A 49,360-nucleotide genomic window follows, 5' to 3' on the forward strand; every position below is an offset into this window, starting at 1 on the left:
ATTTTTTATAATTTTTAATTAACATTAATTGCGACACTGCAAGCTAACAATAATTAACTTGCTAATTCTTTAGATTTTACTTACTTTTTATTTTAATATCCACCCAGCAATTATTTTTCTTTTTTTTGTGTATATTAATTTTATGTTGAACAAACCGCAATAACCTTTCTACTAAATCCATCTAACTATTTATATTTTTTTATCTTTGACTTCCCATTATAGACATAACAGGTGTATAATTCTCTTATTTTTATTAAATTTCACGTAATTATAATTTTATACCAATTTCATACTTATTTCAACATAATTTACTGTAATATATAATTATATATTCTATAAATATTCTTATATTGTTTTATTAATAGTTATATATAAACTCTTTTTTTCTATACCCCTAAAATCTTAAAATATATAGTTATAGGATTACACGTTCTGTCACCCTCCCCCTGCCATTTCAATTTTCATCTTATTTACTTTTTTCAATATTACTAAATAACTCTTAATATTTCTTTTAGTTTTTTCCCATAAATCGTTAATATCTAATCTTAATTTTATTGATTTTTCATCCCTAAAATTGGTACCACTTTTTTTAACATTTAATAACCTATTTTTATCCATAACTTCTATTTCTTTTAAATGAATATTATCTTTTTCTGGTTGTATATCACCATCATTATTTACACTTTCTTTAACATAATTAGTAAAGTCAATATGTTTAATATATTTTTTACTACTAACAAATTTTTCTTCCTGCTGTGTTTTATTTTTATTTTGTGCATTATTGCTTATAGATTCTTTTTGATTATCATCTTTTAAATTCTGTAATATATATAAATTAGATGATTGTCCTCCATTCTCTCTCCATCTAATTTCTTTTTTTAACAACCCTACATCTACTAAATCTTTTAATGCTCTTCTTACCGTCCTTTCCGATATACTACACTCTTTTGCTATTGTTTTTATTGCAGGGAAACATGTCATTTCCTTATTTGCTCTATTTACTAAATAAAATACAACTGTAACAGCTCTACTCTTTAAATTAGTGATATATACTTTATCTAAAAATTGTGCCTTAGTCATTTTTATCCCTCCATAAATGCCATTTACAGTGTGGCATATTTAGTTTATTGTATTTTAATATACTCACGTAACAATTGATTAAATACTTCCTCATTACAATTACAACTAAATAAATCAGTTGAATTCTTAACATAATAATATCTATTATTAAGTTCACTCAATAGCTTTTCTGTCTTATTTTTATCTCTATTAGATACAAAAGATAAAACTATTTGCACATCAATATCCAATATTAACTTAGAAATTTTATATAACATTTTCAGCTCATAAGGTTTAATTCCTGCACAAAGTATATTGACTGTATCATTACTAAAAGCAACAGTATTTTTATATGTAATTTCTCCCATATCATAAATAATAAAGTCATTATCTGACTCTATATTCTGGTTATTTTCATAATATTTAACACCTTTATACTCTAAATAATTATTCTTATTAATTAACTCTTTATAAAACTTTGATAACATTTTTAAATGACCACTTTTATTGTTTTCTACATAACAAACCTTAGCACCTATACTAGCAAGATAATTAGCTAAATTAATAGCTGTAGTCGTTGTGCCAATTCTATGCATCACACCTGCTACAGCTATCTTAACATTTTCCCTTTTCAGATTAGAAATTACTTTATCTTGTATATCTATTGGTTTAGTAATAAGCTTTAAACAATCTTGATATGTCATCCCCTCTCCCATTATACATTTTTCTATTTCTTTATGTATATTCTCAATATCCTCTGAAATTATTATATTATATACTCCAACATCAATTAACCTTTTTAACAATTCATTACCACACTTTAAACATTCTGCTAATATAATAACCCTTGCATCATATATGGTTTTAAAAGCTATTAAAGCATTTATAAGTTCTTCTTCTTTATCAGTTACAGCTCTTAAATCAATTACTATTTGAGTACAGAGGCTTAGATTTCTCATGTCATGTAAAACAAATTTATTAATATCAAACTCACCTATTAACTTCTTTACTACTAGTTTTTTATCTTCTATTATATAATCTAATATATCCTTATTTTCATTACTCGATAGATATAAAATCACTTTCAGGCATCTCCTTCATTTGCTTAATATCTGGTACTTGCATTTGTTTCGATTTGGGTTTATGAATAACTAACATTATTATTGCAATTATAAATATAATGATGTATATAAATAATTCAATTAACTTCTTCTTTTTCATTCTTACCTCCAGTTACCATCTATATTTAATATCATTTAATCAAGTTAATTTTTGTCTTAACTTTTCATTATTACATATTTGTATTATTAATCTTCTTATCATTTCTAAGCTGATTTTGATTCTCTTCATCGTTGTTAAACAAATAATCTATTGGATTAATATGACTTCTTGCACTTAGCTTCTCTCTAATTTCAAAATGTAAGTGATGTCCTGTTGAAATACCTGGTAAAGGATCTCTATCAGGATCACCGCCTTCTTGTGCTATTACTTGTCCCTGCTTTACTTCTGCATCTAGTAAAGCACATATCACTGATAAGTGAGCATATACTGAATAGAATGTTTCTTCATCAAGCTCATGCTTTATTATGATGTATTGACCATAGGCCTTATTTATTCCTATCTTTACTATTTGTCCATCTGCTATTGATATTATATCTGTATGCCATTTTGTTCCTATATCTATTCCTGTGTGTACTCCATGCTTACCTGTTACTGGATTAATTCTATTACCATATGGACTTGTTATTTCACCTTCGGCTGGCATAGGATATTTACCATTAAAAATAAGTTCACCATTATTAAATTCAATTATATTCTCATTAACTGCTTTGAAATTCTGCACAGAACTATTTTCTTTACCAGATGAAAAAAAGCCAGTTATAAATGATAACGGACTAGTGAGTATATAGACAAATATACTCAGAATTAATAATATTGAAATTATAGGCAGCATTACAATAATTATAATCTTTTTTCTCTTCTCCTCATCTGTTACAATACTTCCTGTAGCTTTAATTATAGTATATACTGTCTTTGGATTTATAGACATCTTATCTACCTCCTGCTTTACCAAAGTAATCAAATCTCCATTCAGGTATTTCAAATTTAACTTGTAACCTTTTTGCTCCAATCATCATTAATGCATTTCCTCTTTTTTTACTTGCTAATAATTCTGTTTCTGCTTCTGTCAGATCATATAAATCTTTAGACTCTTGAAGATTCTTTCCATCTGTTCCGAAGAGCAATTTTATACAAGGAATATCTAATAATGCTTGTCCATAATTTTTAATACTTGGGTCAAGGAAATCTACTACACTATGAGATATTATTGCTATAGCTGCTTCATATTTTCTACTTCTTTTTTCTACATTTCTCAAAAAAACTAATGATTGTGGTACATTTGGATCAATTAGTAGGTATGCTTCATCTGCAATAAGCAAAACTCTTTCATTTCTATCTCTACTCATTTCTTGCCAACACCAATTAAGCAATAAAAAATATTGTGCTCTTTTTATACCATCACTGGTATTTTGCAAATCATGAGTATTTAGACATATACAATTTGATGTTGTTTTAATAGTGCTGTAACCATTCCAAAGAAAAGAATCACTTCCATAGGCTATATCCTTTAATAGAAGTGATAATTGTAGATAAACATTATTTTCATCAGATGTACTTTTTATTTCACTTTCTTTTGCTTTTTTAATTATTAAGTCATACAAATCACTCATAATAGGAAAATCTTCGTTATTTAGCTTTGTTATTTCTGTTGACCAATCTATATTAAAATTATTATATAATTCTATTAAACAATCTTTTAAAACTGCTTTTTGCATATCTGTAAGACTTGGTATGTAAAGAGAAAAGAATATCTCTAAATTTTTAAGATAAAGTGCAAGGTCTCCCATACCATTAACATCTTTATCATCATATAACTTATTATCTTCATTTTCATCATCTCTTGGTGTAGGTCGTACTTGTAATGGATTTATTCTTCCACCTTGTCCACCACCTGCATTTATTAAGTCTCCACCTAATTTTACTGTCATTTCTTTGTACTCAGCCTCTGGATCTAAAAAAATAATTTTAGTTCCTGTCATGTACTCAGATAATGATATATGCTTTACTGCTGTAGATTTACCTGTTCCTGCTATACCCATAATTACCATGTTGGTATTTGTTCTATCACCACCACGTTTCCAAGGGTCTACTACGATAAGTCCACCTGCTATATCTCTCCCAATATAATAACCTGCATTGTCATTATAACCGCTTGATGAAAAAGGAAATCCACCCACAAAGGTGGATAGTGGAATAATTCTTCCTAATATTTGTTCAACACATTCATCCATGGAATAAAAGGGGGAAAGCATTTTAAAGCCTTCCCTTTGCAAATTTGCCAATCCTCTTAGTTTGCATCCTAACATAGCAGCTGTACTCTCTGTTTTTCTCTTTATTTTATCAAATGTATCTTCATCTTTTGATATGGGCATTATGTTGATACTCATAAGTCCTACTGTTTCTCCTGCTTGGTCAATTTGAACCATTATTTTTTCACCATCACTTGCTGCCTTTTCTGCTCTTTTTTGAGTTAATGGGTCTCTTGCATTTTCAGCAGTACTTCTATTTTGAATAACACTTTTTGATAGGTTTTCTATAAAGCTACTATTATCTATTGGTTTGAATTTTACACTTACAACACTACTATGAATGTTTGTTATTTTGCTAAGCCAACCGTAATCAACTTTTGGTGGGTATTTGATTATACCATAGATCTTACCTGTGTTTTCTCCTATGATTAGATTATTTCTTTTTATTTCTAAACCCATTGGGGTTATTATGTTTAATAAAGAATTATCTTGTTTTATTTGTTGACTTTTCAAAGTTATTCTCCTCCTTTTCTATACAAAAAAGCAACCTTAAGGCTGCTAATTATAAATATATGCTATATTAAATATTTGTATGTATTATTTCCCATTTACCTCCATTATCAGATTTCCATATTACAAACCTTGTATCGATACTTGTTATTAACCATATGATTAAGTTATCCATATTAACTTGTGGAGAGCTCACAGGTTCATGAATATATACCATAGGTTTCCATACTGAGTAATTACTCTCATCAACATAAATAACAAAATGTCTTTCTTTTAAATTAGTATTTAGTTTTTTAATATTATCCTCTTTTAAGCATTCATTTCTAACTGCAATATTAATATTTTTTTCTTCAACAATTGTACCCTCACAAGGATAACCAATTATTATTTTATTATTAAAACTAGAAACAGCAATTTTTTTTACATACTCAATTCTTAATCTACACAACGAACTATAAATTTTTTTAATATCAACCGTATTACATTTGTTATTTATGCTAAATGGATAATCACAATATAATTTACTAATTTTATTTTCATCTAGTGCTTTTAGTAATACTTCAATTTCTTTTTTTATATTTTTTATTTTAGATTCCTTTTTAGGTATAACTCTCCATGAACCGATAGATAATTTTGTGTTTATTATTCTGTTATTTTTTAATAGACTTCGGATTTCTGACATTTTAGGATCAATAGAACATGTTACTTCTATTGGCACCATCTCATTATTTTTCATGAAATAAAAGTCACATTCACCTTTTGATTGTTCTTCATTATATATAATAGGACTATTTATTAATTTTGTAATTATTTTATATACTCTATCTTCATATTTATCTATTTAAATCACCACCTATTAGAGTATCAATGATATCCATATAAAACTAACATTAAAAAAGAAAATATAATCCGTTATATTATACTATTAATAATATAAATTTACTTCCCTGTCTTAAGTGGTGGCTCTATTTGGTAATCTCTATCAACATAACTTCTTATATACTGTGCTGCTCTCTTTTCTGCATGTTTAGCATTTAAGACGCACCTCTAAACGATTTACTTAATCTTTTCACATCTATACCTACTTTCTAAAATTATAATACTTGTAACTAAATGATAAATACATAATATAAATAATACTCTTATAAAACTACTCCGTTTCTATTTATAAAATTTAATTGTTTTCTAAATAAGTTACTTTTTATTAGTATTGGATTAATCTCTTTTATTTCTTTAACAAACGATGTTACTACACTTAATATTTTTTTATTAAATAATGCTTGATCAATCCTTACTGGTCCCCATAAAATACATTCATCTGTAAATAAATCATCACCAACTAAAACAAAATTCCTTATTCTATTGTTCATCTCATCAATATATTGTTTATTAACTTCATAAAATAATAAATTATTATTTTTCTTTTTAACCTTTAACCACGAGAAACTATTTTCTATATATTTCAAATATAATACATCACTGTTTTCAATCTTATCTACAAGACATATTAAAGCATCAAGATAACTAGTAATAAGTTCTGACATACATTCTTTAACTTCTATTGGTACATCTTCAAGCATTGAACTAATAAACTCATTCTCTCCAAAAGCAATTTTAAGATTACCATATATATCCGTAAATTCTTTATCAAATTCCTTCAAAGACATATTTCTCATTTCATCAATATGACTTTCAAATATTTCATAAGCTATAATTATTTCTTTATCCATAGCAAAATACTCTCTCCTTTTAATCATTAAACTATAAATTAATTTTACCATACATATGTAATGTTTTCATTATAAATACCTAAATTCTTGCAATAGCCCTTTCATATTCACAATCCTCCAAATGCACATAAGCAGGATTATTTATAAGATTACAAAGTCTTATAATATCCTGCTCATTCAAAATATCCACATCTATATTCACACTGTTAAACTTCTCTTTTAAAATACTACATCTTTTATACAAATCACTCTCATTCTTTTCTTTATCCCAAATCATTAAATAAAACTGTCTCTCCACAACTTCTCCTGATAAAGCATATTCACTCATAGACAGAATTTCATTCCTTAATAATTTTTTTCTCACTCTATCATTAGTTGCAGAAATTAAGTTCATAAAGTTATTAGTCACATTAGATATATCTACTGGTCTTGACACTGCAATGAATTTGAATGGCTCACGTTCACTTGATAACTCTGCTGTTAGATTTTTTGTTAGCTGCTCTTTTTCTCTTTGACTTAGAAGGTCTATGCTGATAGGATGTATTTTTATATACATAAATATTTGCCCATCCAAAGTATAGAGATATTTATCTCTTATATCTTTAACATTAATAAATTCATTAGCTGTTATTTGCGATTGACTAAGTTTCTGAGATTTGTTCTTCTTATTGTATCTAGGTTTAATAAATACTATTATACCTGCTACTATACATATTGATATTATTACAATTAATATAGTTAAATCCATATCTATCCCTCCTAATCTTTTCTATATTATATAATGAATATAATTCATATTATTATGATAATCTTCTACACTTCTACCACTACATTCTTTGATAATGCTTTGTATGACCAAAGTGGTTCTGCATAGATACTATTAAATCTCAGATTTCATCATCCCCCTTTATTGAATTCCAATATGCCAATCATCGTATAAATTTCCTTGAATGTTAACATAATCATTTACATTCATAGATAGCATTCCATCTGGTGTCCATAAATCTATTATTTGTCCATATACTCTATAATTTGAATTAGGAAACCATACTGGTGTGAAATGAACTCTGTTATTATATGTTGAGTATTTATTCTTTTTTAGTTCAAAGTTACAGTTTGACGTCTTTTCCATCAATCTTAAATATTCTTGGTAATTAAATTCGGGATAAAAAGTTAATACGTTTTGAACTCCTGTAACATGGCTTTTAGGAGCATTTAGATTTATATTTGTAGACACATTTATATTTATACCATATCCTGACTTTAGTTGTTTCCCCTTTGCAGTAGGTACTTTTATGTCTGGTGATACAGTCATTGCCCCTGATAATGATACACTATAACTTTCATAGTCATATTCCCAATCTCCATGATCTTCTAAAACAGTATATGGCACTCTCCTAGTTCTTCTATGTCCTGGACATGTTCCATCTTTTTTGCAACCACCTCTATGATACATGGTATAGTGTTCTGTTCTATAATGTGTGACCTCAACCCAATTCTCTTTCCAATGACATTTCCATTCTCCCCATGAAGCACTCGTATTTTGTGACTTGTTAGGTAATCTTGGAATAGTATAATCTTTTGATTTTCTATCATTTGCAGTTGGGTTAGGTGGCTCTTTACTTTCTAAATTTACTACTTTTGCATTAATAGTTTTATATCTAGTATTTCTATCAATTTTAGCTGAACTATTTCCTGTAACTTCAACAGTTATTTTTACATCTTGAGGTTTTGATGGTGTATGCCATTTTATAAAAACTAATTGATTACTACCACTTGGCATTGTTACAGACGTTGTTTTTATTTTTCCATTTGCATTAAATTTTATATATGCTTTATCATCAGGTGTTATTCTATCAGTATTAGCATATATCTTTACCGATGTTATTACATCAGTATCAACTCTATATTCATTATCATAAGAAGTATTATTTTCTTTTTTATCTTTATGGTCAGCTTTAAGCATTCTCATTCCCCATCCACCACTACTAATTATCCTATCTTCATCCCAATATACTCCATCTGGTAAAGCAGACACTACTGGATATCCAAACCAACTCTCCTCAAGTATAATTGAATTAGGAAGATCTGAATGTGTCATGGCTGAAATATATTGACCTGTATTTCCAAACTTGAAGTTAAAATATTTTAATTTTTGTGCTAGGGCATATTCTGTAGCAGTAAATCCTAATATAGTTTTATGGTCTTTTAAATATGAGATAATTACTGGTTCATAGATTATTACCCAAGGTACTTGATTTTGATATTGTCCACTATCTTTTATAGGTAATACTTGATTTGAAGGATATTTTTTCGTTATACCACCTATTGTAAAATTTATATTCGATACTAATCCTTCTGGTGTAGTTCCTTTCTGTCTTGCAAATGAATCAATTAATGCATTTAAAGTTTCTGTATCCCCAAAGTATGATTTTACTTTATTGATATTTCCACCGTTTGTTATTGGAATAGGTGGAGGATTATCAATTATTATATCTTTTGTTAATCTACTATTAGTTAATTTTGAACCAGTTAAATAATCAACTTTTCCTCCTAGACTACGCATAAGATTATTGGGTAGATTGAAATTGGAAGGTTTTATATATATTGGATTATTACCTATCATTTTAAAATCACTTTCTAAAGAACTATATTTATTACTCTTATCGCTTAATCCTACATAAACTGAAACTTTATACATATACTCACTATACCTATAAAAACCTCTATCTTTTGTTGAAGTTTTAGTATCACCTGAACCACTATCAGCATTATCATCAGCATATACATTCATTGGCATAATTATAATTGAAATAATTAAAACAAATACTATAACTTTTTTTGACATCCTATGTATCACTCTCCTTAGTTTGAAATAACTAATTTGTTTATTTATCAATTTTTATTACGTTAATAAATATTTTATAAATCATTGGTTACATTAAAATAAAAAGCAGCTTCAATTAAGAAACTACTTTTGCTTTGTTTTTATTTAGTCCCTAGAATTTATCACCAGTTCCAGGCACATGGTCTGTTATATCTTCTATATCTGTTTCACCATTTAGTCCACTTTCAGGTTCTGGTGTAGGTGCTTGATTAAATGGATTTTCAGAGTCAGTCACTAAGTTATCATTATTTGATGACGGTTCTTCTTTTATTTCATGTGTTTTTCCTAGTATTTCATTTTTCTCATCTTGCATAGTATCTGTTTTATTTACTCCTTCATCCGAATTATCAGGCTCTTCATCTACTACATGCTCTTTTATTTCAGGTTCTATTTTTGTTTGTTCTTTTAATTGCTGCACATCCACTTGCTCTTTTTTATTATCGGACTTTTGCTGGGATATATTTTGATTTTCTACATTTTCTACTTCTTTATTATGTATGGTTTCTATTTCTTTATTATCTGTCTCCTGTTCATATTGATTCGTATTTACTCCTAATTCTTCTTCATCTGCTTCTTTTTTTTCTTTTGATTTGTCTATATCAACATTAACATCTGATATCTGTTCCAACTGTTGTTTATTAACTTTTTCAGGTTGGGGCTTATTTTCAAGCTTATTTATAATTAAAACTCCTATTCCAATACATGTAATTATTAAAACCGTTACAATAATATTATTTTTTATCTTTTGCTTTTTCATTAGATATTCCTCCCTGGTTATGAAAATGTTCTGTATTTCCTCTTGTTAAAAAATAAACATATTTATTATATATTGTCAAGTGTTAGCCTGATTTTATTAAAATTTAGATATGTAACCACTTACCACCTTAAGATTTATTTTCATTGGTGGTAACATACCCCATCCAAATCCTAGTGGTACTTCTAGTGATATTTTACCCTCAGCTTTGAACTTATTTTGTGTACTATAACTTGTTGGTGCTAGAGGGCTATTGATTATTTTTATATCAAGATTAGATAAGCTGAATTCAGTCTTACCATTTGATATTTTTATATGATGTCTTCCATTATTTCTTAACCCCAAAGTATTATCTAAGTGATAATAAACATTACCTGTATCAATAGATCTTTCCCATCTATTATTATCATTTAATTTATATCCACCAGAATATCCTTCTCTTATTCCATTATATATATCGTCATAATTCTGTGTTGCTACAGATGTAATTGATGTTTGTAAAGCATTTCTAACTCCTTTTGCTATCATTTGAAGCCTTAGATATTCTGATAATGTACTAAATAATAACATCAATAATAAAACTATGATACAAGCATATATTACTCCATTACCTTTTTTATTTTTCAATACCCTTTCTTTTATTATTTCTATTCCTTCCAATAAACTTCGCTCCTTCCCTTAGCCTTTGATGTTAATTTTATGGGGATTGAGCCAAAGTTAAATAACCCTATATCTACCGTTTGTATTACTGTTACATTTATTTCTTCATTAAGCTGTATCTTTTTTCTAGATTTATATTTTGCTGACCATATAATTTGAGGATTGAGTCCTGTTAGTTTTTTCATACTTATAACTCTATTATTTACATTACTCCCTATTTGTCCAGAAATTTCAGCTTCTCTGAGTATCTCATCAGCAAAAGTGTTTAATTGATTCTTAGCAATAAATACAGGGAAAACTTTAACTGCTAAAGATATTACTAACATAGCTGATAATATTATTACAATTACATCTATATAGCCTTCACCTTTTTTAGATTTTAATATTTTCAATAATAATTACACCCCTCTTAAAACATAGTTCCTAATGTTTTATATATCTCAATTACCATAACTACTAAATACATTAATATAAAACAACCTAACATCATAAATGAATATTTTCTAAGCTTACTTGGTCGTTTTACTGCTATTGTTTTAAGCTTTTGCAGTTCTAATGCTTTTAAGTCATGAGATAACATACTAAAATAGACTACTCCATTATCTCCTCTTAACACACCTATTAGTCCTCTGACAATATCTGATAACGCAGAACTTCCTAACCTAGTTTCTAATCTTGTTAAAGCAGTTTCTTCATTTCCACTTTTCATATCAGCTATAGTTATCTCTAATTGTTTTTTAAAGCTATATCCTGCATTTTTCTTATAGCATTCTAGTATTGATAATACATCTCTAGTTGCTTTTAATTCTTGTGCTAATACTCCTGCAAATCTTGGTAACTCATTTTCGATTTCTTGTCTTTTCTCTTTCAAAGCTTTATCCGCATTGGAAACTTCTTTAAAATACATAGTAACTGAAGTAAAAATAATAACTGGGACAAGTATTGGAAAAATAAATAAAGCAGGTATTATACTTAATAGTATAAGTCCTTCTTTCACAATGGCTTTTGCTATATATGTTTCTGGTGTTAAGTTTATTCCTGCTGATTTTAACGTTGATGTTAATTTTGATTTTTTATATGAATTAAGCTTAATTATTTTTGATAATTTCTGTGACATCTCTAAAATAAATAGTTCTAGATTTTTTGACTTTCTCTTATCTCTTTTATTTATCGTAAGTATTACTTTTGCTGTTTTATTTTTAGGTACCTTAATTATATCTATTAGTATAAAATACAACCCTAAAGAAACCAACATTGTAAAAACTAATAATAAAATCATTACTTATTCACCACCTTCTTATATTTTTTAATATGTTTTCATTCATTAGTAAAGATATGAACATTAACTCTTATACTCAACAGGCTTACTAAGTTTGATAACTGCATTAAGTGATATAAATATAGCTAATACTGTAATGGATAACACTGTTTTACCTATTGCAGTATGAACTAAAGTTCTGTACCAACTTTTATTTAAGAAATACATAAGTGGTATATTACCTAACAACAAAATTACAAGAGTTATAAACTCCTTAACAGGCTCATACATTAAATACTCTAGCTCTGCTCCTACTACTCTCATATCTGATAATTTTGCTACTATTGGTGATAAGGTATGTTTTAAGTTTTTATCATCCCTACATGATATTAATCCGTCAACCCATTCTTTAAATACATCATTATCTATTTTTGTCTTTATTCCTTCTAGTGCTATATTAACATTGGAATTAATTAGCTTTGTTTGCGATAAAAAGCTTTTGAATACATCTCTTACAGGAGGATTAATATAATCTATGTTTTCTTCTACTGCTGTTATTATATTTTCATTCCTTAGATATGAATTAGTTATAACTGATAATGCTGTTTCAAGCTCACTGTTAAGTTGCTTTTTATAAAATGCTGCTGTGAATTTAATATACCAAAAAGGTATCAATGCCATGCCAATAGAAAGTACTGGTATCATTATCATGTTAGACATAGATATGGAAAGTAGTGTTCCTAAGATAAACAATACCAATGATAGAATGCAAAGAGTTGCAAACCTATTCTTTTTATTTGTCATTTCTAATATATCGATAGTTTCTGCTATAAATTTCTTTAAACCCTTTTGCTTCTTCTTCACTTGAACTTTTAATATTTTTTGTTTTATTGTTAATGGTTTATTATTAAAATGTTTTGATAGATTTTCTATCAATTGATAGGGTGATAATTCCAATAATATAAAACATCCTGTTATTAATCCTGTTAAAGCTATAGTTAACAGTATTGTCATTATTACTCATCCTCCCTCAAGAATTTTTTCATTTTTTCCTGTGGCAATCCGTTTTCCAATAATCTTTTTTGTAATTTCTTTGACATATTGTTGACCTTTTCAAATTCTCCTTTAACTATGTATTTATCCTTTACAATTTTATTTTCTTTTATTTTGTATCTATATAATGTTTGTAATTCTCTTTTACCATCTGAATGTATAATACATTCTGTTATCTCCATTATTCGCCTTGTATTATCTTCTAATTTCTTAGAAAATACTACAATCGGAAATGCCTCTGTTACAAGCTTATATAATGTGTTATCAGATATATCATATTTCATTTTACATAATGTAACCATTCTTGCATATGTAGCTTCACATGAATTTGCGTGGATTGTAGTTGTTAAAGAATGTCCAGTCCTTGCAGCTTCTTGAGCTGCAAAAGCCTCTGCTGATTTCATTTCTGCTACACTAATGACGTCTGGATTAGCTGTTAAAGCAAATTCTAAAAGCTTTTCTTGATCAATATTTTGTCTTTCATCTTCCGAATCTCTTGTTACTGTATGTATTACGTTATTTAATACTGTTCCATCTTCATCTTCTTTTACTAAATCAAATTCACGTGTTCCGTTTTCTATTGTAATTATTCTTTTATCATTAGGTACTGTAGATAATAAATAACTCATCAAAGTGGTCTTTCCTGAACTCGTTGCACCTGTTATGCATATACTTACACCATATCTAAGACTTCTACTTAGAAAATCAATCATTTCTTCTGTAGCTGTTCCATTTTTTATAAAATCTTCTTTTTTTAATTCTTTGGGATTAACTATACGAATTGATGCTGCTATGCCTTTGTCATGGTCTATTACACCGTTACCAAATACAGTTATACGAATTTTATTAGACAAATGGCCACGTACTATAGGCTGTGAATTATCAAGTATCATACCCGATTGATGAAGTAATCTTCTAATTACGTCTATAGCATGTGTTGGAGAATTGAATCTTTCTTTTGATGGTATTATACTGCCATTAGAATAAGTAATTTTAATATCTTTATATGAATTAATGTTGATCTCTTCAATATTATTAGCGAATAGATATTTTGTTAGAAATGAGAATTCTGCCATCTCTGTATACAATTTTTTTACTAATTCATCTATAGTCATACCTTCAATACTATATCCATAATCCCTAACGAACTTTTTAATATAAGATTTTAATTGTTTCTTTTGTTCATCTGGATGTTCTGATAGAAGGACTGAATATTTGTTTGAGATATATTCTTGAACAGCTCTTAGTATCTCTGTAAATGATGTAGTGGCATCTTTATCTCTAAAAAACATTGATTTATCACTCATGATATCCTCTTTTCTTATTTAATCTTGGAAGTTTGATTTTCTCAGTTATACTTTTTATTTTATTATTTATGTTAGCTTTTCTATGTAGTTTTATAGGAATAATTTTATCTACGTTTATTTCAGATTGTTTTTCTTCTTTCTTATCCTTCCCACCATATAAAATAATATCTGCTATATCAGTAATAACTCTTTTACTAGAAATACTTTCTTTTAATTCTAATGGTTTTAATAATTCTCCACATAAAAATTGTTCTTCTAATTCACGACTATAATCTGACTGATATTTAACACCGTTATATCTTTGTATTACTCCTGACTTTGATTGATATTCTTTTATATTAGACAATATCTTTATATGTTTATCTGCTTTATATAAACTGCTTGCAATCAAAGGTAAATGAGAATCATAAAATGAAATACTTTTAAGATCACAAGTAATATGTCTTAATACTAAATCAGATAACTCTAGTGCAGTAGCTGAAAGCATATCATTTTCAATATAACTGTTGCAGTCAATTATTATGTAATCAGCTAAGTGTCTCAATAAGATTAAGAAATCTACTGCTCTTTCTCTTTCATAATCTGCATAAGTAAAAACATTATCTCCTTGCTTATATGATAACAAAGCTATATACTCGTTTTTCTTTAAAGTAATACACTCTGCCATTATACTTTCTTGGGTTATTTGTGGAGCTGACAACACCTTTCCTAATGATTTGTCTCTCATGTCTATTTCTGGTAATACCGTCATTAATGCTGGTGCAACTATATCACCCATAACAACTATAACATTCTTTTTATTCTTGGAAAGTTCTCTTGCTATCTTAATTGATGTAGTTGTTTTACCGCTGTTAGGACTTCCCCAAACAGCTATTATTTGATTGTTAATCACTACCTACTCCCCCTTCTTTGTTATGCCTTTATTATTAATTAATAGATTTGAATTGGGATTATCTTCAATAAACTGCTCTTGTTCTTTTAAAAATTCATCTGTCTTTTCCTTATCACCTCTATAAACTAATGAAATATGAATTTTACCCTTTTGCTCTAAATCAGCTAATAGCTTGGATTGTTTTGAATTAACTAGAAAAGTTATTGTAGATGGTAACTCCTGTTCTTCTGAATCTGAGAATTTTTTATTCTCATCCAATGTTATGTCATTACCTTCTTTTGTTGTTACAGCTATTACTTGGACATATTGTAATTCAGGTAATATCAATGTTTCTCTAAATTCTCCATAATCTGAAGCAATTACTGAAACTATATCTCCTTCTTCCAATTTACCTGACAAGCCAGCTGCAAAGCTTTTTATTGTTACAGATATAGCTCTTTTGGTTCCATTAAAATTATAAAGATATTCATTATCTGTTAATGGAATATCTGATAGCTTAGTATTTAGAATGTAATCTCCTTTTAATAAATCAGCTGTAGCATATTTACCTACTATACTAGATTTATCTTTTATTACGTTATCAGGCAAATTATATCCTCCTATGGTTACAATCTTTATTTTATTATTTGTTATTATTTCTCCAGTTCTAATATCCTTGGATACTCTTACAATTTTTGTCTTAGCTCCAACTGCTTTATTAAAAAGTGGTGTTATGCCAAAACATATGACTAAGGATAAAAATATACATATTAATCCTAATACAGTTTTATTCTTTAACAGTTTCATTATTCTATTTCCTCCTAATGCTTGTACTATTAATGCTGCTGCTATATAATCTATATAGTATTTTATATAAATTATTTATTAAAGATATTGGAGTGATTTTATGAACAAATTAATAGAAGATACTCATTACTATAATAATAGTTATGAAATTATAAACGATATGGTTTCAATAGATAGAGTATATTGCTTAGACTTAAATAATTTTAGGGATAATAATTGGGATACTCTAGGTGAAATTTATAAGTCACTGCCTTCATACATTATCCATCAAGGGTTACCTTATTGGTTTGGTATTGATGAAAACAACATCTATCTCTGGGCTTCCTGTGAACCATCAGGGTTACAAATTGCAGGTTATCTACCATTAAAAGATTTTTTTTCTTGGGAAAATATATTCAATAAGGCTATTCTTAATTTACCATTTATATATTAATATATGATACAAAACTTCCTATAGACAGATATAATCCAAGAGGAAAGGATTCACTTTTATCCTTTCTTTTTAATTTATATAAAATACTATTAATCGCTACTGCAATAATAAGACTAATCATTCCTGCTATTAAACCATTTTTAACTTCTAACAAAAAACCTATTGCTGACATAAGTTTTATATCTCCACCACCTATACTATTAGGCTCTAAGAGTGCTGCTAATAAAAACGGTAAAGGAACTACTATAAATCCTAGCATTGATTGAAGTAGGTTTATATTAATTATGCTTAATAATAATATTACAATATGTACTGTATTTGGTATTGTTCTAGTTTTAAAATCCACAATACTTGTAAATATTAGTACCTCAGAAAACAAAAAACCTTTAATAATCATTAACTGATTATCAAAAGTTCTTATTAGAATAAACATTATTATTATGCTTAATATAACTGTCAATGGATACTTTTTTATCTTAAAATATTTTCCCAAAATTAGATTTAATAAAATTCCAGTAAAAATCGCAGTTATAATATAATAAATCAAATTATCATCACCTACCTTAAAATATATTTATTAGCAATTCTTCCACCATCTTCACGATACATTTTTCTTATGAAAATATATCCATTTCGCTCTAATCTATGTAAATTTTGTCTTACAGTTGTTTTAGCGATTTTTAGAATATTGCTGATTTTGCTAATACTAATCTGTGCTTCACCATTTTCGTCTGCTATTTCTTTTAAGAATGTATATATTAATTTCCCTGAAATTGCAGTATTTAGATATCCTGATATTTTATATTTATCCACTGGTTCATTATTCACTTTTTCCACTCCCATTCGTCTAAATATTTATAGTTATACACTTTCTGGCTTCTTGCAAATCTAATCATAAACCTTATTTGATCATATGCTGATATATTTGTAATATCTTTTGTAAACATCATTACTGCACCTGATATTGAGCATAAAATAAACACTACCGTAAAAGTAGTGTTATTTGTAATCATATATATTATTGTGTCTATACCACCTGCTATGAGAGTTACTATGATTGACTTAACTAGCTCAGATTTTCCAAAGCCTTCAAAAAGTTCTGTTCTTGTTTTAAGACCAAGAGGTATGTATAGAGATAGGTTTTGTCTCAAATTTATCACCTTCTTAAATAATTATTGTTCTTTCATATGTTCAGCTTGTTCTTTATAATATATTATCCATAATACCCTACAACAATATCTTTAATCTCCCATACACTCTCAGCAATAATATAAAACACCACTATATTCCTAGCCTTCTTCTTATATACCTCAGACTCCTGACCATTACTACCAATTTTTATAAAACAAAATATAACTCTTAATACTACTCCTACTCTAATTAATATTATAAAAGCATTTGCCATTTCTTTTAGTAAATCCATATATACCTCCCATTACTTTTTAAATGCTCCTTTTGCTATCTGAACTAACCTTATTCCTGAGTATGCTGTACCCATTGGATTACTTGCACCTCCTGATATAATTAAGAATTCTTGTAGGAATTTAGGTGTCTTAATTGCTAACATTAGAGCTGCTATCCCCCAAAACACATGAATATTAAGCATTAAGGCAACACCAAGTTTTGCTAAAACTATTTGAACAAGTACAGCTAATGTAGACTGAAAGAATTTCTGTATATAAGTTCTAAATACTCCACCATCTGAATCTATCAAACCACTACATGCTAAGGGTAATCCTATTCGTAGTATTAGAATTTCTAATCCTCTAATCAAAAACTGTATGTAAAGTAGGAAAAAGCATATAAAGAATATTAATGATACTAATGCTGTAAATAGACCTGCTGATGATATGCCAGCTATTACTGTAGTAAAATCTTCTTGCATACTTAACCCAATAATTTCTAGTACTTTATTAGTTAAATCTTCAATTATGGTAGCTAACCATGAGTATATTGTAGGAAATGATACTGCTATTGCAAGTGCTTTAGAAAATCCTGTAAGTAATGTTAATGGATCAATTTCTGCATCTCCATCTGTCCAAAGTATGTAAATATCAAACCCTTTCTTAAGAAATTTTAAAACTATTAATGATATCCCAAAATTAAAAAATATATCAAATATTTGCGTGAATCCATTAGAACCAAGAAGTGTATTCATATAAGTATCTGCATATAAAGCTATATCTATTAAACCATCTAAAATGGAATTTACATAAATTAAACATCCATTTAGGATAGCTACAATAAGGAGAACTAAAAGAGCTTCCACTTAATCGCCTCCTATTATCAAAAAAAATACCCATTGATTATATTTAATAATCAACAGGTACCTATTACAAATTTTATGTATTATTTATTAATTTATCTCTTTATCTCTATTTATTGCTCTTAATAAAAACAGGTTATTGTCCTTGCAAAACACTTTCATTTTGTTTTCCCTTATTAAGCTGATTCAAAAGTATATCCATACGTCTTTTTACTTCCATTGCACCTTTTTTATATACTGTTACACACACTAAATTTTCGTCTTTGTCGTACACAGCCCAGTAACTTCTATATTTTTTTACTTCCACTTGATTTTCCCCCTACCATAGCTTAAGTATATTTTTATTTATATAAAACATTATAGTTATCTTTTGTATTATCATTATTCTCTATTAGTAAACCTTTAGTCATCTTTAGAATTTCTAGTTTCTCTTCTTTATCAAGCTTTGACATACATTTTATTAATTCATTTATTATTTGCACATCCATGAAATCATCCCCTTTTTTATTTGTTACAAACATTTTATCATTCTAAATTATTTGTGTCAATACTTTATAGGGTTGTTTTTTATTATTGACAAACATTTAATGGTGCTATATACTATTTTTAATGGGAGGTGGTCTCTATTTCACGAATTAAAGAACTTAGAAACTTACTAAATCTTACTCAAGAATCTTTTTCTAAGAAAATTAATATTAGTCAATCAAATTTATCTAATATTGAAAATGGTACCATAATGTTAACTGATAGAGTTAAAAATACTATACTAAAAGAATTTAATGTCAATCCTAACTGGTTTGAAACAGGACAAGGTAATGTATTTAATGATATTACCGAAGAACTAATCAATAAACTATCCATAGAAAATTCTCTTGATGATATTGATAAAAACATAATATATAATTTCATTAATTTGAATGATAATAAACGCAAACAAGTTCTTGGCTACATGCATCGCCTCTTAGAAAAAAGTAGTTAATCTAAAATCATCATACAAATTCTATGTTATTTATGGGGGTGTTAATTATACAATCACGTATAAAAGAGCTTAGAAAATTTCTTAAACTAAATCAAGTGGAATTCGCCAAAAGAATTAATATGAGCAGATCTAACCTAGCTAATATCGAAAATGGTACTGTCATGTTAACAACCCGAGTCAAGAATACGATTCTTAAAGAATTCAATGTAAACGAAAATTGGTTTACTACTGGTGAAGGTGTTGTTTTTAATGACATTACTGATAATCTTATTGATGAGCTTGCTATACAAAATTCTCTTGACGAAATTGATAAACAAACAATTAGATACTTTCTTCAATTAACTGACAGTCAACGAAAACAAGTTCTTGGTTATATTCACCGATTGTTAGAAGAAAACTAGGTGTATTTATAGACTTGCAGATTTGCAAGCCTTTTTCTTATTAATAATACTTTTTGTTTTAGTTGAATCTTTTATCAAACATATTGATTTTATCTTAGCCCTTAAAATCAAACATATTTGTTATTTTATCAGTCAATGTGGGTAAAACGGTATCTTTAAATAGCATATATAAACCAGATAATAATAATCCACCTACTACAACACTTATTAAAATTTTCAAAGCACTATCTATAAATCCTTCTCCTTTATTGGATTTCATAATTTCTTTAACCCTATCCATTGTATTAATACCTTTAATATGTATTTTTATTAAATAATTTCTCATTATAAATTCCTCCGATTAATATATTTTTAATTTTGCTTTTTACTTTCTATACTATTTGTAATAACCTACTATTAGATTTATTAGTGCTGAACCAAGTACTGCACCTATACAAGAAACAATAGCTGTAGTAATACGATTATTCCATTTCTTAACATCCATTTCATCAGCAGCACTCCTTCTTATACAGAAATATATAATTAGTAACCCAGATATAATTGGAGCTAATATAATGAGTTTTATTGTAATGTCATTAATTAGCTTTTCTGTTCCTGTTACTAATTTGCTGTCTTTTACTTTCTGTGCATGAACAGGCATTGTACATGCAAAAAAAATATAAATAGTTGCTAATACACCTTTAATTATCTTTATATATTTTTCTTTTGCTTTTGATTTATTAATAGGTGACTCAAGCATTAACAAACCTCCTTTCTATGATTCCGCATCACTAACATTCAACGATTTAGCAATTCTTTGCTGACTTGCCTTTTAGGTTGTTCACATAAAACTTTGAAGTATAACCATATATTCCATAGATCAATTTCATTTGTCTTTTGAATCCTCTCCTTTCGCATCTTTTCTCTTTGTTCCCTAATTAATCTATTATGTTCTTTATCACCCAAACCAAATATTTTATTAAAACTCCATTTTGATAAATCAGGTGAATACATCATTACAGGATTATTTCTTGATATTACTAGAGAATATGGACGTTTAATAAGCCTTACTTCATCTGGTGTGAGTAAAGCTCTACTTGTTAGATTTAAACTATGTGAACTTGATGGAGTTGAATATTTACCATGTGATGCACTCAAAGTATATGTACTTACTGTATAGTTTCCTAATTTCTTTGATATTTCTTCCAGTGTTTCTAAGTCATCAGCTTGGAGGTATATCCAGTTCTCGCAATTGCTTTTAATCGTTTTGGCAACTTCTTTACCATACTTTTCATCAATCTGTGCAAAAGATTGTACAAATAAATTAAAACGAATACCTCTACCTCCACCAACTGTAAGTTTTGCTCCAAAATCAGCTATCTTGACAAAGTTTCCATACTCATCTAAAACAAAATTTACTCTTTTCTTTAGTCTGCCACCACGTTTATCTGCTTCATTCACTAATAATTCATAATGCTGTGAAACCAATAAACTTGCTAAACTATAATAGGTTGTTTTTTCATCAGGCAAAACTATAAACAGAGCAGTTTTTTCCTCTCCAAGTTTTTGAGGATCATAGTCACTTGTATATGTCATAGAATTAATTAATGGATTAGTAAATAATCGTAGAGTTGTTAGTGCAGCAGTGTAGAAACTCCCCCTGGTTTTATTAGGAGCAACCTCTGATATAGATAACAATCCTTTTGCAGGATGTGATTGTTTTAATGTTTTGATATATTCTAATAGAGGCATTTTCCCATTAATTGATTTACACATTTCACTTATAAAGTAATATACATTAGTCATATTTTGATATTTCTTGTTTAATCTACCTCTATTATCGTAAACAACAGCCATAATTGAGCTTGCTATAATACTTGCTTCACCGTCAGTCCATATTCTTTCCCCTTTGGCTTCACCTACTAATTGTGACGTTAAGTCCCATGTTTTATCTATAGCCTTTGGGATGTCATCTTCATCAACTGCATCTATAATAGGTTGCAAAAAATTATATCTAGTACTTTTCAATGGATTTTTAAAGTCTATTGTTATGACCTTATAACCCATCTTTCTTAAATAAGGAACTGTATAACCCATCAATTCCCCTTTGGGGTCCGAAATAACCATACTTTCTCCTGATAAAGCTAGAGTTCCAATGGTTTGTAATACTACTGCTCTGGTTTTTCCACTTCTTGTTGCTCCAATACAAAGAGTATGAACATCATCATCTATGTAATAGATTTTTTCATTACCTTTTAATTTGTCATATCCTAAAACTAAGCCCCCCCTCGGTATACATGCTTTTTCACATAGGGAATTTTCTTTGGCTTGAGCTCCTTTTGTCTGCACTTTATCGTTTTTTGATTTATATAACTTTTCTTTGTTCTTTTCTTGCTCATTCTTATCTTCCCTTTCTTTATTTTTTATATCATCACACCCATTTGTAATGAGTGTTTTAATATCTTTATCATTAGGATTTAATGCAAAGCTTTTAAAACCACTATCTTTGTTTTCTAACCACTTAGCTGAACCAAATTGGTTTTGTCCTGCTGGTACTGGTGTTTTTATATCTGGTGTTATTTCAATAAGCTCACTTTGATAAGGTTTGTTATTAGCTAAGTAATAAAATACTGCTATTATTAATACAAATCCCTGTAAGCATAAAAAAAGTAACAGGTGTTTTTTATCTGTTGTTATGTCTCTAATACATTCCATGAAATTAAATATCTGAATAGTTTTGGTTCTTTTTGAAAGTATATAATGAACATTTGTTGAAAAAAATATGTTGATTATCATACCTAGAATAAATATTATAGATGAAATATATAATTTTCCTTTTTTCTTCAGAACTATTACATCCTTCCATAAATGCAATGTTAATTGTTAGATTCAATAATTATAATTAACATTAATATAGATTATTTTTTACCATCATTCTTTTCCCTTTTATTGAATATACATTTGTTCAACATACAATAGATTTTAATGTTTTCATTTCCAAATTCATCTTTAGTTTTAATATATGTCATTAAATATAAGCAACTAAAACATTTGCAATTATCATTTTTAAATACAATTCCATGCACAGCATCACCTCCCTTAATTTTATCTTTCGTATTCAGTTCCTATCTCCCAATTAAGTCCTCTTCCTTTTTGTAGTTCTGCTATTCTCTCTTTTAATGCATCGCCTTTTAATTCTTTATTTCTAAGATAAGTTAGAGGATAGTTTTGATTATTTGTATTATCAGATTTTGATAAAATATAAATAGCCGAAAATAAAAGCTCCATTCGATTATGAAGGAGCTTCTTATTTTGATATCGTTTATTTAATTTAAAGGTTTTTAATAGATTCTCTTTCGTATATTTTTCTGGTGGGTAAAGTTTTCTGTTTCTGCATTTTTTACCATTAGGAGTGATAAAAGTTATGTATTTCCTATTATCATCCCAATTAACTTTATAGCCTAGTTTTTCCATGTTTGATATAAATTCTTCTTTGCTTGTTGAATTCTTCATACATTCTTCTACAGCTAGATATAATTCATATTTCCATGATGTTCCTTTTGACTTACTACGATATTCTCCACGATTTTTATAGTTACCCTCTTTACCTCTCACAACTATTAATCCATATTGGCGACAAAGTTTATCTGAGTAATCTTTCAATTCTTGTAATTGTTCCTTTGATAATTGCCATTTACGACCTGTATCAGTATTAACAGTATTTATTATAAAATGAGTATGTAAATGGGCTTTATCAGTATGAACTGCATATACTACCTGAAATACTTTAAATATTTTATGTTCTAATAACTTATCAGCTATTTTTTTTATTATCTCTGGACTTGCTTTATCTTGCGGAGAAAAAGATTGTATGAAATGAATAAATTGTCTTCCTGTTTCCTTTTTATAATTTTGTTTGGTTAAGATGAATTCTTCGTAAGCTGTTGTTGTATTACAATTTAACCCTGCTGTTAAATGTAGCTCTGTCTTTTTAGGATTTAGTATGTAATTTATTGCTCTTTTCAAACCTGAATAAGTTGTGTTTTTACCTTTGATAAAATCAATTATTGCAATAATATCACCTTCTATTTCTATTATTTTCTTGTCTTATATTAATTAGGTATTTATAAATATCTTGCAGTAATTTGTTTATTGCTGATAAATTGGGATTGGTTATTCTTCCTTGATGACATAAGATGGTTAATTGATTAAGATTGTTACCAACTTTAGATAGCTGCCTTGTAAACTCCTGGATACCATTAATTATTATAATATCTTTTTTCAAGGCAGAGGAAATGATATATGCACTAACAGACATATTTGCTTTTGCTGATTTTGATCTTATTATTTCTAAGTCTTTACTGGAAATTCTAAATTTGAATTGTGTATCTTTTTTTATGGATATCACATCCTTTTGCATAAATAAATACCGTATCTTTAGTAGTTGATACGGTATTAAGGGGTGTGGGGAATCCCCACTTTTACAAGCTAGTTGTGTACACAAGTAGGAAGCTTGCCATCAACTAAAGTTGATGTTTTTTAGCTCCAGTAACTAATGTTTAATTATTTATTGAACGATTTAAGTAATCGGGTTGTTGATAAAAATATTTATTCAAAAACATATATTGTACTTTTAGCCCATTTTTCTCCTGTTATCTTTTCCATTTCTCTTGCTATCATCGAATAAGACACCCTTCCTTTAAATCTTTTTATTAGCTTTGTTTTTCTTGATGGTCGTTGTTTTACTAGTTTTTCCTATAATCTAGCATTCTGTTGTAAGATCTCTTCATGTTTTACTAATAACTCCTTATACTTAACCTTCTGTTTTACTACTTCATTTTTATATCTCTCATTATCATTTTCATCTATACTCATTTTTCATAAGTTTGTATTATTGTTATAATTTATTAAATCCTTTATGGTTTTATTTCTCCCTGTCAGCTTATCTTGTAATGTTGCTAATTCTTTTTATATTTTTTTAGCTTGTCTATATTATCAGAACAAAATATATTTAGCATTTTTCACTTCACTATTTTTTATTTATTTACATATATAATATAAGATGAAAACTAAGCCTTACACTCTTAGATTTAACTTGTATTATATAAATAAAAAAACTCCATTGGAGTGAGTCTAAATATAATATTCACATTCCAATGAAGTACACTAAAAAAGTATCCTCTATTTTTAGGATACTTAGTTTATCTATTAACTTAAGTAAAATCAATTATAATTTCCTATTCTATTCAATTAATTATTAATTAAATAATTTATTTTGCTTTTCAAAATATTTTTATCAAATATTTGTTCTTTATAATGTTGCAATTGCAATTTGTAAAGCTGATTTATAAACTTATATTCTTGTTTAAAATATTTTCTAAACTTATTTCTTATTGTATTAGAAATATCTAAATTATATTTCTCATAATACACCATTGCTCTAAGCAAATTTAATTCAACACTAGGATTTTCATCTAAAACAATATCTATTTCTTCAATATCTATATTTTCATTACAATTATCAATGAATAATTCAGTAGTTAAATTATAAGCATATGCATCTATATTTAAAAAAACAGAACTAAGCAAATTATTAATATTTGTATCCAATATCTTTTCTTTAAATGCCCATGTATCTTTTAAATACCAAATATCAAATTGAATAAATTTATTTTTTAATTTATATCCACCAAATCTATTCTTATATAGATTTTCATCACCATAATTATTCCTTAATACCTTATCAATACATATATATTCTTTTTTAGGTGATAGTACAATATCTATATCTCTAGGTGAAAATTGTACATCTGAAAAAAGATAATCTCTTACAGCTCCTCCAAATATTATAATCTCATAATATTTCTCTAAGTCTCTTATAGTCTTAATAGCAATTTTATCATCATTAATAAATTCATATAAACTTTGCTTAAAATTTATATTACGCATTTGCATAACCCCTTATTAAAGTAACATATTTCCAGTAATTTGCTTATGCAGATTTAAAGCATATGAATCAGTCATACAAGATATATAATCTACTATCAATTGTATTCCCTTATATAAAAAATCTTTTTTAGATAATTTATATGAAAGATTTTGTTCATCCCTAAAATTATCTGATATTAAGTTAAATAATTTTTGATCTTTACTTTTACTTCTTTTAAATGTTTTATTAAAAATATTCTCTCTTTCTTTATTCTCTTTGCCATCGCTTTCTTTGTAATAAAACACCAAAAGATTAAACATTGAATTTACAAATATATCAAGAAGTGTTGTTAAAATACTATTACCTATAATTTCTAATTTAAGTACTTCTTTACTGCTATATGCATAATCAACGCATAAACTTCTAATTATTTTTTCCATTTTACACGTTTTTTTTGATTTTGTCAATAAAGGACCTTCATATTTGCCACTCAATATTTCATTATGATTTTTTATAAATTCTTCACAAACTTCATTAATGAAATAACCTTGAATAATAATTTTAAAATTTTGCATACATATTAAATCATCTTTATTTTTAAACTTTTTATTTTTCTTTATATATTCCTTAATATTGTTATCACAATAATTTTCACTATTAAATTTATTCTTAATTTTGCTCCAAGAAATCAGCCCTTTTTTTACTGCATCTTCTAAATCCGCAAATAAATATGCTATATCATCTGATGCTTCTAATAATAATGTAACTGGATGTTTTGAATTGTTTGATAAATGAATATGTTTCCTAATTTCTTCACATTTAGCTTTTTCTGATTTAAAATATCCAAACTTACCGTTTTCAGAAAGCTTATTTAACGAATCCCATGGATACTTCATTAAAGTTGCAAGCGTTCCAAAAGTAAAATTAACACCATGTTTATCATTTAGTCTCTGTAATTTCGTTAAAATACGTATCCCTTGAGCATTTCCCTCAAACTTAATAAAATCGCTAAATAACACTTTAAGCTCTTCATCAGTAATATCATTACCTATAAATTCTTTTATATCAACCTTCCTTTGAAGTATCCATTTTTTAAAAAATTCCCTAATTATTGTTTCACCAAAATGTCCAAAAGGAGGATTTCCAATATCATGTACAAGTCCAGATACTTCTAATAACGAAGAAAGTTTATTTTTTCTCTCTATAGCATTTTCATCATCCCAAATTCTTTTTTCTATCAATTTTGTTCCTACTAATGATCCTAAAGACCTTGCTATAGCAGAAGCCTCGAGAGAATGCGTTAATCTAGTTCTGATAAAATCATTTTTCTGTAATGGAAATACTTGAGTTTTATCTTGTAATCTTCTTAAAGCTGAACTATATATTATTCTATCATAATCTTTTTGAAAAGAATTTCTATGATTATCTGTTGTTGTAGAATTTCTAAATCTTTCTTCAGATAATAATTTATCCCATATAACATTATATTCTTTAGTCATTATTATTTCTCCTTCATTAAAAATAATTTTTGCAATTCTTTACTACTCATTTCTTCATAATTCTTCTTACAATAACAATCATAATTACATTCTCTCATTTTAATATTACATTGCAGATTATTTGATTCCATATGTTTCAAAATAATATCATAAGCCCGTTTTCCATAATTTACTTCTTTAATTGAACTCGTACTATCAATAATTACTTCTTCTAAATACTTATCTAGAAATAAATTAAAATTTTCTTCTTTAAATATAATCATTTTTTTAAAAGTATTATCACCAAAATTTTCTATGTATTCATCTAACTTTAAATATGCGTTGCTAGTATCTATATTACATTTTTCCCAATTAACAGGATTTTCCTTAATTATTCTAACATTTGGAACTGACTCTATCAAACATTTAGTACTTAATTTGAATAATATTGGTCCATATAAATTTTGTCTTTTATAATTACCAAAACCTTCTTTATGTAAGTCATATACATCTAGAAAAATACAATCCCATAATCCATACTTTTTATCAATGATATCACTTTCTTGACTAGTTTGAGGTAAGCCAAGACTTTCAACAATACCTCTTGACATTAATTTATTTTGTTGAATAAAGGAACAAGAAGTGGTTAATGTATTAGCATGAAAAAAATTTTCAATTCCTTTAGATAATAGAAATTCATATAATTTTTTATTATTAATGTATTTCTCCATTTTCAATCCCCCTAGTAAAAAATAACCTTTAATTATTATGGTATAATATTCACTTCATAACAAAAGTATACAACAATTTTAACTATTATTCAATTCATTAAATCTTTTTGATATTGCGTAAATTTATTAAATATTTATAAACAAATTTCTTCCTCTATCTCATTATTGTTTTTTAGCCTTAAATCAACAATATCGACTAATTTTGTCAAATCCTCATTAAAATCTTTCCCCTTGGGAACATGTCTATTTATCACATATTGATCATTGAACTTTTCGTTTATCCTTTTACTTCCTAGATCACCTGCTTTGTCATTATCTAGGCAAATTACTATGTTTGAGATGGTTTGATGTTCTTTTAAATATCTTTCTAATGCTATGTCAGCTACACCCCCCAGGGAAATGCAGTGATTTTTGAAGTTATTGATGTTATATAATTTAATCATGGATAGGTAACTCATCAAGTCTATAGGACTTTCAAATACATTAACTGTATCACTTTTTCCTATAATACCAAAGGGAAAACTTTTATCAGAGTTTTCAACATCACCTCTGTAAGTTTTCCCTTGGGTATTTGTACTTCTATATGATGCGTATCTTGGTATTCCTTCTTTGTCATAACCTATAAATACGCAGCTTCTATATTTATTTTCATATATCTTTTTCTGTTTTATAAAGTCATATACTATATCCTTATCTATTTTTCTTGTTTTGATTAGATAAGCTATCATGTGGTTATAAGTACTGTTTTTCTCAGGTAAGATTAATTCACCTTTTTCTTCTTCAACAACCTTATTATCTGGTTCACATTTTACTATTTCATTTAATAATCCTAATAGTTGTTTTACTGCTTCTACCCATGTTTTTTGTTCCATTTCCATTACAAATTGTATTACTCCTCCACCTTTATCTCTAGTAAACCAATACCACTTCTCACCATTTGAATGAATGTACAATCCTCCGTACTTTGGTATTTTAAATGAGTTTCTTGACATTTTTTTTAATTCATATCCTGAATTTCTTGCATAATCAAGTATATTTACACTATTTGCTGATGCTATTTGTTCATCTGTAAACCTTCGTTTTTGCTTTAACATCATATCAGCTCCTATATTACAAGTTCTTCTGTTTTATCATATTCACTTTTTTCTATTTCAACTGTGTTATCATCTTCAATACTATCTTCATGACTTAATACATCATCCTTTGAGTTATTACCAATATCCAGTTCTGCATTAAGCTCTGCTTGTCTTTTTATCTTATCTCTTAATTCATCTTCATATTGAAATGCCTTGTCATACTCTAATTTTGACTGTTTTATATTCTTTCTATATTCCTCCAACTTTGTTTCGTATGTTGATATTTTAGATTCTAGTGAATTTAGTGCATTTTCTATTCTTGTCATATTTCCATGTGGACTACTTCCTAGTTCTATCGAATATCTTAAGTTGCCATGTAATATAAGCTTTGGTCTATCATCGAAATAATTTCCTTTTAATATAATTCCAAAGCCTCTATAATTACCTGCATTTATTTCTGAACCATCTTTTTGTACCTTTGAATAAAAACTCTCTAGCATTGTTCCTGCATCTTGCTTTTCATCAAATATTTTGCCACCAATATTAATTGAAAAGTCTTGGCTGTTATTCATATCTCTTCTTTCTATATCCTTGATTATACATTCTATCTTTTGTTCTAGTTGTGTAATGAGCTTAGGATATCTTATTGTAAAATCATCTTGTAATGAATATCTTTGACTGTTATATGCTGATTTTAGTACCTTTAATCTGCTTACTTCGTTATCTATATCCATCTTTTGCTTTATCTTTGGATTGCCTGTTGCTAATGCTTTTACTTCTGCAAAGGATAATACTGTTTCATCTATATCTTCACAGCTTCTAGTTACTGATTTTGAAGTCATTATTTGACTTATGAATTTCTGTTTATTTTCTACAAGTCCCCACATATAAGAGTCAAATGTACCTTTGGTTACATATCTGTAAATATAAACTTCATCATTCATATTTCCTTGTCTTAATATTCGCCCTTCCCTTTGCTCTATACTTGATGGCTTCCATGCTGTATCTAAATGATGTAATGCTATTAATCTATCCTGTATATTAACTCCTGTTCCCATTTTACTTGTGCTACCAATTATTATTCTTTTTTCTCCACTTCTCATATCTGCAAATAATTTTTCTCTTTGTACTTCAGTTTTTACATCATGTATAAAGCATATTTCTTCTTTGGATATTCCTTTTTTTATTAGTTTATTTTTTATATCATCATAAATACAAAAACGCCCATCACTATTAGGCGTTCCTACATCACAAAATACTATTTGTGTTCCTTTTATACCATTGGTGTCTATATATCTATCATATATATTACTTACACACTTATTTACTTTAGAATCTGTTTCATCAGCAGCTTCTATATTAATTAATCTTGGATCTGTTCCTAGAAGTCTTGCTTCATTTGTTATTTTTAGCATATTATCAAATTTGGGTTCTACTCGTCCATTCCTTATGTTTTCAGCTCTTTCAACAAACTCTAACATAACTTCTTTTGTAAATAATGATGGTTTTGCTGCTACTAGTTGATACTTTTCACCTTTTAATTTTGGCACTGGTAAATCTAACATATTTGCTGTTTGTATATCAGCTACATTTTTAAACATACTCATTAATTCAGGTAGGTTATTGAATTTAGCAAATCTACTTTTCAACCGATATCCACTCCCCTCTGGTGCTAATTCTAGCGATGTTACTACTTCACCAAACATAGCAGCCCAACTGTCAAATATGTGTATTCCTCTTTTCTTTAGTTCATTGTTTTGTAAATATCTCATCATTACAAACATTTCTGTAATTGAATTTGAAATAGGTGTTCCTGTTGCAAATATAACTCCTCTACCTTCGTTTACTTCCTGTATATACTGACATTTCATAAGCATATCTGTTGCTTTCTTAGCTCTTGCCCCTGATATTCCTGATACATTTCTCATTTTAGAAAATACTGCACAATTTTTATATGCATGTGCTTCATCTACGAACATTGTATCTATTCCTAACTCTTCAAAATTGATTACATCATCTTTAGGAGTATCTGTTAGTTTCTTTAACTGCGTTTCTAAACTTTTTTTGAATTTCTCCATTTGCTTTATTGACCATCGCTCTCCATTTTGCATTTTGGTCTCTTCTATAGAATAAGTTATTTGCTCTATTTGTTCTTTTAACATTTTCTTTTCCCTTTCCCTTGATATAGGTATTTTTTCAAAGGAACTGTGACCTATTATTACACAATCATAATCACCTGTAGCTATTCTACTAACAAATTTCTGTCTGTTTTTCTTTTGAAAGTCTTTTCTAGTTGCTACTAATATATTTGCACTTGGATATAATCTTAAAAATTCACTTCCCATCTGTTCTGTAAGGTGGTTAGGAACAACAAAGAGGTTTTTCTTAGCTAGTCCTAATCTTCTTAATTCCATAGCACTTGCAATCATTTCAAAACTCTTTCCTGCACCAACTACGTGCGCTAGTAATGTATTACCTCCATATAATACCCTTGCTACTGCATTTATTTGATGTGGTCTTAATTTTATATCTGGATTCATACCTGGAAATGTTAAATGGCTACCATCATATTCTCTTAATCTAATGTTGTTGAAATTTTCGTTGTAGAAATCAACATATTTTTTTCTTCTCTCTGGTTCTTTGAATATCCAACTTTTAAATTCTTCCTTTATTATATTCTGCTTTTCTCTAGCTAACATTGTTTCTTTTTTATTTACAACATATCTTTCCTTACCATCTTCTTCTATTTTGTCTTTTACTACTACTGATTTAAGGTTTAGTGTATCTTGAATTATATAGTAAGCATTCATTCTGCCTGTCCCATATGTTTTTGTAGATGCTACTGAATATCCATCATTTCCTTTATTTGAAATACCCCATGTAGCATTATATTTGTTAAAATGAACTTTTATAGTGTCATTATCACCATAATTTATTTTTGTATTTTGATAATATCTTGGTGTGTCTAATAGCTCATATGTAAATTGTTCGATATCAGCTGACTCAATCCATGTTGCTCCTAGTTTAACATCTATTTCACTTGTATCAAGGTCTTTTGGCTGCACTTCTTCTAAATAATTTACGTTTATTTTAAATCTTTCATCAGTTCTAGCAAAAACCTTTGCTAGTTTTAGTTTTTGCCTTACATTACCTGATAGGTATTCATCAGCAGTTTCCCAACCATAGGTAATATCCTCTTCTTTATATTTCTCTGGATTAAGAAAGATTAAACCTTTTAATTCATTAACTAGATTTTCAGGTAAGTTTTCATATAGACTAGTCATAAAATCTATATCTACCTTACCACGTTCATTTAGTGATACTGTAAGTGCTTCTACTGCTGTATCTACAGAAGTTATTACTTCTTTAGGTCTTATTGTCTGTTTAGTGAACATATCAGCTTTTATCATATTTTTATCATTATCTTCTACTTCTAAAGAACATAAAAGTGGATAATCATTGTCATCACTAAATGCTTTACTATTTGCATTTGATGAAATATACCCATGCTTTGAAATGAACTCATCATATGTTTTATTTAGTTGATGCTGCTTTAATTTTAATTCATCTTTAGTACATCCCTTAAGCTGTATGTTAATAATATCTCTTGTTATATTTCTTATTTCATGAAGTCCTTTTATCCGTTCTAGCATTTTACCTTTTGCTTTATACTTCCTCATAATTGCATTTTCACGATAGTATAGTTCTCCATCCACGAATGTAAATGTAAAGTTTTTTACGTTAGGATCAGCAGGAATTTCATCTTCTACTATTTCATTTTCTCTATCATATGTGCCAATATCTGCATTAAGGTTCAATACTGCTTTTTCTAGTTCATCAGATAAATTAAATTCAGGATTGGTATTTATACATGCTGTATACTTACTGTTTTCTCTAAACATTCTTTGGTCAAATACCATTTCTCCTAATATCATTTCAGGATTGTCTATAAAATACTGATTTATAGGTACTCCTTTATCATTTTGTGATACATTAAGCCAACTAGGTTCATTTACTGATACTTTTTCTCTCTTTTGTAAAAACAATATATCTGCTGTTACATCTGTTCCTGCTATTTGTTTAAATGCTGTATTTGGAAGTCTTACTGCTCCTATTAAATCTGCTCTTTCTGCAATATACTTTCTTACCGAATTATCTTTTTTATCCATTGTTCCTTTACTTGTTACAAAGGCTATTATTCCATTGGGTCTTACTTTGTCTATTGCTTTAGCTATAAAATAGTCATGAATATAAAAGTTATGTTTATTGTACTTTGGATCAAATAATTTATAATCACCAAATGGTACATTACCTATTGCTACATCAAAGAAGTTATCATTAAAGTTTGTTTCTTCAAAACCACATGATTTGATATTAGCATTTTGATAAAGTTGTTTTGATATTCTTGCTGATATATCATCTAGCTCTACACCATATAACTTAGAATTCTTCACTTCTTCTGGAAGCATAGAAAAAAAATATCCACCCCCCATACTAGGTTCTAATATGTTTCCACCTTTAAATCCAAAGTTATCTAATGCTTTATAAATATTTTCAATAACAATATGTGATGTATAATGAGCATTTGGAGTTGAAGCTCTTGCACTTTGGTATTCTTCTAGTGTAAGTAGTTCTTTTAACTCTTGATATTCAATATTAAAGCTTGCCGAATTTTTATCAAATACTCCAGGTATTCCTCCCCAACCCGTATATCTTGCAAGTATTGATTGTTCCTTTTCAGTTGCTAATCTGTTTTCATTTTCAATAACCTTTAGAGTCTTTATTGCTTCAATATTATTTCTGCATTTTGTTTTAGCTCCACCAACACCTATTTCATCATTTGAATTGTATTTATAGTTAATCTTTTGAATAGGTGTTAATTCAATCTCATTAGTTGTTTTTTCTTCATCTTCAATTATTTCATCAAAATCGTGTGTAACTACTTCACTGTCTTTTATAAAGATATTATTATAAACCATATCTTCAATATATCTATACGCTTCAGTCCACAAAAATCCTAAAGTACTGTATGTGCTACCTTCTTTTTTAGCTACTAACAAATTATTTTTAGTTGTTTTGAACATATAGCTTTCATTATCTAATTCAAAATGTATAGTTTTATCTTTTAATATTTCTTTTGTAAATTTTAGTTTATTATCTTGAGTATCATCGTCTAATATTTTATTTCTAATTCTTTCTTTTTCTTCAATTAATTTTGGTACATTTCTTATGATATTAAGCTGCTCTTTTTTGTTATTGAAAAAGGAAGAACTGTTTTGTTCTTCCCCTGAATTAATATCTATCTTTTTTTGAATATTATCTCTTCCTGTACTATTTCCTCTGCCATACTTTTTATCATCATTCTGTGTTTTGTTGTCTCCATTGTATCCATTGGATTTTGTATTGGATTTTTCTTTAGCAGTTGCTTCATTATTTTTTCTATTCTCTGTCTCGCTTCTTCGTCTACCTTGTGCATTATAGTCATTAACTGACCTTCTGCTAAAAGAAAACTGTATCTGCTCTGGTGATTTTCCTTTAGATATTTCAGTGCTTTCCTTCCGTACTTCCCTAATGGCTTCTCGTCTGCTTCCTTTTGATTTGATATTTGTATCTCTGGATAAAATATTCCGTCTATTTCTTTGTATGTCATTTTGATTTCTTCCTTGACCATTTTTTGTCCTCCTTTGCTCAATCATTATATTTTTTACTTCTTTTTCTATATCCCTTAATATATTTTCAGATATACTGCTTACTGCATTTCCTAATCTAAATATTAACTGCTTGGTATTAAAATGTGTTACTACTGTAAATGTATCATTATCATCATTTATTATTGATATTTCTAAACCACATCTTTTTGCAACAATGTATTCAACGCTTTCTAATATGGTTTGCTTGAAATACATATTGACACTTTCTTCTGGTATTTCTTCAAGCCATGTGTTCTCAATATCATATTTAAAATCCATCATAAATTCTTCTAAGGATTCTTCTACTATCTGTTTTGTTAATGCTTCTATTTGATGTTCTAACTTATAATATTCTATATCATGTTTATTATTTAGCCTCTTTACTAACTTAGATTTGATTGTATCATCTAATTTCCATACAGTGGGTATTGTGTGTTTATCCCCATTTGTATCTTTTATATCAAATAGATATTCTAATTTCAACTCTGGTTTTGTCGTATTGAATACTGCTATACTTTTAGTTCCCTTATTGATATATCTCCCTATCCTCTTATTCCAAAGATCCATCTTAGCGACCATCGTGGCATCAGGTCTTTGTGCATATATTAGAACTGCATTATCAAAATTGTATTTATAGAAACTAGAAGCAAAGGTTAGAAACCTTGTCCATTCTTTTTTGTTACTAATTATTTTAGCTGTTATATTATCATATATTTCTTTTACTTGTATTAACCTTCTACTCATTTAATACCCCCATCTATATTTCCAATTCCCACTCCTCTTCTTGAAAAACTTCTTGTTGAACATATCCTTCCTGATTTTCTTCAGATATATTTTTTCCTACTTTAATTGGTTCGTAACTTGCTTTGCCATTACATGTTTCTGGTATTAAACCTTTTTGTTCCATTGATGTATAATTTGTTCCAGCAACAATTATATGATCAAGAATTCTTATATCAAGAGGTGTAAATATATTAACTAAACCTTGTGTTAACGTCATATCTTCTTTAGATGGTATTGTAGAACCACCAGGATGATTGTGAGCTAATATCATAGAACTACAATCACAGTTCATTGCTTTTTTTAATAATTCTCTTGGGAATATAACTGCTTTAGAAACTGTTCCTTCTGAAATAGTTTGAGTCTCAATTATGTTATTACCATTATCTAAAAAGGCCACCATGAATTTTTCTTTATCTTTTATACCACTTAAAAGAGGAATAAAATAATTAGCTACTTGATATGGTGAAGTAAATTTTATTTTATCTTCATGGTCATGATTTTTAAGTAAGTTATATGAAGCTAAAAATTCATTTAATAACCCTATTTTCTGTATTTGCTTTTCACTTAAATCGACTGTTTTAGGATGTTCTAATATATTTAATGGATTATTATTTTTTGCATAGTTTTCTATCTTCTTATATGAAACACCAGTCAATGTTTTTAAACCTTTTAGAAATTTGTTTGTATATGGTTTATTATTTTTCATATTATTTTATCCCCCATATCTTGCTGTAGCATTTTGAACATACATTAAAATATCTTGTACAGCTAGAAGTTTATTTGTTATATCTACTGTAAAATCCATAAGTTCAATATTCTTTAGAAAATTTTCTACACCATAATCTAATATGTAGTTTGAAATCTTTTTGCTTGTTTGCTCATCAACTTCTAATAACTTAATTAATGATGTACATATATTCTCATATTGTTTTATATTACTCATTAACTTATTCTCCTTCCATATTGTTAATCTCTTTCTTGTTGAAAATATAGTGTTAACGCTTTTTCTATTACATCTTCTATTTCTTTTGGTTTTTGCTCCTTAGTAAAAAATTTACTTACAATGTTATTCTTTAACTTAAAGTGAGATGGTCTTCCTTTTTTCTTCTTTTCAACTTTGCCTTTAATAATATCTAATACTGTATCTTTAGTTAGTTCATCTTTTTTTGCTTCCGAACGGATAAGTGCTGCTTTTTTCATATCTATATTTGCATTTTCTATTTCTGATATTACTGAATGTACTAGATACTGTTCTTCATTATTTAAATATGATAAATCTACACCTGCACGAATAGATATTTGATTTTCGTCCATTAATTCTTGGAATGGTTTTATTAGTTTCGCTATTCTTAGATATCTTGCAATAGAGTTTTTAGACAGATTATATTCTTTACCTACTTTATCTATAGTTTTTAACTTGTTCCCCATTGGGGCACAAGTTTCACAATCCTTTATTTCATCAGCTTCTAATAGCTTTTCAATTTCATTAAAGAGGTCATTTCTTACTCCTTGATTTTTCATAGCTTCATGTCTTGATGCTATAACCGAAGCTCTTTCTGAATGTGATAAATCTGCAAATGAACGTTGTATTAAATTCGTCTCTGTTACAATTAGAAAAGCTTCTTCATCTGTTAAATCTTCTTTTATTACAGCAGGAACTTTTTCAAGCCCTGCTATGTTTGCTGCGTTAACACGATTATGTCCACTGAGAATTTCATATTGATTATTATTTATTGGTCTTACTATAACTGGTACAATAACACCTAAATCTTCAATACTTTTAATCATGTCGTCCAAGCGTTCACCTTCGTATAATTTAAATGGATGATTTTTAAAGGGTAATAAATCCTTTAATGAAATTTCTGTAATACTTTCTTCTACACTTGACTCATTGTCTAATATTTCTTCTCCAAACATTTCTTCAAATGATTGTAATCTCTTTTTACTCATGGTTAGCAAACTCCCTTCTAGATTTTCTTTTTCTATATATCCACACTATTTATTAAACTGAATTATAAAGTTAATTCTTCATCCTCTTCTTCTATAACCTCAATTTCATTTATCCTGTTAAAATATAACTGTAGTGCTCTATCTATAATATTTTCTATATCTTTTTCGTTTTGTTCAGGATTGAAATATTTTGATATTATATTAGACTGTATCCTAATACCTGTTCGATTTTTAACTTGATTGTTATACTTTCCTGTTATGATTTCTACTGCCTTATGCCATGTTAGCTTATCTTTTTTACCGTAAGCTCTTAGTATAGATGCTTTTTTCATAACTACTTTAAAAGTGTTTTCAGATACTATTGCTTCTACCATTTCTTGGTTATCCTCAGATAAATATGATAAGTCTACTCCTGCTCTCATAGAAATTTTACCTTGGTTAACCATTTCTTTAAGTGGAACTGTTAATTTATTAATCCTTAAATATCTTGCAACTGTTCTTGCTGATAATCCATATTCATCACCAATTTTGTCAATAGTTTTTAACTTGTTGCCCAGTGGGCAACAAGTTTGATCAATAGCTAAATTTGGTGCTTTAGAAAGTTTCTCAATCTCATTGATTAAATCGTTTCTTACACCTTGTCCTTTCATAGCATTATGTCTTGTATATATAACAGCTGCTCTTTCAGAATGTGATAAATCAGTAAATGAACGCTGCATTAAGTTAGTTTCTGTTACTATCAATGTCGCTTCTTCATCTGTTAGGTTATCCTTTATAATGGCAGGTACTTCTGATAGTCCTATTATCTTAGCTGATTTAACTCTATTATGACCACTTAGTATTTCATAACTTTTATCTTTTTTCCTTATAACAAGTGGTACAATAATTCCATAGTTACTAACACTATCAACCATATCCTTTAATCTTTGACCTTCATATAGTTTGAAGGGATGATTTTTAAATGGAACTAGATTATCCAACTTAATATTTATTACCTCATTGACATCTTTACCTTTTTTCAATACATCTGTTTTTGTATTTTGCTCCATTTATAATCAACTCCTTTGCAAAGTTTTGATAAGCTATTGCCGCCTTGTTTTCAGGCATATACTCAACAATGCTCATACTTTGCAAATTTGCTTCTCCTACTTTAACTGACTTAGGTATTTTATTTTTAAATATCCTAATGTTTTCACCATATGAAGCTTTAATCATTTCAAGAATGTTTTTAGATAAATTTGTCCTTTCTTCAAACATGGTAAGAAGTATTCCTTCAAATTCTATTTTGGAATTTATACGTTTTTTTAGTTTTACTATTGTTTTTAATAATAGCTCTAATCCTTTAGCCGATAAATATTCAGGTGTAGCAGGTATTAGTACACTGTCACATGTTGCAAGAACATTTATTGTCATTAAACCAAGTGAAGGCATGCAGTCAAGTAATATGTAATCATAGTCATTTTTAATTTTATCAATAATTGTTTTGAGTACATATTCACGACTCATAGTAGATACTAAATTAATTTCTACTGCCGATAGCTCAATGCTACTTGGAATAATATCTACTCCTTCTTTTTTAATGATATAACTCTCTTTTGGTGGTAAGTCGTTATCACTTATTACATCAATCATAAGATGATAAAGTGTCCTATCTAATTTTTCTGGATTTTCAATTCCAAAACAATCTGTCATACTGGCTTGATTATCGCAATCAACCGATAGCACTTTATATCCCTGTCTAGCTAATATTGTTGCTAAATTTCTACAAGTTGTACTTTTTCCTACTCCACCTTTTTGTGATGCTATAGCAATAATTTTATTCATGGTTTTACTCCTTTCTGTTATTAACTTTATAGTTTGATTATACACTTTCAAATTGATTAATGCAAAGTTTCATCAAATTATATTTGATGATATACACTTTTTGGTGTATTATTAAACTTAGGCAGGTGATAAATATGAAACTTACTATGGGTGAAAAAATCCGTATTTTATTAAAGAGGAAGAATGTTACGATTGTTGAACTTAGTCGTAGAATAGGAACTTCAAATCAAAATTTGGCTAATAAATTAAAGAGAGATAATTTTTCAACTAATGAATTAGAACAGATTGCTAAAGCTTTGGATTGTGAATTTGAAGGATGTTTTGTTGAAAGAGATGGAAAGAAGATATAAAAACTAATTTTAATAATAAAAGAGGGTACCTTCATATAAAATATTTTATGGTATAACAAAAGTCCTATTAAGAAAGTTTTCTCTCTGTCAATAGGACTTGGTATAAATTTAAAATTGAGTATGTATGTATTATGCTTTAATCAAATCTGCTAATAATTTGTTTCTTGTTGTAAATCATCTTTAAATTCACTCCACTTTAACTTTGACCTATTACATTTATTGAATTCCTCAGCTAATTTATTAAGCTGAATAATTAATCCAGCCACATATTCGTGTAACTTTGCTGTTTTGATATTTATAAAATTTTTATAATCAGTTTGATTGCTAACAGAATCAGTTGGAATTTTAGTACCTTGTAATCTTACATTTTTTATTTTAAATTCATTCAATTCATAATTAAGTGTATCCTTATAAAGGTTGGTGACTAAGTATTTCAACTTATATTGCTCTTTTTTAAAACTAATAAGTTCATTAATAATTTCAGGTAACTTTGAACTCTTAGAAAATCCATTGTAATATTCTAATCCCATTTTTTGCATGAACTCAATGTTTAGGGAAGCTAGAGATTCAATAATATTGTAATCTAGTTCTCTTAAATCGGTTATGCTTGCTACTTCTGGAACAATCTTACCCATAATATCTTTTATAGCAAGCAAATTTATATATAAACTACGCATATTATCATTAATATCGTTCAAAATTTTTTCTCTTTCATGGAAATACCCGATTAAAGCAACAACTGTAGATACTATAAAGCTTGCAAATATACTCGCTACAATACTTAAACTTAATTCATTACATTGCTGCAATATGAAAGTAAGTGTACCAAAAATTATTGAAATAATTATACATATAATTGAAGTTTTTTTATTTATCTTCATATATTCATCACTCTTTTCTCATCTTCAATTCTATCAACTCATTTTTTTGGTGTAATAATCTTATCATATTTAAACAGAAATATCTTATAGCTAACAAATTTAAGATTATATCCGCTTATTATAACTTGGTTATAATAATTTTAAAACATATTCCAATATTTATCAACACTGTTATGTGTTCCTTACCAAATATCTTTTAGATATTAAGTTATTTATTATTTTACTTAACAGTCCGTAATAATAGACACTTAACATAACTTGTACGAGAAACATATAAACCAAGCTTTATCATAACCAAAAAACTGAAACCATGATTACTTATCCAATATGTTGGTAACTCTAAATAATTTTCTTCCAAATCAAAAAAACGAGAGCAACTGATAATTACCAGAGTTCTCGTTTTTCACTTCAAATTTCACTATAAATTATATAACCATTATAAGTTCAATATCATTAAATTATTAATCAAATATATCAAAATTTTTGACACCAATTCAATACCTTCCGACACCAATTTGACACCAAATGACACCAATTTGGCCCCACAAGCTACGATAAATTACGATACTTTGCGAGTTTCAATAATCGCTGTAACCCCTGTAAAACCTAGCTTTCTTCACCAATCTCATCCATAAGGTATGGTGTTTGCTGATATACATAATAATTCAACCAGTTAGAATATATAAGATGAGCATGCGCTCTCCAACAAACTCTAGGATATTGATTTTCATCATCATAAGGGAAATAGTTCTTAGGTAATTTCGTATCTATTCCTCGTTCTTTATCTCTAAAATATTCTTGTTTAAGCGTTAGTGGGTCATATTCTGAATGTCCTGTTACAAAAATCTGTTTTCCATCTTTGGACATAACGATATATACACCTGCTTCATTAGATTCGGATAGCAGTTCCAAATTAGGGTTATTAATGATATCTTCTTTTCTAACTCCTGTAAATCTTGAATGAGGAACAAAAAAGCTATCATTAAATCCTCTAAGCAATTTATAATTAGGTTTTAGAACATTATGTTTGAAAACTCCAAACATCTTATCTGGTAACAGATATTTTTTGACTCCGTAATGATAATAAAGTCCTGCTTGAGCTCCCCAACATATATGAAAAGTGGATGTAACATTGGTCTTAGTCCATTCCATGATTTCTTTTAGTTCATCCCAATATCCTACTTGTTCAAAATCCATTTTCTCTATAGGTGCTCCAGTTATTATCATACCATCGAATTTTTTATGTTTTATCTCCTTAAAGATAGTATAGAAACTTAGCAAATGTTTTTTGGAAGTATTCTTAGACTCGTATGATTCTGGATGCAATAGAGTAATTTCCACCTGCAAAGGTGTATTACTAAGCAATCTTAAAAGCTGAGTCTCTGTAGCTTGTTTTAATGGCATTAGATTAAGTATGGCAATCTTCAAAGAACGTATGTCCTGTCTTATAGCTCTATCTTCATCCATTACAAATATATTTTCTTTCCGTAAAACTTGCTTAGCAGGTAAATCGTTATCAACTTTTATTGGCATTCTAATCACCTTTTCTAGTAATTTGATTTCTCATATAATGTTATACGATAGCGTACTCGTTCATTAATTCAATATTATACTACAAAGAGTAAAAAAACAAAAGGGAAAAAGTTTTTGATACTATACTATTGACAACTAAATCAATAAATAGTATACTGCATTACATAAGTAATGTAGTGCGGAGGTGGTAATATTTAATGAAATTATCTCAAGATAGTATAAAACCTATATATGTTCAGATTGCAGAAGGTATAGAAGATGATATCCTTAATGGAATATTAAAAGAAAATAAACAAGCATATTCCCAATATCAGATTTCTAAACAATTCTGTATTAATCCTGCAACAGCAGCCAAAGGAATTAATGTACTTGTTAATGAAGGAATCTTATATAAGAAAAGAGGGTTAGGTATGCATGTTTCAGAAGGGGCAAAAGAAATGATTCAAATAAAGCGAAAAAAAGTTTTTTATTCAACCATGTTAAAAAGTCTACTGTCAGAAGCTAAAAAATTAGGTATAAGTAAAAATGAAATAAAAAAGGAAATGGATAATATCGATTTATAAAATTCATACTCCATTTTAGATAAGAGGAGGTTATATTAGATGGCAATAATTAATTGTAGAAATTTAACTAAAAAATACACTAATAAGCTAGCACTAGATGATGTATCTTTTTCAATAGATGAAAATAGGATTATAGGATTAATAGGTAGAAATGGTGCTGGTAAATCCACATTATTGAAAACATGTGCTGGTTATATAAGACCCACAAGTGGTGATATCACTCTATGGGATGAACCTATTTTCAATAACATGAATGTACTTTCACGTCTAATCTTCATTAATGAAGATATGAGATTCCATCATTCATTGAAGCTAAAGGATATAATAAAATTATCAAAAATCTACTATGCAAACTGGGATAACGAACTAGCTACAAAACTATTTAATTACTTTAATCTTGATATAAAACTAAAATATGCAAAGCTTTCTACAGGTATGAAATCTCAATTTAATTTTATTATGGGAATCTGTAGTCGTATGTCCTTAACCCTATTCGATGAGCCTACTTTAGGTCTTGACGCTGCTGTTAGAAAAGAATTTTATAATATATTGTTAAAAGATTTTATGGACAATCCAAGAACTATTATAATTTCAAGTCATATGTTACATGAACTGGAAAATTTATTAGAAGAAATAATAATAATCAAGAACGGAAAATTTTTAATGCAAGAACCTATTGATGTTATTCAAAATTATAGTGTAAGTTTAAATGGTGCAAGAAAAGTTATTATACCTTTTATAGAATCTCATAAAACTTTATTTGAAAATGAATTAGGTGATAGTATTACAGCAGGTATAGAAAACAACTTAACCAAAAAAGATATATATTATCTAAATGAAAACAATGTTGAAATCAATAAGATTAGTTCAGAAGATACTTGTGTATACTTAACAAGTAATACGAAGGAAGGTGAGATTTATGACATCATCAGTTAAGCGTTCTTTAACTGGAATTTTATATAATCTATTGATGGATTTTAAAACTAACGCTAAAATAGGGATTATAATCAGTTTTGCTATTGGTATATTAATTAATGGAACACTTTTCACTCATCTAAATACAAATAATGAAGTTTATCAATGTACGAATATCGGATTTCTTCAACAAGGTTTTATATTTATGACTGTTGTATTTAGTATTGGCATATTTATATCTTGTAGCAAACAAGTATTTAATAGAAAATTTGTTTTTCCACTTAATAGAAAGATATATGCTCTGGGTAATTTTTTCTTTATAGTAATCGGTTCATATATCGCAATGATAATTATATGTGCTCTAGAAATTATTGAATTTGTTTTTAGTATGATTTGTAGTAGCGTAACTAAAGTATATTATTTTATACCCACTGTTAGTCCCAAATCATTTTTATCAGGATTTATTATCTTATTTTCTTTAATGGCATGTATTGTATCGCTTGTATATTTGATATCAGTCTTTTTCTATAAATTCAAAATAACAACATGCATAATAATATCCATACTTATTTTTGGCTATTTCAATATAACAAGTATAAATGTATTTTTCATAAATATTAGTACGTTTTACTTTAATGATACATCAGTATTATTTATATTAATAAAATTTTGGATATCTACTATAGTTTTTCAGTTAATCGCCTATACTCCAATAAAATTTAGGGAGGTAGAAAAATGAAGAAAAAAATTTTAGGCCTATTCTTAATATCATTAATAATATTAGGAACATTAACAGGACTTATATCAATCGCTAGTGATGATTTGAAAACCTCTAAAGGGAAGTATGAAATTAATAATGAAAAACCACTATATATTAATAATAATAATTGTAATTGTAAATTGGTTGAATGGAATAAAGACTATGTAGAAATATATTCTACCTTTTTGTTCAATTCTTTATATAAAGACAAGCCTTATGATATTAGCTATGAAAACAATCAGTTAGAATTCAAAAAAACACCTATCAATCAAATTATTATATTTAACGTACCAGATATGTACATAATAAGAAACCTACAAAAAGATAATTCTAGTGACATACTTTATAATGAATCAGATTTCACGATCTATTATCCACAAGGAACTAAAATACAGAATTTAGATTAGAAGATAATAGTAACCTGAATAAATCAAGTATTTTAAAAAGCTCAATAGATCTAGAGAAATATCTTTCTATGATAGAAATATATAATATAAATAAAAGCTGTATTACAATATTTTAATACGTAGACCAATAAATCCAGTATCCTAATTATTATGATACAGCTTAGCTTTTTTTCTTTTCAACTTTTACATACTTAATTTTAAATTTATCATAACCCTAACTTATTCAACAACCGTTTCTTAGGAATCCCCTCTTTATCCCACCTTCTACTCTTATAATATTTTTTCTTAAGAGCTTCAAGAGGTACTTTAGATTTAACATTATCCTTTTCTTGTGGAACATCTGTTAATCTTTCTGGCAAACTATCATCATCAGGCTTCCATCCTAATTTTATATTCATTAATTTTTCAAGATTATATCCTCTCTCACCAATTGTTTTATATCTTCCAAAATCCATTTTCATTCCCGTTACTAATTCAACACCTTTTATATGTGGTATCATAGGAACTTTAATAGCCATGTGTTTAATTTTATTAAGCCATTGTACAACTGCTGCCGCTATATGTCTAGTCAATATGAAATTAAGCACTTTTGCAACTGGTGACGTTGGATTCTTCACTACGAAACCTGGAACCATAGGATACAATGAAAACAGACATTGTCCCCCTGCTGAACAAGCTTCCATTAGATTTTGACTCAATATTGTCATTTCAGCTTTGTTGACTTTTGAGAAAGGATTCATATTAAAGGTAAATATCTCAAATAAGACTATATATCCTGCATTAAGATGGCATCCTCCACGATTAGATACAGCATAACCTAGTCCTTGACCTACTGCTCCTCTTGGAGTATATGCTGATAATTCCATACCCTTTGAATGAATAGCATACTCCTTACCACCATATTTTTCTGAAAGCCATTTGACACCTTTAGCCAATTCCTCCCCAATGCCTTCTTTATAAGCTATTTTATGTATTATTTCTGATATATTATCTATCTTACCGAATTCAAGACCATTATCCCACAGTCCTTTTTCATTAAGTTCCATGGCAAATGCTATGATACCAGCTGTAGTTATAGTATCCATTCCCAATTCGTCTAGCTCATAATTCCATTTAAATACTTGTTCCAAGTTACTGTTTTCAATATTTGCTGTAAGTAAGCTTAATGTTTCAAGCTCAGGACCTTTTACCACATTGCCATCAACTTCTACCATACGTCCACATTGAATTGGGCAAGTGATACAACCTTTGTTTTTTATTAAATGCTTCTCCGCCAAAGTCTCACCACATACTTTTTCATAATCATCGTAAGTTCCATACTTGAAATTTTTAGTTGCTAAAATATGATGTTTATGCATTGGTTTCAGTAATGCAGCAGTTCCATATTTGGGAAGCTGACTTCCAGTTAATGGATGCTTCTTAATCATCTTAATCCATTTTTTGATATATTTTTTGTATTCATCTCTATTTTTTTCAACTGGCAATGCTTTCAATTTTCCATAAGCAGTTATGGCTTTTATGTTCTTGGATCCCATTACGGCTCCCACACCACCTCTTCCAGCTGTTCTATCCTGACTGAATACACCTGCATGTATAACCATATTTTCTCCAGCTGGTCCTATAACAATCTTACCTGCCTTTTTGTTGAGATTTTCTTGAACTTCAGTGGTACTTTGCCCCCAAAGTTCCGTAGCATCATGATATATGACATCTTCTTCGGTTATCTCTATCCATGTCTTTTCCTTACATTTCCCTCTTAATACAATAGCATCATATCCTGATTTCTTTAACATTAATCCAAAATTTCCACCACAATTGGATGAAGTGAGAAAACCTGTTTGGGGTGATAAAGTTGATATATTGAATCTACTAGAAGAAGGTGCATTAGTTCCTGTCATTGGACCGGTAGAAACAACTACAATATTATCTTGGTCAAAAGCATCAATACCAACTTTTAGCTCATCATATAATATCTTAGCAGCCATAATTTTACCGCCAAGATATTTCTCCCTATCTTCATCACTAAAGGGATACTCACTTATTTCCCTACTAGATAAATTAATCTGTAAGACTTTACCCATGTATCCACCTAATTCAGTTCCCATAAATACCTCCTAATAAGCTTTGTTCAATATAGAGCGAATAGCCTCTCTACTAACATTCTTATAATTAACTAAAGCCGCACCATCATTAATAGCAGTCTCTATCACTTTATCAAAATCATCTTTGGAAACTTTTACATCCCTTAATCTTAGAGGAAGATCTCCTACTTCATTTAACTTAGTTAACATCTTTTTAATTTCTTCAATATATCTTTTACCACGTTCATTAACAGGTACTTTGGCTGTTTCTTCTATTCCAATAATATATTGTAATAATTCACCATAGAGATTACCTACAACCTCATAGTTATATTCCATACAATAAGGAAGTAATATAGACATTGCATAACCATGTGGCACGTGGCACACTCCCCCTAGAGCATGACCTATAGCATGAACTATTCCTACCATTGAATTAGAAAAAGCTGTCCCTGCCATATAAGATGCATTGGCAAGTGCCATTCTAGCATCTTCATTCTTACCGTTTTCTACTCCTTCAACTAAATTCTCACATATGGATTTTATAGCTCTTATAGCAAATACATCACTTATCGGATTTTTCTGCTTGCATGTATATGCTTCGATAGCATGAACCAAAGCATCAAAACCTGTAGCTGCTGTTAACTTAGGTGGTAATGTCAATGTCATTCTAGGATCAAGTATAGCAACATCAGGAACTAAATTATAAGATATAAATTCCATTTTCACATTCTGCAATCTATTAGCTATAACAGCAACTAGAGTAGCTTCCGAACCTGTACCTGATGTTGTAGGTATCATAATTGATGGTACAGTTTTTCTCTGTATCACACCCAATCCCATTATGTCAAGTAAGTTATCTGCTCCCGACGAAAGTGTTAAATTAACTCCTTTTGAAGTATCAAGAACAGAACCTCCACCTAGTGCTATTAAACAATCGCATTGGTTTTCTCTGTATATACTGGCAATGTTATTGCATACCTCAACACTTGAGTCTGCCGGTACATCGTCATAGATAAGGGGTTTTCGTATATCTCCTTCTTCTAAAGCTTTTAATAATATTTTGACATGGCCAAATTTCACAAGCATCTTATCTGTAATAATCAATGGCTTTTTACACATCATGTTATTCAACTCATAAGATATATGGTCAATGGCATCCTTTCCCGAAAGCAACTTTGCACGATTTTGATACTCAAAATACTCTGGATTCAATTAAATTCCCCCTTTTATTTCAAACCGAATATAGTAGCCATATATACACTAAAACTGTTTGATGTCAATTTTGGCTTTTCGCTAATGATCTTGCTCCATATAAATTTTGGAAATAAGTAACATTCACAGATATAGAACATCCTAACGACTTTTAATGTCTGGAATATATCTCCCTTTACAATCATCCTATTCTGGGCATATGCCTTATCAAGTCCCAATTGACCTGTGAACAGCTTGAATACTACATTAGTTGATTTGAACATTATTCTAATATTAGTTTCCATTCCATCTTCGTACTTCTTCTTCAATAAACTATGACCCTGCTTGACAAAACAAACTTTTGGTCCGTTTTTATATGTATCAATTACAATTGTAAATCCATCTTCCCAATTAGTAATTTCTTGACGTGCCGTGTTGTCCATTCTTACTGTTGCCTGCAAACCTCTCCCAATTAACTTAGCCACAAATGAAATGATAAATTTCTTAATTGGAACCACCCCCTAGATAAGTATGCATAAAACTCATAAAACATTTCAATGAAAATAGAAAACAGAACTTTCCTACTTAACATGAAAAAAACATATACTTGAGAAATATACAATGTGAAATTATAATTTCAAAATATACGTTTAATATTTTTCTATATGCTATTTAGTTAAGTATATGTCCGGACGTCTATCTTACTTCAGGTTACCATATACTACATTAAATGTCAAATAAAGCTCATACTTATGTAGCTATTTATGATTGATTTATGATAATGTCTTAGTGTACCACAATTGATTATGTCCTATTTATTAATTATGGTATATAATAAAACCTCATGTATTTTAAAGACAGAGGTGATTATCATTAGAAAGGTAAACTTA

At 28.2% G+C, this 49,360-nt stretch carries 53 protein-coding genes and 1 pseudogene; 8 read left to right on the top strand and 46 right to left on the bottom strand.

Going from position 1 to position 49,360, the window contains the following annotated elements; translation table 11 throughout:
* Nucleotides 1-435 precede the first annotated feature (435 nt).
* The 18 genes and pseudogenes from QMG30_RS19460 to cpaB form a co-directional block, all read right to left on the bottom strand.
* The gene (locus QMG30_RS19460) at nt 436-1,080 is read right to left on the bottom strand and encodes a helix-turn-helix domain-containing protein (protein WP_281818343.1); all 645 of its coding nucleotides are present in this window, start codon (nt 1,078-1,080) and stop codon (nt 436-438) included.
* A gap of 44 nt (nt 1,081-1,124) precedes the next feature.
* Nucleotides 1,125-2,141, bottom strand: coding sequence for a hypothetical protein (locus QMG30_RS19465; RefSeq protein ID WP_281818344.1), 1,017 nt, complete (start codon nt 2,139-2,141; stop codon nt 1,125-1,127).
* Nucleotides 2,119-2,280, bottom strand: a complete 162-nt coding sequence (locus tag QMG30_RS19470) for a hypothetical protein (RefSeq protein ID WP_281818345.1) — start codon at nt 2,278-2,280, stop codon at nt 2,119-2,121. The genes QMG30_RS19465 and QMG30_RS19470 overlap by 23 nt, the downstream gene beginning before the upstream one ends.
* Before the next feature lie 70 nt (nt 2,281-2,350).
* Nucleotides 2,351-3,109, bottom strand: a complete 759-nt coding sequence (locus QMG30_RS19475; RefSeq protein WP_281818348.1) for a M23 family metallopeptidase — start codon at nt 3,107-3,109, stop codon at nt 2,351-2,353.
* A 1-nt stretch (nt 3,110) separates the two neighbouring features.
* Complete coding sequence (locus QMG30_RS19480) at nt 3,111-4,943, bottom strand: VirB4 family type IV secretion system protein (protein ID WP_330680799.1); 1,833 nt, start codon at nt 4,941-4,943, stop codon at nt 3,111-3,113.
* Nucleotides 4,944-5,010: 67 nt separating this feature from the next.
* Nucleotides 5,011-5,676, bottom strand: a complete 666-nt coding sequence (locus QMG30_RS19485; RefSeq protein ID WP_281818351.1) for a hypothetical protein — start codon at nt 5,674-5,676, stop codon at nt 5,011-5,013.
* A gap of 203 nt (nt 5,677-5,879) precedes the next feature.
* Nucleotides 5,880-5,969, bottom strand: a pseudogene (locus QMG30_RS25335) (DUF7677 family protein); the annotation flags it as partial.
* A gap of 113 nt (nt 5,970-6,082) precedes the next feature.
* On the bottom strand, nt 6,083-6,670 hold the full coding sequence (locus tag QMG30_RS19490) for a hypothetical protein (protein ID WP_281818353.1): 588 nt from the start codon (nt 6,668-6,670) through the stop codon (nt 6,083-6,085).
* A gap of 79 nt (nt 6,671-6,749) precedes the next feature.
* Nucleotides 6,750-7,418, bottom strand: a complete 669-nt coding sequence (locus tag QMG30_RS19495; RefSeq protein ID WP_281818356.1) for a TraC-like domain-containing protein — start codon at nt 7,416-7,418, stop codon at nt 6,750-6,752.
* Between the two features lie 159 nt (nt 7,419-7,577).
* The gene (locus tag QMG30_RS19500; protein WP_281818359.1) at nt 7,578-9,518 is read right to left on the bottom strand and encodes a DUF8195 domain-containing protein; all 1,941 of its coding nucleotides are present in this window, start codon (nt 9,516-9,518) and stop codon (nt 7,578-7,580) included.
* 151 nt (nt 9,519-9,669) lie between these two features.
* Nucleotides 9,670-10,314 (bottom strand): hypothetical protein, encoded by a 645-nt coding sequence (locus QMG30_RS19505; RefSeq protein WP_281818362.1) that lies wholly within the window; start codon nt 10,312-10,314, stop codon nt 9,670-9,672.
* A gap of 96 nt (nt 10,315-10,410) precedes the next feature.
* The gene (locus tag QMG30_RS19510; RefSeq protein WP_281818365.1) at nt 10,411-10,971 is read right to left on the bottom strand and encodes a hypothetical protein; all 561 of its coding nucleotides are present in this window, start codon (nt 10,969-10,971) and stop codon (nt 10,411-10,413) included.
* Entirely contained in the window at nt 10,959-11,363 is a 405-nt protein-coding gene (locus tag QMG30_RS19515) for a DUF4320 family protein (RefSeq protein WP_281818368.1), read from the bottom strand. Before QMG30_RS19515 ends, QMG30_RS19510 begins: the two co-directional genes overlap by 13 nt.
* 17 nt (nt 11,364-11,380) lie before the next feature.
* The gene (locus QMG30_RS19520; protein WP_281818370.1) at nt 11,381-12,250 is read right to left on the bottom strand and encodes a secretion protein F; all 870 of its coding nucleotides are present in this window, start codon (nt 12,248-12,250) and stop codon (nt 11,381-11,383) included.
* A gap of 63 nt (nt 12,251-12,313) precedes the next feature.
* On the bottom strand, nt 12,314-13,243 hold the full coding sequence (locus tag QMG30_RS19525) for a type II secretion system F family protein (RefSeq protein WP_281818372.1): 930 nt from the start codon (nt 13,241-13,243) through the stop codon (nt 12,314-12,316).
* A 2-nt stretch (nt 13,244-13,245) separates the two neighbouring features.
* Nucleotides 13,246-14,589, bottom strand: coding sequence for an ATPase, T2SS/T4P/T4SS family (locus QMG30_RS19530; protein ID WP_281818375.1), 1,344 nt, complete (start codon nt 14,587-14,589; stop codon nt 13,246-13,248).
* Nucleotides 14,582-15,481 carry an AAA family ATPase gene (locus tag QMG30_RS19535; RefSeq protein ID WP_281818378.1) on the bottom strand — a complete coding sequence of 300 codons (900 nt, stop codon included), beginning with the start codon at nt 15,479-15,481 and terminating at the stop codon, nt 14,582-14,584. Before QMG30_RS19535 ends, QMG30_RS19530 begins: the two co-directional genes overlap by 8 nt.
* 3 nt (nt 15,482-15,484) lie before the next feature.
* Nucleotides 15,485-16,267, bottom strand: a complete 783-nt coding sequence (cpaB, locus tag QMG30_RS19540) for a Flp pilus assembly protein CpaB (protein WP_281818380.1) — start codon at nt 16,265-16,267, stop codon at nt 15,485-15,487.
* A 100-nt stretch (nt 16,268-16,367) separates the two neighbouring features.
* Between cpaB and QMG30_RS19545 the strand changes: the two genes are divergently transcribed.
* A complete protein-coding gene (locus QMG30_RS19545) occupies nt 16,368-16,700 on the top strand; it encodes a hypothetical protein (protein ID WP_281818382.1) in 333 nt (110 codons plus the stop codon).
* Here QMG30_RS19545 and QMG30_RS19550 read toward each other — a convergent pair.
* The 7 genes from QMG30_RS19550 to QMG30_RS19580 form a co-directional block, all read right to left on the bottom strand.
* Nucleotides 16,690-17,247 (bottom strand): prepilin peptidase, encoded by a 558-nt coding sequence (locus QMG30_RS19550; RefSeq protein ID WP_281818384.1) that lies wholly within the window; start codon nt 17,245-17,247, stop codon nt 16,690-16,692. The genes QMG30_RS19545 and QMG30_RS19550 overlap by 11 nt on opposite strands.
* A gap of 11 nt (nt 17,248-17,258) precedes the next feature.
* Entirely contained in the window at nt 17,259-17,528 is a 270-nt protein-coding gene (locus QMG30_RS19555) for a helix-turn-helix domain-containing protein (RefSeq protein WP_281818385.1), read from the bottom strand.
* On the bottom strand, nt 17,525-17,851 hold the full coding sequence (locus tag QMG30_RS19560; protein ID WP_281818387.1) for a hypothetical protein: 327 nt from the start codon (nt 17,849-17,851) through the stop codon (nt 17,525-17,527). The genes QMG30_RS19555 and QMG30_RS19560 overlap by 4 nt, the downstream gene beginning before the upstream one ends.
* A gap of 62 nt (nt 17,852-17,913) precedes the next feature.
* A complete protein-coding gene (locus tag QMG30_RS19565) occupies nt 17,914-18,123 on the bottom strand; it encodes a mercury transporter (RefSeq protein ID WP_281818389.1) in 210 nt (69 codons plus the stop codon).
* Between the two features lie 12 nt (nt 18,124-18,135).
* The gene (locus tag QMG30_RS19570; RefSeq protein ID WP_281818391.1) at nt 18,136-18,969 is read right to left on the bottom strand and encodes a conjugal transfer protein TrbL family protein; all 834 of its coding nucleotides are present in this window, start codon (nt 18,967-18,969) and stop codon (nt 18,136-18,138) included.
* 133 nt (nt 18,970-19,102) lie between these two features.
* A complete protein-coding gene (locus tag QMG30_RS19575; RefSeq protein WP_281818394.1) occupies nt 19,103-19,273 on the bottom strand; it encodes a hypothetical protein in 171 nt (56 codons plus the stop codon).
* A gap of 34 nt (nt 19,274-19,307) precedes the next feature.
* Nucleotides 19,308-19,454: a hypothetical protein gene (locus QMG30_RS19580; protein ID WP_281818396.1), complete on the bottom strand. Its 147-nt coding sequence runs from the start codon at nt 19,452-19,454 to the stop codon at nt 19,308-19,310.
* Nucleotides 19,455-19,582: 128 nt separating this feature from the next.
* Between QMG30_RS19580 and QMG30_RS19585 the strand changes: the two genes are divergently transcribed.
* Complete coding sequence (locus QMG30_RS19585) at nt 19,583-19,945, top strand: helix-turn-helix domain-containing protein (protein WP_281818398.1); 363 nt, start codon at nt 19,583-19,585, stop codon at nt 19,943-19,945.
* Between the two features lie 32 nt (nt 19,946-19,977).
* Nucleotides 19,978-20,346 (top strand): helix-turn-helix domain-containing protein, encoded by a 369-nt coding sequence (locus tag QMG30_RS19590; RefSeq protein WP_281818400.1) that lies wholly within the window; start codon nt 19,978-19,980, stop codon nt 20,344-20,346.
* 94 nt (nt 20,347-20,440) lie between these two features.
* On the opposite strand, the gene QMG30_RS19595 is transcribed toward QMG30_RS19590, so the two are convergent.
* The 16 genes from QMG30_RS19595 to QMG30_RS19670 all read right to left on the bottom strand — a co-directional run bounded on the left by QMG30_RS19595 (nt 20,441) and on the right by QMG30_RS19670 (nt 39,786).
* A complete protein-coding gene (locus tag QMG30_RS19595) occupies nt 20,441-20,671 on the bottom strand; it encodes a DUF6133 family protein (protein WP_281818402.1) in 231 nt (76 codons plus the stop codon).
* Between the two features lie 51 nt (nt 20,672-20,722).
* On the bottom strand, nt 20,723-21,085 hold the full coding sequence (locus tag QMG30_RS19600; protein ID WP_281818403.1) for an Mbov_0395 family pilin-like conjugal transfer protein: 363 nt from the start codon (nt 21,083-21,085) through the stop codon (nt 20,723-20,725).
* 38 nt (nt 21,086-21,123) lie between these two features.
* Nucleotides 21,124-23,040, bottom strand: coding sequence for a VirD4-like conjugal transfer protein, CD1115 family (locus tag QMG30_RS19605; protein ID WP_281818405.1), 1,917 nt, complete (start codon nt 23,038-23,040; stop codon nt 21,124-21,126).
* Nucleotides 23,041-23,243: 203 nt separating this feature from the next.
* Nucleotides 23,244-23,411, bottom strand: coding sequence for a hypothetical protein (locus QMG30_RS19610; RefSeq protein WP_281818408.1), 168 nt, complete (start codon nt 23,409-23,411; stop codon nt 23,244-23,246).
* Between the two features lie 19 nt (nt 23,412-23,430).
* Nucleotides 23,431-24,351 (bottom strand): relaxase/mobilization nuclease domain-containing protein, encoded by a 921-nt coding sequence (locus QMG30_RS19615; RefSeq protein ID WP_281818409.1) that lies wholly within the window; start codon nt 24,349-24,351, stop codon nt 23,431-23,433.
* A gap of 52 nt (nt 24,352-24,403) precedes the next feature.
* A complete protein-coding gene (locus QMG30_RS19620; RefSeq protein WP_281818410.1) occupies nt 24,404-24,745 on the bottom strand; it encodes a plasmid mobilization protein in 342 nt (113 codons plus the stop codon).
* An 830-nt stretch (nt 24,746-25,575) separates the two neighbouring features.
* The gene (locus tag QMG30_RS19625; RefSeq protein ID WP_281818412.1) at nt 25,576-26,274 is read right to left on the bottom strand and encodes a hypothetical protein; all 699 of its coding nucleotides are present in this window, start codon (nt 26,272-26,274) and stop codon (nt 25,576-25,578) included.
* Between the two features lie 15 nt (nt 26,275-26,289).
* Nucleotides 26,290-27,753: a dGTP triphosphohydrolase gene (gene dgt, locus QMG30_RS19630; RefSeq protein WP_281818413.1), complete on the bottom strand. Its 1,464-nt coding sequence runs from the start codon at nt 27,751-27,753 to the stop codon at nt 26,290-26,292.
* A gap of 2 nt (nt 27,754-27,755) precedes the next feature.
* Nucleotides 27,756-28,463 carry a hypothetical protein gene (locus QMG30_RS19635; RefSeq protein WP_281818415.1) on the bottom strand — a complete coding sequence of 236 codons (708 nt, stop codon included), beginning with the start codon at nt 28,461-28,463 and terminating at the stop codon, nt 27,756-27,758.
* Between the two features lie 134 nt (nt 28,464-28,597).
* Nucleotides 28,598-29,557 carry a DUF3991 and toprim domain-containing protein gene (locus tag QMG30_RS19640; protein WP_281818417.1) on the bottom strand — a complete coding sequence of 320 codons (960 nt, stop codon included), beginning with the start codon at nt 29,555-29,557 and terminating at the stop codon, nt 28,598-28,600.
* An 11-nt stretch (nt 29,558-29,568) separates the two neighbouring features.
* On the bottom strand, nt 29,569-35,973 hold the full coding sequence (locus QMG30_RS19645; protein WP_281818419.1) for a helicase-like domain-containing protein: 6,405 nt from the start codon (nt 35,971-35,973) through the stop codon (nt 29,569-29,571).
* Between the two features lie 13 nt (nt 35,974-35,986).
* Nucleotides 35,987-36,718 carry a JAB domain-containing protein gene (locus QMG30_RS19650; protein ID WP_281818421.1) on the bottom strand — a complete coding sequence of 244 codons (732 nt, stop codon included), beginning with the start codon at nt 36,716-36,718 and terminating at the stop codon, nt 35,987-35,989.
* 6 nt (nt 36,719-36,724) lie between these two features.
* On the bottom strand, nt 36,725-36,955 hold the full coding sequence (locus tag QMG30_RS19655) for a hypothetical protein (RefSeq protein ID WP_281818424.1): 231 nt from the start codon (nt 36,953-36,955) through the stop codon (nt 36,725-36,727).
* A 23-nt stretch (nt 36,956-36,978) separates the two neighbouring features.
* Nucleotides 36,979-37,962, bottom strand: coding sequence for a ParB/RepB/Spo0J family partition protein (locus tag QMG30_RS19660; protein ID WP_281818425.1), 984 nt, complete (start codon nt 37,960-37,962; stop codon nt 36,979-36,981).
* Between the two features lie 62 nt (nt 37,963-38,024).
* The gene (locus QMG30_RS19665; RefSeq protein WP_281818427.1) at nt 38,025-39,011 is read right to left on the bottom strand and encodes a ParB N-terminal domain-containing protein; all 987 of its coding nucleotides are present in this window, start codon (nt 39,009-39,011) and stop codon (nt 38,025-38,027) included.
* A complete protein-coding gene (locus QMG30_RS19670; protein WP_281818430.1) occupies nt 38,971-39,786 on the bottom strand; it encodes a ParA family protein in 816 nt (271 codons plus the stop codon). Before QMG30_RS19670 ends, QMG30_RS19665 begins: the two co-directional genes overlap by 41 nt.
* Nucleotides 39,787-39,920: 134 nt before the next feature.
* Between QMG30_RS19670 and QMG30_RS19675 the strand changes: the two genes are divergently transcribed.
* Nucleotides 39,921-40,136, top strand: a complete 216-nt coding sequence (locus tag QMG30_RS19675) for a helix-turn-helix domain-containing protein (protein ID WP_281818431.1) — start codon at nt 39,921-39,923, stop codon at nt 40,134-40,136.
* 149 nt (nt 40,137-40,285) lie between these two features.
* Here the strand turns inward: QMG30_RS19675 and QMG30_RS19680 are convergent, their stop codons facing one another.
* Together QMG30_RS19680 and metA are read right to left on the bottom strand one after the other, a co-directional pair.
* Complete coding sequence (locus QMG30_RS19680; RefSeq protein ID WP_281818433.1) at nt 40,286-41,017, bottom strand: hypothetical protein; 732 nt, start codon at nt 41,015-41,017, stop codon at nt 40,286-40,288.
* 606 nt (nt 41,018-41,623) lie between these two features.
* On the bottom strand, nt 41,624-42,550 hold the full coding sequence (gene metA / locus QMG30_RS19685; protein WP_281818435.1) for a homoserine O-acetyltransferase MetA: 927 nt from the start codon (nt 42,548-42,550) through the stop codon (nt 41,624-41,626).
* Between the two features lie 197 nt (nt 42,551-42,747).
* Between metA and QMG30_RS19690 the strand changes: the two genes are divergently transcribed.
* From QMG30_RS19690 to QMG30_RS19705, 4 genes are read left to right on the top strand one after another with little or no spacing between them, the layout of a single operon-like run.
* Nucleotides 42,748-43,113 carry a GntR family transcriptional regulator gene (locus QMG30_RS19690; RefSeq protein WP_281818438.1) on the top strand — a complete coding sequence of 122 codons (366 nt, stop codon included), beginning with the start codon at nt 42,748-42,750 and terminating at the stop codon, nt 43,111-43,113.
* A 39-nt stretch (nt 43,114-43,152) separates the two neighbouring features.
* Entirely contained in the window at nt 43,153-44,049 is an 897-nt protein-coding gene (locus tag QMG30_RS19695) for an ATP-binding cassette domain-containing protein (RefSeq protein WP_281818439.1), read from the top strand.
* The gene (locus QMG30_RS19700) at nt 44,033-44,767 is read left to right on the top strand and encodes a hypothetical protein (RefSeq protein ID WP_281818440.1); all 735 of its coding nucleotides are present in this window, start codon (nt 44,033-44,035) and stop codon (nt 44,765-44,767) included. Before QMG30_RS19695 ends, QMG30_RS19700 begins: the two co-directional genes overlap by 17 nt.
* Entirely contained in the window at nt 44,764-45,195 is a 432-nt protein-coding gene (locus QMG30_RS19705; protein ID WP_281818441.1) for a hypothetical protein, read from the top strand. The genes QMG30_RS19700 and QMG30_RS19705 overlap by 4 nt, the downstream gene beginning before the upstream one ends.
* Before the next feature lie 206 nt (nt 45,196-45,401).
* Here QMG30_RS19705 and QMG30_RS19710 read toward each other — a convergent pair whose 3' ends face one another.
* Genes QMG30_RS19710 through QMG30_RS19720 form a run of 3 tightly spaced genes read right to left on the bottom strand, consistent with a single transcriptional unit; the run spans nt 45,402 to nt 48,988 of the window.
* Entirely contained in the window at nt 45,402-47,300 is a 1,899-nt protein-coding gene (locus QMG30_RS19710; protein WP_281818443.1) for an aldehyde ferredoxin oxidoreductase family protein, read from the bottom strand.
* Between the two features lie 9 nt (nt 47,301-47,309).
* Nucleotides 47,310-48,491 carry an iron-containing alcohol dehydrogenase gene (locus QMG30_RS19715; RefSeq protein WP_281818446.1) on the bottom strand — a complete coding sequence of 394 codons (1,182 nt, stop codon included), beginning with the start codon at nt 48,489-48,491 and terminating at the stop codon, nt 47,310-47,312.
* A gap of 14 nt (nt 48,492-48,505) precedes the next feature.
* A complete protein-coding gene (locus QMG30_RS19720) occupies nt 48,506-48,988 on the bottom strand; it encodes a hypothetical protein (protein WP_281818448.1) in 483 nt (160 codons plus the stop codon).
* Between the last annotated feature and the right edge of the window lie 372 nt (nt 48,989-49,360).

It is taken from the genome of Vallitalea longa, from assembly GCF_027923465.1.
GTDB lineage: Bacteria > Bacillota > Clostridia > Lachnospirales > Vallitaleaceae > Vallitalea > Vallitalea longa.

What these genes read in the sequence shown, in the direction of transcription:
- QMG30_RS19460 (WP_281818343.1), bottom strand. Translation starts at nt 1,080, where the DNA reads ATGACTAAGGCACAATTTTTAGATAAAGTATATATCACTAATTTAAAG.
- QMG30_RS19470 (WP_281818345.1), bottom strand. Translation starts at nt 2,280, where the DNA reads ATGAAAAAGAAGAAGTTAATTGAATTATTTATATACATCATTATATTT.
- QMG30_RS19475 (WP_281818348.1), bottom strand. Translation starts at nt 3,109, where the DNA reads ATGTCTATAAATCCAAAGACAGTATATACTATAATTAAAGCTACAGGA.
- QMG30_RS19485 (WP_281818351.1), bottom strand. Translation starts at nt 5,676, where the DNA reads ATGAAAAATAATGAGATGGTGCCAATAGAAGTAACATGTTCTATTGAT.
- QMG30_RS19490 (WP_281818353.1), bottom strand. Translation starts at nt 6,670, where the DNA reads ATGGATAAAGAAATAATTATAGCTTATGAAATATTTGAAAGTCATATT.
- QMG30_RS19495 (WP_281818356.1), bottom strand. Translation starts at nt 7,418, where the DNA reads ATGGATTTAACTATATTAATTGTAATAATATCAATATGTATAGTAGCA.
- QMG30_RS19500 (WP_281818359.1), bottom strand. Translation starts at nt 9,518, where the DNA reads ATGTCAAAAAAAGTTATAGTATTTGTTTTAATTATTTCAATTATAATT.
- QMG30_RS19505 (WP_281818362.1), bottom strand. Translation starts at nt 10,314, where the DNA reads ATGAAAAAGCAAAAGATAAAAAATAATATTATTGTAACGGTTTTAATA.
- QMG30_RS19520 (WP_281818370.1), bottom strand. Translation starts at nt 12,250, where the DNA reads ATGATTTTATTATTAGTTTTTACAATGTTGGTTTCTTTAGGGTTGTAT.
- QMG30_RS19525 (WP_281818372.1), bottom strand. Translation starts at nt 13,243, where the DNA reads ATGACAATACTGTTAACTATAGCTTTAACAGGATTAATAACAGGATGT.
- QMG30_RS19530 (WP_281818375.1), bottom strand. Translation starts at nt 14,589, where the DNA reads ATGAGTGATAAATCAATGTTTTTTAGAGATAAAGATGCCACTACATCA.
- cpaB (WP_281818380.1), bottom strand. Translation starts at nt 16,267, where the DNA reads ATGAAACTGTTAAAGAATAAAACTGTATTAGGATTAATATGTATATTT.
- QMG30_RS19545 (WP_281818382.1), top strand. Translation starts at nt 16,368, where the DNA reads ATGAACAAATTAATAGAAGATACTCATTACTATAATAATAGTTATGAA.
- QMG30_RS19565 (WP_281818389.1), bottom strand. Translation starts at nt 18,123, where the DNA reads ATGGATTTACTAAAAGAAATGGCAAATGCTTTTATAATATTAATTAGA.
- QMG30_RS19580 (WP_281818396.1), bottom strand. Translation starts at nt 19,454, where the DNA reads ATGGATGTGCAAATAATAAATGAATTAATAAAATGTATGTCAAAGCTT.
- QMG30_RS19590 (WP_281818400.1), top strand. Translation starts at nt 19,978, where the DNA reads ATGGGGGTGTTAATTATACAATCACGTATAAAAGAGCTTAGAAAATTT.
- QMG30_RS19595 (WP_281818402.1), bottom strand. Translation starts at nt 20,671, where the DNA reads ATGAGAAATTATTTAATAAAAATACATATTAAAGGTATTAATACAATG.
- QMG30_RS19600 (WP_281818403.1), bottom strand. Translation starts at nt 21,085, where the DNA reads ATGCTTGAGTCACCTATTAATAAATCAAAAGCAAAAGAAAAATATATA.
- QMG30_RS19605 (WP_281818405.1), bottom strand. Translation starts at nt 23,040, where the DNA reads ATGGAATGTATTAGAGACATAACAACAGATAAAAAACACCTGTTACTT.
- QMG30_RS19620 (WP_281818410.1), bottom strand. Translation starts at nt 24,745, where the DNA reads ATGCAAAAGGATGTGATATCCATAAAAAAAGATACACAATTCAAATTT.
- QMG30_RS19625 (WP_281818412.1), bottom strand. Translation starts at nt 26,274, where the DNA reads ATGCGTAATATAAATTTTAAGCAAAGTTTATATGAATTTATTAATGAT.
- dgt (WP_281818413.1), bottom strand. Translation starts at nt 27,753, where the DNA reads ATGACTAAAGAATATAATGTTATATGGGATAAATTATTATCTGAAGAA.
- QMG30_RS19635 (WP_281818415.1), bottom strand. Translation starts at nt 28,463, where the DNA reads ATGGAGAAATACATTAATAATAAAAAATTATATGAATTTCTATTATCT.
- QMG30_RS19640 (WP_281818417.1), bottom strand. Translation starts at nt 29,557, where the DNA reads ATGTTAAAGCAAAAACGAAGGTTTACAGATGAACAAATAGCATCAGCA.
- QMG30_RS19645 (WP_281818419.1), bottom strand. Translation starts at nt 35,973, where the DNA reads ATGAGTAGAAGGTTAATACAAGTAAAAGAAATATATGATAATATAACA.
- QMG30_RS19650 (WP_281818421.1), bottom strand. Translation starts at nt 36,718, where the DNA reads ATGAAAAATAATAAACCATATACAAACAAATTTCTAAAAGGTTTAAAA.
- QMG30_RS19655 (WP_281818424.1), bottom strand. Translation starts at nt 36,955, where the DNA reads ATGAGTAATATAAAACAATATGAGAATATATGTACATCATTAATTAAG.
- QMG30_RS19660 (WP_281818425.1), bottom strand. Translation starts at nt 37,962, where the DNA reads ATGAGTAAAAAGAGATTACAATCATTTGAAGAAATGTTTGGAGAAGAA.
- QMG30_RS19665 (WP_281818427.1), bottom strand. Translation starts at nt 39,011, where the DNA reads ATGGAGCAAAATACAAAAACAGATGTATTGAAAAAAGGTAAAGATGTC.
- QMG30_RS19670 (WP_281818430.1), bottom strand. Translation starts at nt 39,786, where the DNA reads ATGAATAAAATTATTGCTATAGCATCACAAAAAGGTGGAGTAGGAAAA.
- QMG30_RS19675 (WP_281818431.1), top strand. Translation starts at nt 39,921, where the DNA reads ATGAAACTTACTATGGGTGAAAAAATCCGTATTTTATTAAAGAGGAAG.
- QMG30_RS19680 (WP_281818433.1), bottom strand. Translation starts at nt 41,017, where the DNA reads ATGAAGATAAATAAAAAAACTTCAATTATATGTATAATTATTTCAATA.
- metA (WP_281818435.1), bottom strand. Translation starts at nt 42,550, where the DNA reads ATGCCAATAAAAGTTGATAACGATTTACCTGCTAAGCAAGTTTTACGG.
- QMG30_RS19690 (WP_281818438.1), top strand. Translation starts at nt 42,748, where the DNA reads ATGAAATTATCTCAAGATAGTATAAAACCTATATATGTTCAGATTGCA.
- QMG30_RS19695 (WP_281818439.1), top strand. Translation starts at nt 43,153, where the DNA reads ATGGCAATAATTAATTGTAGAAATTTAACTAAAAAATACACTAATAAG.
- QMG30_RS19700 (WP_281818440.1), top strand. Translation starts at nt 44,033, where the DNA reads ATGACATCATCAGTTAAGCGTTCTTTAACTGGAATTTTATATAATCTA.
- QMG30_RS19705 (WP_281818441.1), top strand. Translation starts at nt 44,764, where the DNA reads ATGAAGAAAAAAATTTTAGGCCTATTCTTAATATCATTAATAATATTA.
- QMG30_RS19710 (WP_281818443.1), bottom strand. Translation starts at nt 47,300, where the DNA reads ATGGGAACTGAATTAGGTGGATACATGGGTAAAGTCTTACAGATTAAT.